Origin of the sequence: Allobosea psychrotolerans (genome assembly GCF_002917105.1) — a bacterium.
Lineage (GTDB): Bacteria > Pseudomonadota > Alphaproteobacteria > Rhizobiales > Beijerinckiaceae > Allobosea > Allobosea psychrotolerans.
In genome coordinates, this window is the sequence record NZ_PQFZ01000020.1 from 1 (window position 1) to 57,671 (window position 57,671).

Genomic DNA, 57,671 nt, shown 5'->3' on the forward strand with positions numbered 1-57,671 from the left:
CTCTGTCGTCGTGGCGCTCCCATGGTGAACCTGGCCCATAGCGCCTCCTTCCACTCGCGCGAAAAGACTGCACCATCAAAGCCCGGGATCAAACACCTAGGACGATGGTCGATCGATAGCAGTTCCTTCAAAGCGGAGAGCGCCCAGGGGAATGTCGAGCTCGTAGACGACCCCTGTCGGCTTGTATTCCAACCGCATCTCCCCCTGTAGCTGATGGGCAAGGCGGTTGAGCAGGCGCGTCCCAAAACTACGCCGTGTCGGCTCACGAACCGCCGGACCACCTCTCTCGGTCCAGGTCAGTCCGAGTTTCTGTGCCGTGTCATCGATTGTCGCCGCGATGTCGATGTGCCCCGCCGTGTTGGACAATGCGCCGTATTTGACTGCATTCGTGCACAGCTCATTGATGGACATCGCAATGGGGAGGATTGCTTCGGGGTCTATGTCGATGTCCATGACCTGAACATGAAATCGTTGGCCCTTATGGCCCTCGAATGGCTTGACCGCGGGGCCAATGACGTCGGCCAATTTTGCACCGCTCGATTTTTCGTCAAGCAGCAGGTCATGCGCCCTGGCCAAAGCAGATAATCGGCTTTCGACCGCCGTCCAGCCTTCTTCGAGGTCACGCGCGCTTCGCAAACTCTGCGACGTTATCGCCATCACGGTCGCCAAAGTGTTCTTCAGGCGATGGTGTACCTCCCCCATCAGCAAACGCTGCACTCGCCTGGGAGCCTCACGGTCGCGTATTGCGGCCACCACGAGCAGTCCGCCCGGCGTGGGGTGGGGACTTAAACTGATTTCGGTCGGGAATTCGGTGCCGTCCTTGCGAAGCGCCCGCAAATCCATTCCCGCACTCATGATGCGGGGCTTCGGATCTTGCAAGAAACGGAGCAAATGACCTGCGTGAAGATCTCTGTCCCGTTCCGGGATAAGGACGCTGATGCATTTGCCAACGAGTTCATGTGGCAGATAACCGAACACGGCCTCGATACGTCTGCTCGCGTAGATAATGTGGCCGGTCTGGTCAACGATGACGGCCGCGTCGGGCGATTCCTCCAAAAGCGAGTGGAATTGAGCTTCCCGATCCTGCCATGCCGCCTCGCCAAACCAACCAGCCCCATATCGCTCCAAGAGCCATGTCGTCGGATGCTCGGCCAGGTCGTGTTCGAGTGTGGTCTCTTTCTCCGCCATTGCCCCATTCCGAGTTCCGCCAACGCATTCAGGCGGCTTTGACAGAACCCCAGGCGGATCGCCGGAGATGCGATAAGCAATGCAGCTTCACGTGCTTGCGGTCCCTGGCGCCGCGCGATGCTATGGCGATGGCCCCGTATTTTGCCTTGATCCAAATCAACGATGGGGCGGACGGCCCTGAAGGAGTTGAAGTTGGTCCAAGCTGACGTTGCTCCCGGCGTTCATCCGGCGCCCAGTTCGTTCCGGGCGGGAGTGGAGCCCGTCCAGGCGCCCATTGAGGGCCTGGGTAAACGCATCGTCGGTCGGCTTGCCCGGCGCGAAGTCATGCCGGCCGATGCAGGCCTCGCCCACCCATCCGAAATGCCCGCCGCTTATCTCGAAGGCCGCGATAAGGAGATAAGGCGCCTTTGATCGGGAGGGAGGCGCGGACCGAGAGCCTTCGCATCGGTCCGCATATCGAAGGCCGCATCGGCAGGCCACATGGTGCCGACATGGCGTTGAGAGCGGCACTAGACGGAGGCGGGATCGCGGCCAGCTTTGAAGCACACTTGGCAGAGCCTTGTCGGATCGGGACGGCTGGTCAGCCTGGTTGAGGACTGGTGTCGGCAGGCTTGTCCTCTGCCATCCCAGCCCCAGGCCGAGGCCGCCCGCCCTGGCTGCGCTGGTCCGTGACGGGCTCGGCCGTGTCGTGCAGATGAACGATCTGCGCCGCTAGCGGAGCCATCTGATTGACAGTCAGCCGGCCGGCGCGAGCCAGCCTTACGAAGAGCCGGTCGTCGATCCCATCGTCGGCATGCCAACCCCAGCTGCCTGACAACCCGGCCCAGCCGGCAAACGTGGTAGCCAACAGAAGCTGCACCAAACTACTGGACACAACCTGGACAGCTTCGGCGGAGTGAGTAGCCACGCGTTGGAATGAATGGTCGTCGTTATCATCCGGATGGCGTCGAACTTATCGCGCCTGGCGTCTGATGTAAGCGACGAGATCTGCAATCTCGGAACGCGTGAGCCCCAGGTTCGGCATGCGCGAACGATGAGGGTTCGCCAAGAAGTCTGCGAGCTTCGCTTCGCTGAAACGTTCAGACCTACCTATTTGGGAAAAGGTAGGGACAGCGTCGGAGGCTCGCCGCTGCACAGGCGAAGCAACATGGCATTCGGCGCACCAGCGCTCGGCAATCCGGCGTCCCTTGGCGCTATCCGCGGCAGTGCCCCCACCTGCGGATGCCACTAGCAGTGCCGCAGCAACTCCCAAACTTGAACGACGTCGATACCCGATCTGCATGCCTCGAACTCCTTAAAATTCTATCCCGCGGCTCATAGACAACTGCAATCAGTGCGCCAGCGCAGGCTCAGTATAAATTGAAACAGGCATTGGCGGCGTTGGTCCCAGTCATTGCATCACCTTGTGATGCCTGTGAGTGAACGACAACGCCAGTACGCATCCTGCAGACTCGCATGCGGGCGCGCCGAATCCCGACCCGGGCTCTTTCGTCCCGGTCAATCCACTACCTGGTCCGTTCGAGTATCGCGCCCAAGTACTCGGCATGGTCGCCGTTACGGCGCCTCTGAGCCGGAGCAAGCGATCGAGGTGCGCAATATTGCGTCGAAAAGACCCCGATGAACTTGCCATGGCGGTCAAATATCGGCGTTGTATGAATGGCGCGGATACCGGCAGGCCGGGTCCATGACAGCAAAGCCTCCAACCCGAGCTCCTTCTCGACGTCCTCGATGATGACCTCGGCCCGGGAGATCATCGCAGCTTCACAGGTCGTTCCGACGCCATCTCGAATGAGAGCGAACTGCTCGGCCAAAGCCGTGTCGAAATTTCGGTGGGCGATCAGGTGAAGCCCCTGCGTGTCGTCATTCCAGAGTTGCACGCTTCCGAAATCGGCCTTGCTCCTCTCGATAATGGCGTCCAGGGCAGCCTCGACTGCCGCTCCGACTTCGAACGGTACCGCGCCCTTCGGGCATGTCCACAGCCAGATGCTTTCAAGCCGCGAAAGCTCATGCTGTGCCTCGGCAAGCATTTTGATCAGCAGATCCTGGCTGACGGGATCCTGCTCATTCTTCAATAATTCATGGAAATGCTTGATATTTTCCCTGAGTATGAATCGCCGCATGACACCGCTCCCCCACCGCTCGGATGGCAGGCTGGCCCAGGCTTGATGACGTTGGCTTCTGTCGTGCTGGGTACCCGACGCCGGCCGGCAGCGATCGATAGTGTTAGAAGTATCCGCTCATAACCCGATCCAATGCCGGTCACCAACGCTGAGTTGAAGTATCGCCCTCCGCTGCGCGCAGGGCGATCTTTCGGTACCCCGAAGGGATGCGTGGTCTTCCAGCCGCCGAGCGAGCTACGATCACTTCCCTATCGGTGCGCCCTTCCCGCGGCCGAGACGAGGCCGCGGCCCAGGGATCGCGGATCGGCAATTGTGCCTGGATGGTCGCGCTGTGCCGCAAGCTGCCGCGGGAGGCGGGCCGAGATGGAGGCTGGCGAAACCCATTCGCTCAAACCCAGTTGCGCAAAATCAAAGTCACGGCCCCGGCATGACGCTTCGATGCGGCGCTGCACCCATACCGATCCAGTCTTTGGACATTATCCGTCATGTGAGATTTGCTATGACCACAAAGCTCGATTGCCAATCTGAATATGATCAGTGCAACACCCTGCTTTTGAGCGCGTTTTTCTCGCTAACGGGTCAATCCGCTTTTGATGATCGCCTGCGAAAAGCCATTGAGGATGTGTTGATCGAGCTGATCAAGGCGCAGGACCCTCCCACGCCGTCGAATGTCATCCCATTCTGCCGTCGTCGCCGCGCCGTATAGATGAGGATGACGCGATGTCGGTGCCGGGATCGAGCCTGGGGAGACGGACCGCATCGCTGCGGATCTCAGGTCGATAGCGGGTTGATGCTCATCGAAATTGGGTTCAGATCGACTGGCGGGAGAAGTTCCGCGCCCACGACCCGGTATTCGCCGCCATCATCTCCTGCCTCCCCTGGCGCTCAGGTTGAAAGCGGTCATCGCCGCCCTGATCCTGGCCAAGGTTGCGGCGGTGTCGCGATCGCTCTTCGGCATTACGTTTCAACACCGTCCCTGGTGAGCCTCATGGCCGAGCTGCACCGCGACGCGGCTGCAGGTCGCGGTTCCGCTTGGGTCAGCGGCGCCCGGCATGAAGCTGGCCGAGGTCGCAAGAAAAACCCTCGGTTTCGGGGCTGGGCGATCGCAGTCGCATGCCACTCATCCGCGCGTCCCGCACGCAATCCCGATCGGCTCCGCCTGCTTCAGTCGCGGATCCAATGGCGCGCATCTGAAGCAGGCATCGCCATCCTTGATTTGCGTCAAAGCTGATCGCCGCGGGTGCGGTTCAAATGATGGCGCCGCATCTGCGGCAACTCGATTTGTTCGACGTCAACCCAATTGGATCTTGCCCCATTAGGGGCGTCCGGCACGGAAGGGAGAACGATCATGGCCGAAGCTGCAACGAAGCTACCCGTCAAAACCGAAGACAAGAAAGTCATGGAAAATGCCGGCGCGGTTCAGGCATGGCGCCCGTTCGAGAGCCTGCGCCATGAAGTCGATCGATTGTTCGAGAGTTTCGGTCGCGATTTGTGGCGGTCTCCATTTGGCCGTTCCCTTTTCGACATCGAGCCGTTTGGGCGCCGCGAACTGAAATTGGCGTCCGCACCGGCCGTGGACATCGTCGAGAAGGACAACGCCTACGAGGTCACCGCCGAATTGCCGGGAATGGATGAGAAGAACATCGAGGTGAAGCTCGACAACGGCGGGCTGACCATCAGGGGCGAAAAGCAGGAGGAGAAGGAGGAAAAGCGGAAAGGCTACCATCTCCACGAACGCAGCTTCGGCTCATTCGAACGCTTCTTTGCCGTTCCGGAGGGCGTCGACGCCGACAAGATCGAGGCAAGCTTCAGGAAGGGTCTGTTGACCGTAACACTCCCGAAGAAGCCGGAAGCGCAGAAGCCCGCCAAGAAGATCGACGTCAAGGCAGCGTAAGGTCTGCGGATTGTCAGAACAGCTTCCGGGTCGCGACAAGCCCCCGGAAGCTGAAGCTTCAGTTTACGGACTTGGAGCAGCGCCATGCGGTTACTGATCGTCATACTCGCCGCGATGCTTGCCTCGACGCTGGCCGGCTCTGCGCAAGAGCCCCTCGGTCTTCCGCTTGCCGGAAGCCAGGGCGCCGCATTTCCAACCCTTGCGCCGTTGGTGAAGAAGGTTACGCCCAGCGTCGTCAATATTGCCGTCAAAGGACGCATGGCCCAGGAGCAGAACCCGCTTCTCAACGATCCATTCTTTCAAAAATTCTTCAATGTTCCCGACACCCCCGCGGCGCGGGAAATCAGCGCGGCTGGATCGGGAGTCGTCGTCGACGCACGCCAGGGCCTCATCGTCACGAACAATCATGTCGTGGAGCATGCCGACGAAATCTCGGTGACGCTCACGGACGGCCGGCGTTTCCAGGCCAAGCGTATCGGAACCGATCCGGACACCGATGTCGCGATCATCAAGGTGCCCGCCGAGGACCTGGTTGCGATAGCGCTGGGCGACTCCGACAAGCTCGAGGTCGGAGATTATGTCGTCGCCATCGGCAATCCCTTTGGCATCGGCCAGACTGTCACGCAGGGCATTGTCAGCGCGCTGCGTCGCACCGGCCTCGGCATCAAGGGCTATGAGGATTTTATCCAGACCGACGCGCCCATCAATCCAGGCAACTCGGGGGGTGCTTTGGTCAGCCTGCGCGGCGAGCTTGTGGGTATCAACACCGCGATCGTCGGTCCGGCTGGAGGCAATGTCGGCATCGGCTTCGCCATTCCGGCGAATATGGTCCGCGACGTGATGGATCAGTTGGTCAAGTACGGCTCGGTGCGGCGCGGTCGGCTTGGGGTAGTCGTCCAGGATCTGACCCATGACCTCGCCGGCGCGATGGGGCTTGCCACCAATCAATCGGGTGCGGTGATCGCCAATGTCGAGGCCGGATCGGCAGCCGAGCGGGCCGGCCTCAAGGTGGGCGACGTGATTACGGCGATCGACAAGGCTCCCGTGCGCAGTGCATCGGATCTGCGCAACAAGATTGGGTTATTGCGCATCGGCGACGTGGCGGATCTGGTCCTGCTGCGCGGCGGAAAATCGATGGTTGTCCGTGCTTCCGTGGCGGCGCCGGTTCAGAAACTTATCGAGGGCGGCCAGATCAATCCGCTTCTGGAGGGCGCCAGCTTTGGTCCGGTCACGGCGGACAAGTCGACGAACGGCGTCCAGGTCATTTCCGTGCAGACCGGCAGCAAGGCCGCCCGTGCCGGTTTGCGCAAGGGCGATATCATCACGTCGGTGAATCAGGAAGAGATAACCGGGCCCGATGAATTCGCGGCGTCCGCCAAGGCCAGCGCAAAGCGGTTATTGCTCACGCTGCTCCGCGACGGCCACGCGCTCTTCCTCGTCGTGCAGTAACGGCCTCTGCCGAGCTGCCTTGGTCGTCGGCCTGCTTGACTTGCTCAATGGGCCATCAATAGGGGCAGCGAACATTGCTCCAGCATTGACCTTGTCACGCCGCCAAGGAGCCATTCCCGAACGCGCGAATGTCTATAGGCTCCGCTGACGATCAGCGACGCCTCAAAACCAGCGGCCTCGCGCTGGATGGCCGCAGCGACTGTCTCCTTCGAAGCGAGCGTCGTGTTGGAAACGCTGACGTTCACGCCATGCCGCGCAAGGTGCGGAGCGAGATCGGCTCCGGGCACGGAGTTCGGCAGGTCCTTTTCGCCGAGAACGGACACGATCTCGACCGCCTCCGCGAATTTGAGAAAGGGCATCGCTCCCAAGACAGCACGCGAGGCGCTGGCGCTCCCATCCCAGGCGATGATCACATGCCGGCATGCAAACTCGGTCCGGCCGGGCGGGATGACCATGACCGGCCGGCCGCTATCGAACAGACAGGTTTCGATCAGATCCCAATCGATCTCCGCCTTGGACGATTCAGCGTTGAGAACGGAAATGTCATGGACACGCGCATTGGCGAGGAAGCGGTCGATCAGTTCACTGAAGTGGAGCTGAGGGCTTTCAACTCCACAGACTACGCCGGCAAAGTCAGCCTCCGCCTTTGCGCGCTCGGCGAATGCCTCGGCCAAAACGGCAATGCGCCGGTTTTCAGTCGAGATGATTGCCTGGGAGAAGTCGTCGAGCATGGAATAGGGCACGTAAAAGCGGGCGGCAGCCGCCTGCACCGTCAGATGCGCATTCGCCTGCCGGGCCAGGGACAAGCCGTACTCGAAGGCTGAAGTCTCCTTACCGCGCCCCTCCTCCGCGATCGTGACGAGCACGTTCTTGATGCCTTCGATCATGACCGACTCCCGTGATGATTACAGACCATCGCCAGGCAGATGCAGGCCGTCCTTGAGCGAGATCAAACAATTCGAAGGCTATTTCCGGCTTGTTTCAACACGTTGGTCTCTCCGTTGCCGGCTGCGACCAGCCCTGCGGAGAACCGCCTCGAACCTTGAAAAGGGCTGGCTGTCATGACCGTCACCTGTGCGGGTTTGAAGCCCTGGCATTGCCTCTCTCCGGAGGCCGCGCTCGCAAGACTCGATTCATCGGCTGCGGGGCTGAGCCAGGCGGAAGCAGCACGGCGGCTGGCACATTATGGTCCGAACCTGATGCCAGCGCCTCAGGCCAGGACGGTGTTAGGTGTCTACCTGTCCCAGTTCCGAAGCCCGTTCATCTACCTTTTGCTCGGAGCAAGCGTCATTTCGCTAGGTCTTGGACGTCTGGGAGATGCGCTATTCATCTTCAGCGTTCTCGTCCTCAACGCCGCTATCGGCGCATTCCAGGAGTGGCAGGCGGAGCAACGAGCTCGCGCGCTCAAGGCCCTGATCGTGGGTACCACGGCTGTTTGGCGGGACGGCCGCCTGGCCAAGATTCCGATCGAGCAGCTTGTGCCAGGCGACGTCGTCGAGATGGAAAGTGGCGCGCAGATCGCGGCGGATATGCGACTGCTCGATATCAACGCGCTCACCGTCGACGAGAGCTTGCTCACAGGCGAGTCCTTCGCCTCCGCGAAGGATGCAACCGCGACGATCGCCAGCGAGGCTGGCCTTGGAGACCGCGCAACGATGCTGCATGCGGGGACCACGGTCATGTCGGGCCGGGGACGTGCCGTCGTTGTCGCCACCGCGCGGGACACGCAGATGGGCTTGATCGCCGCGGAGCTGGCGAAGCCGGAGCCACCTCCACCTCTGATCCGGCGAATGGCTCATTTCACGAATCATGTCGCGATAGCGATGGTCGGAACCATCGCCATCGTCGCCTTGCTGGAACTGGCGCGCGGCGCTCCTGGCGCCGACATCCTCCTGCTCGCCATTGCGCTGGCCGTCTCTGCCATTCCCGAAGGGCTGCCCATTGCCATGACGGTGACGCTGTCGATCGCAGCCCAGCAGATGGGGCATCGTCACGTCGTCGTGCGTCGCCTGGCGGCGGTCGAAGGGCTGGGAGCCTGCACACTGATCGCCACAGACAAGACCGGAACCCTGACCCGCAACGAGCTCACGGTGACATGCCTGTGGATTCCAGGTCTTGGCGACGTTGGGATCGACCATCCATCGGGGCATGAATTGCTGAGATCCGCTCTCCGAGCCAGCGACGCACCTTCTGGAAGCGCGGACGGGCCTGTTGGGGATGCGGTGGACCTGGCCTTTACGCGTGTCGCCGATAACCTGCGTCTTGGTCTGGACACCCGAGAACCGGCGCATCGCCATCCCTACGAACCGGAGCAGCGTTACGCAGCAACGTTCCATCACGACGGCGAGAGCTTGATTGCCTATGTCAAAGGCGCGCCTGAGACCGTGGCGGCATTTTGCAAGGATGTGGATGCGGACGCCCTTGTCGCTGCTCAGCGGCTTGCGTCGGCGGGCTACCGCGTCATCGCTGTCGCCGCGGGCGGCACCGCTCTGACCACCGCGAGCAAACCCAAGGGTTTGCATTTCCTTGGCTTGGCGGCGCTTACCGACCCCCTGCGTCCGGAAGCCAAGCAAGCCGTCGCCCATGCGCAGCAGGCCGGCCTGCGGGTCGTGCTCATCACTGGGGACCATCCACTGACCGCCTTGGCAATCGCGCGGGAACTTGGCCTGGCCGAGCACCCGATCGAGATCGTGTCAGGTGAGCAACTGGCGCAGGTGGATGGCGCTGCGCTCGACAGGCTGGTGTCCAACGCTCACGTCTTTGCTCGGACAGAACCGATGCAGAAGCTGGCTATCGTGGAAAGCCTGCGCCGACAGGGGCATGTAGTGGCCGTGACCGGGGATGGCATCAACGACTCGGCCGCCCTGAAAGCCGCCGACATCGGTGTCGCTATGGGCAAGAGCGGATGCGACGTTGCGCGCGAGGCTGCCGACCTTATTCTGATCGATGACAATTTCGCCTCGATTATCGCAGGCATCGAGGCTGGCAGAATCGCCTATGACAACCTGCGCAAGGTGATCCTGCTGACGCTGTCGACCGGCGCCGCCGAGATCCTTTTGATGCTGCTCAGCACGTTGTTTCAGCTGCCGCCGCCGCTCTCGGCGGCGCAGCTTCTCTGGCTGAACTTGATCACGAATGGGATTCAGGACGTTGCCCTGGCCTTCGAGGCGGGAGATCCGAAGATCCTGGAGCGCCCGCCGCGGCCGTCCAATGAGCCGATATTCGACCGCAGGATGATCGAGCAGCTGATGCTGGGCGGTGCGGTGATCGGGTTGATAGCCTTCGGCTACTATTATGTGGCGCTCGAAAAGCTGGGAAGCTCGCAGGCCGCGGCCCAGGGAGCGGTCCTCTGGCTGCTCGTCTGGTGTGAGAACGCTCACTGCTTCAATTGTCGATCGGAGCAGCGCTCAGCATTCGCTGTGCCGCTGGCCTCGAACCTGTTTCTGGTCACCGCAGTGCTAGGCACACAATTGCTTCAGGCCGTGGTGCTGTGGGTGCCCTCATTGCGCGACTTGCTGTCAATGGAAGCGATGACTCTTACGCACGGTCTCGTCTTGGGATCTGCCGGCCTGATCGTTCTCGGCGCTATGGAGTTTTACAAGCGGGCGCGCGCCTGACGACGGTCCCGCTGCGATCGAGTGGGCGCGCAAGGGAGCGGCTGCCGGTTCGCGGCGCGTGAAAGCCACGACCATCATGGAGCCGCTCGCGACGCGGTTGTCGCGATCGACGGCGTCTTGGGTCATCATGTCGGCGCTGCCGGACGAAACGCCCCTCGCCTATCGCCTCTGCTTGGTTGGCGCCGCCGATCCAATGGCCGTGTCGTTGCCATTCGACCCGGCCGAGCTGCCGCTTTTTCCGCATGCGGCCTCCCGGCGGCGGCGAAAGGCTGACGGTTCCAATGGCGATGCAAGGTTGCGTTCCGGCCAGCGGTTCTTGAGGCATATCAAGGCGATGCCCTGACTCCCCACGAATACTGCACGGGCATAAGCAGGGATGCGATGTCATGGAAACGCAGGTCGAGATCGACTTCCAGGGTATGGCTGCCAAGCCGGCCGTTCGGGAAACGGTCCTCAAGCAACTGCAAAAGCTTGAGGACCGCTTCGGCCGGATAACCGCGGGGCGAGTTGTCCTGAAGGCGCCAGGCGGGCATCACCAAACGGGCGGGCTCTTCGAAATCAATATTCGTCTCGCTTTGCCCGAGGGGCGCGAGGTCAATATTGGGCATACACGGCAAGACGACGAGCGCCATGCCGATCTCGCCTTCGCGATCAACGATGCGTTCAAGCGGGCACGCCGCCAGCTGCAGGAACACGCGCAACAACTGCAGGGAGAGGTAAAGCAGCATGGCGGCTTGCCGATCGGCACCGTCGTCAAGCTCGACCCGCTCGGCGAGTTCGGGTTCATCGAGACCGCGGACGGGCGCGAGATCTATTTTCATCGCAACAGCGTGCTCAACCAGGAGTTCCCGCTTCTCAGCGTCAAGACACGCGTGACCTATGCGGAGGAGGAAGGCGAGAAGGGCCCACAAGCCAGCACCGTGAGGCTGCTGAAGAAGCACGGCCTCAAGGTCTGAATATCCGCATGACGGCGTCTGAGCTGAGGTACAGGCCGGCCTGTGGAGCCGCGAGACAAGGGAAGGCACCAACTCCCCGTAGCTGACGATCTCGCCGACCTGTCCGTGAAGCAGGACGCAGGGCATCGAGAGGCCATGGCTATCGCCGTTCAAAGAGGTGCGAGCCGTCCGGATCAGGCCAGACCTGGATGAGCCAAGGAAAACGATCGCCGGAAGCGGAGGATCACAGAGCCATCTCGGCTTCAGGGGAACGGTGCCTCGGTTCCTCCGGGATCTCAGTCATGGTGGCTTCCGTGAGCAGCAACACGCTGGCGACCGATACCGCGTTTTCGAGCGCGATGCGCACGACCTTGGTGGGGTCGATAATTCCGGCCTCGATCAGATCGACATAGATCTTGCGACCGGCATCGAAACCCTGGCCTCCCTTGCCCTCCAGCATCCGGGCGACAACGACGCCGCCGTCGCTCGCAGAGTTCTCGGCGATTTGGCGTGTCGGGGCTTCCAGAGCGCGCTTGAGGATCTGGATGCCCGTCCTTTCGTCTCCTTCGGCCTTGCTCTCCTCGTCGGTAACCGCCTCGATACAGCGCAGCAGTGCAAGTCCCCCTCCGGGGACGATACCTTCCGCCACGGCTGCCTTGGTCGCGCTGATCGCGTCATCCAGCGCTTCCTTCCGCGCCTTCATCTCCGACTCCGACGGAGCGCCAACGCGGACGACCGCGACGCCGCCGGCAAGCTTGGCCAGGCGCTCCTGCAGCTTCTCGCGATCGTAGTCGCTGGTCGTCTTTTCGATCTCGCGCCGGATTTGATCGATGCGCGCATCGATCTGCTGACGCTCGCCATGGCCGCCGACAATGGTGGTGGCATCCTTGTCGACGACGACACGCTTGGCCTTGCCGAGTTGCTCCAGGCCGACATTTTCGAGCTTGATGCCGAGTTCCTCGGAGATCATCTGCCCTCCCGTCAACAAGGCGATGTCCTGCAACATGGCCTTGCGGCGATCGCCGAAGCCCGGCGCCTTGACGGCGCAGCAATGAAGCGCCCCGCGCAATTGATTGACGATCAGAGTGGCGAGAGCCTCCCCTTCGACATCTTCGGCGATCACCAGCAGAGGCCGCGCCAGTTTGGCGACCTGTTCAAGCAGTTGCACCAGGTCCTGAAGGCTGCCGATTTTCCGGTCAGACACCAGTACGAGAGCGTCTTCAAGGACTGCTTCCTGGCGGTCTGGATCGGTCACGAAGTATGGCGACAGGAAGCCGCGATCGAATTGCATGCCCTCGACCACCTCTACAGTCGTTTCCGTGGTCTTGGATTCCTCGACGCTGATGACGCCGTCATTGCCGATCTTGTCCATGACATCGGCCACCAGTTTCCCAATTTCTGGATCGTTGTGCGCCGAGATCGTCGCAACCTGCGCCTTCTCGAGGCCTGTCTTGACGGGACGAGACAATGAGCGGAGCGCCTCGACCGCGCGCCCGGCGGCACGATCGAGACCGCGTTTGATGTCGATCGCACTTGCCCCCGCGACCACGTTGCGGACGCCATCCGCGAATATGGCATGCGCGAGGATGGTTGCCGTGCTGGTGCCGTCTCCGACCATGTCGCCGGTCTTTTCGGCAGCCTGCCGCAGCATGCGGGCACCCAGATTTTCCTCGGGATCCTTGAGGTCGAATTCCTTGGCAATGGTGACGCCGTCGTTGCAGACGATCGGCGCTCCCCACTTCTTCTCGATCAGCACGGACTTGGACCGAGGACCCAAGGTTATCCGCACCGCATCGGCCAACAGGGCCGCACCGCGCAGAACCTTCTCGCGCGCTGCCGAGTGAAACAGAATCTGTTTATGGGCCATCGGGCGCCCCCCGTCCAAAGCCCAATCCTATCCAAACCAGGTCTTGCCGATCTTGACTCAGGTCAAACGCCTCACGGCGAACCTGCTGGACGGAGCCGGTCGACGGCCTTCCACCGAACACCCGACGCGGCGAGCGGGCCGCCGCAGGCAATATACCTTTGAAGTCAGGCCGTTGATCTTTGCCAGCGGCCAGGCCGGCGAAACGCCAATGCCTGCCGCCAAGGGCCTGCTTGGAGGCCGGCTATGGAGCCCGGGCACGGATTCCCAAGGTCGCGTTCACAAGCAGGCGCACCATAAAATCGCTCGATTTTCAGTATATAGGCGCCTCACGTCGTTTGGAAGGCAAGCGTTCCCAGTCGCTATGGACGAGGGGATGTCATGGAAGAGTATGTCGCCCTCAACAATATCAAGAAGTTTCTCTCCCTTCTCGAGACGGAGACGAATTTCGAGCGACGCAAGACAATAGAAAAACTACTGGCGGAAGAAGAGGCAAAACTTGCGCAGCTTGCACGGCAAAGTCAAAACCTAACTGGAGCTTCCCCGTCCGTTTCTCAAATCTCCATGCTGGCGGAAGCGCCACCCGCGCACCCTGCAGCTCTACCTGGAGGGCTATCAAGGTCGTCCGACACATAGCGCTCCAGGCCTTGCTTCCAATGCGGAATGCACCGTTTGGCCAGATTGCGCCCTCAAACATACATCGGACCGCCAACTCTCCGTGGACACGCTAGCCAAGGAACTTGGCAGCGTTGTCCTGGATGGCGACCACCGGTCCCTTGTCGTGGTCCAGAAAGCTAGGCGCCGCTCGCGTTCTCCAGCATTGCCCTGAAGCGGCCGAGGGCAATGACGAGGTAGATCGCGCCGAGCGCCGCCATCCAGGCAATCTCATGCCAGACGATCGACAATGGCGCGTCGCGGAACAGCACTCCGAGCGAGAACTTGACGTAATGCGTCGAGGGCACTGCACTCATGATCATCTGCAAATAGCCCGGCATGCTCTCGATCGGCGTCATCCCGCCGGAAAGCACTTCCATGACGATGACCGTGGGGAAAGCCAGGAGGGCGAACTGGGGCATGGAAGGCGTGATCGTTGCCAGCATGATGCCAAGCGCCATGACAGCGAAGATGAAGACGACGGCGCCCATCATATAGACCGCAATCGAACCGTTGATCGTGATGCCCAATGCTCCCTTCGCCACGAAAATGAGCGACAGGAGCACCGCCACGAGCACTACGAGTCCATTTGCCCAGATCTTGGCGAAAACGATTTCGCTGGCGCGGACCGGCATGACCAGCAAATGCTCGATGGTGCCATGCTCGCGCTCGCGCACGACGGCGGCGCCGACCAGAATGATGGACAACATACAGACATTGTTGACGATCTCCATGACGGCCATATGGCGCTTGTCTTCGAGATTTGGATTGAAAAAGGCGCGGATTGTGAAGGCGATCGGCGCAGAGATCTGCCTGCCGCGCAATTCCAGGAAGCGCTCGATCTCGCCGTTCACGATCTGGCTGAAATAGCCAGTCCCGATGCCCGCCTGCGTCATAGCGGTCGCATCGACGATGACCTGCAATGTCGGGCTGCGTCCGGCGAGCAGATCCTGCTCGAAGCGCGGCGGCACGTCGATGATGAAGGTGAACCGCGCACTGTCCATCGCATGGTCGATCTCGGCGCGGTCCAGGGAAACCGGAGGCGCGAAATCCGGCGGACGCACCGCATCGCGGATACGGTTCGACAATTGCGACTGATCGCCGTCGACAAAACCAACGCTGGCGTTGCGCATCTCCGTGCTCGCGCCGGAGGCCACCAGATAGATCGCTCCGGTGAAGGCCCAGATGATGAAGACCATCATGCCGCGGTCACGCCAGACGCTGGCGAGTTCCTTGAGCCCGAGATGAACGATATTGGCTGCCCACCGCCCCATCGCTCATGGCTCCTGCTTGTTGAGGAGCAACCGCGCGACAACCAGGTAGATGACGGGAAAGATCGCCAGGGCCCAGAACGCGTCCAGGAAGCTCTCGAAAGGCAACCCCTTGGCGAAGACGCCCATGCTGATCTGCTGGAACCATGATGAGGGAAATCCCAGGCCGATAAGCTGCGCTGCCGGCGAGAGATTCGAGATCGGCTGCAGGAAGCCGGAGAAATTGAGGGCCGGCATCAAAGTGAGCAGCGCGCAGGCGAAAATCGCCGCGACCTGGGATCGAACGAAACTCGAGACCAGGATGCCGAAGGTTGCAGCCGTGACGACATAGAGCACGCCGCCGAAGAGCAGTGCGGCAAAGGAGCCCTTGATCGACAGATCGAGGCCGAAGACAGCGAGTGCGATCATCAGCATCAGCGTGACCGTGCCAATGGCGACATAGGGGAGAAACTTCCCCACGAGGAAGGCCCCGGTGCTCGCCGGCGACACGGCAAGATTGATGATCGAGCCCATCTCGCGCTCGCGCACCACGCCAAGCGCGGTCATCATCGCCAGTATCATCATGAGGAGGAACATGATGACGCCTGGCGTCATTGCGTAGACGCTCCGGAAATCCTGATTGTAGAAGAAGCGCGGCTCCAGGTTGAACCGCGCCTGCGCGAGGGGGGCTGTCTCCCGACGTCCTAGCGAGTCGATGAAGGACTGCACGACGCCCTCCGCATAGCCCCGCGCCGTATTGGCGCGCGATGGATTGGCGCCGTCGAGCCAGAGGCTGATCGTGGGTTGGTGTCCGCGCAGCAGATCGCGACCGAACCCCGGCGGAATCTCGATGACGAGCGCCGCATCGCCGGATTGCAGGCGTCTGTCGACATCGACATCGGCCAGCACCTGCGCCCGCTCGGAGAAATAGCGCGAGCCCGCGAGATCGACCGTCAGCGACTGGCTTTCCGCCGAGCGGTCACGATCATAGATCGAGAAAGGCAGGGACTCGATATCGAAAGAGATGCCGCGCGCAAACGTCATCATCAGCAGGAGCGGCGCGAGCAGCGCGAAGCTCAGGCGGATGGGATCGCGCAGCACCTCACGCGCCTCGCGACCCGCGAAAGCGCCGACCCAGCTCAACCATGTGCCGGTGCTCCTCGCGCCCGGGTGGGCAGGGGGTGTCGGCAGGCCGGCCGGCGTCCCATCCAGGGCGTCTTTCGCCGTCGGGGCTCCCCCGCCCTGCTCCAGACAGGCGATGAACGCGCCCTCGAGCGTCTTTGTGCCATTGGCCTTGCGAAGCTCGTCCGGAGTTCCGACGGCAAGCACCTTGCCGGCATGCATGAACGAGACGCGATCACAGCGTTCCGCCTCATTCATGAAATGGGTGGAGATGAAAATGGTAACGCCGTCGCGCCGCGACAGTTCGCCCAGATGGCTCCAGAACCGGTCTCGCGCTTCCGGATCGACCCCCGAGGTCGGCTCGTCGAGGATCAGCACCTCGGGCCGGTGCAGGCAGGCGGCCGCGAGCTGCAAGCGCTGGCGGACGCCCAGCGGCAACCCGGCAGGATATGCATCCTTGATCGTGTCGAGATCAAAGCGCTTCAGCGTTTCGGTGATGCGGCTGTCGCGCGCGTCGCTTGCCAGATGATAGAGTTTGGCGTGGAGTTCAAGATTGCCGCGAACTGTCAACTCGCTATAGAGCGAGAAGGACTGCGACATGTAGCCGACACGTCGCCGGGTCTCGATATCGGTTGCATCCACGGGCCTACCCAGCAGCTCCGCGCGGCCCAGCGAAGCCGGAAGCAGGCCCGTCAGCATCTTCATCGTCGTGGTCTTGCCGCAGCCATTCGACCCGAGAAAGCCGAAGATCTCGCCGCGCTCTATTCGGAAACTGACATTGTCGACAGCCGTGAAATCTCCGAAGCGACGGGTTAGCCCCTCGGCGACGATGGCCGGAGGTCCATCGAAGGCGGTTCGCGCAGGCAGCGACGAGAAGACGGAGCTTGTCGCCACCCCAGGATGCAGGAGCCGGATGAAGGCCCCCTCGACGCCGCTTGCGCCGCTCCCTGCAACGACCTTGTCCCTGCTCCCCGATGCCAGAATACGCCCCGCATCCATGGCGACGAGTCGGCTGAAGCGCTCGGCTTCCTCCATATAGGCAGTCGCCACCACAAGCGTCATCGTCGGCCGAGCCGCACGGATGCTGTCGATCAATTGCCAGAACTGACGACGGGAGAGCGGATCGATACCGGTTGTCGGTTCATCCAGGATCAGCAACTCGGGGTCGTGAACGAGCGCACAACAGAGCGAAAGCTTCTGTCGCATGCCTCCCGAGAGCTTTCCCGCAGGACGATCCGGAAAGGGATCGAGACCGGTCGCCTTCAGGAGCAGGTCGCGACGCTCCCTCCGCTCGGCCGCCGAAGTGGCATAGAGGCTTGCGAAGAAATCGATGTTTTCGGCGACCGACAGGGTCGGATAGAGGTTCTTGCCGAGGCCTTGCGGCATGAAGGCGATCCTCGACGCGACTTGCGTGCGATGAACCGCATTCGCCATGTCGCCGCCGAGGGTTTCGACCTGGCCTTGCTGGATGATGCGCGCGCCGGCTATGAGCCCGAGCAGCGTCGACTTGCCGACGCCGTCAGGGCCGATGATCGCCGTATCCGAGCCGCGCGGCAAGCTCAGCGAGACATCCTGCAGAGCAGCGACTGCTCCGTAGTGGTGCCTCACTCCGGCGACACGTATGGCGTCATCCGCGATATCGGTGTTACCGGACATCGCTCGTCCTCGGGGGCTCCGGCAGCCGCAATTGCAGCGCCTCGGGGAAGGCTGCGTCGGCGGCGACCTTGACCGTCGCGGTGCCGGTGAGGCCAGCCTTCACATAGGCTCGGTAGCTATCGAGCAATGCGGGAGCGATCTTCAGCTTGACCCGGTACATGAGCTTTTCGCGCTCATTCTTGGTCTCGACATATTTCGGCGTGAACTGCGCCTCACCCGCGACGAACGACACGGTGGCCGGCACCACATATTGCGGCGCGGCGTCCAGCACGATCCGCGCATCCGAGCCCAATGCGAGCCTGCCGACCTCAGCGGTTGGCAGGAAGATCGTCATGAAGACATCCGAGACGTCGAGCAAGGTCACCACGCGTCCGCCGGCGGCGATCACCTCGCCTGGCTGCGCCAGGCGGTATTCCACCCGGCCCGAAACGGGTGCCGAGAGCGTCATGTCGTCGATATTGACCTGGATGAGATTGACCTGCGCCTGCGCCGCGTCCCGTGCCGCCTCGGCGTCCGCGATGCTGGCCTTGGCGCCTATCACCGCCGCTTGCGCAACATCGCGCTGAGCCAGGCGCTTGTCGGCCTCGGCCTGGCTCATGATGTTGCGGCCGAGATCCAGCGCCCGCCGCAACTCAACCTCATAAAGCTTCAGCTCCGCTTCCCTGCTGCCGAGTTCCGCCTTCGCCTTGCCGATGTTCACCTCCATGCGGCGCAGCGACGCCTGAGCTGCGGCCAGTTGCGCGAGCAGATCGGAAACGTCCATTCGAGCGACGACCGCGCCCTTCTCGATGAAGTCACCTTCGCGAACGCGAATTTCCGCGATGCGGCCCGAGGTTTTCGTGGCGACATCGACGCGCTCGATTTCGATACGTCCATTGGCCTGGGCTAGACCTGGGGGCAGCGCGAGTAACCTTGGGCGCGCCAGGTAGAAATATCCGCCAAGGGCAGCCGCAGCGGCCAAGGCCATCAATATCGGGGACATGCGCATCGGGCGGAGCTGACTTTCCGGATGTGGTGCTGCGCTTTTTGATCCGGTCGATCGCGAACCCGGACGGGATCAGAATTGAGTGAGATCGCTGCGCCGATCCTTGATCTCGCTCAACTGCCGTTGCGCCATCCTGATGTCCGCCCGCGCCTGAGCAGAAATCCGGAGGAGCGCCGATTGATCGCGCGACGCGGCGTCACATGTCGCGGGAAGCTGACAGTTGGCGCGGTATCGACGCGAATCGTCTCGCCATCGTCGCAACCGAGTTCGAAACCAGCCCCAGCAGGAGAAGGCTCCATCTTGCGCTTGATCAAGGCGTCGCGGCACATTCTCCGAGATCATGGTGCTGGGCGGCCATGCCGCATACGCTGGAGATCAAGATCATGAATCTGCGAATTCCTCACGATGGTTGGGTCATCGTCTGTGACGCCCGCAAGGCTATTTTCCTGCGCAACGAGGGCGACGCCGCCTTTCCCAACCTGAAGGTCGAGCAGGTGAACGAAGCACCGGCCAATCCATCCAACGTCGAACAGGGAGCGGATCGACCCGGCCGCGTCCAGAACGCCATTGCGCCCACAAGCGCGATCGACGCGCCGGATTGGCACGAACTGGCCGAGGCGCATTTCGCGCGTGACACGATCGAGGCGATCGAAGCGTTGCATCGTACCCGCCGCCCCCCTGGCTTCGTCCTGGTCGCGCCGCCGCGCATGCTCGCCGCGCTCCGGGAGAACCTCGATGGCGAGCTTCGCTCGTCCATCATCGCCGAGATCCACAAGGACCTGACGAAGCATCCGGTTCACGAGATCGAGCGGCTGCTGTGCAGCGCCTGATCATAGTGTCGCCCGGGGTCCACAATCGGCTTTGACGCGCGGTGCTCGATCTCACGTCGGGCACTGAGGAAGTCCGCGTCGGCTTCATCTGCGCCAGGCTCGCGAAAGGCTTCCCCCGGATCGGCGGCAAGCGCCCTCGCCCATGCGCAGCATGGTCTCGTGAACTTTCAGGTCCCGAGACGCTTGCGCGAGGTTTACCGCTCGATCAGGCGAACCATCTCGATCTTGAAGTCACGCCCAGGCTTTGGCTGCCGCATCTTCCCCCGGCCGGCAACAGGTAACGCTGAAAAAGCCCGCCTCCCTTGCGCTAGATCAGAACCTGCAGCGAAGGAGTATGCTCCATTCGGCAGGCAACCGGATTGAGGAGAAGCCATGATCGCCGCCCCCATGAGCCGAGACGAGCTAAGCCTCATCCATCGCTATTGGAGTGCCGCGAACTATCTCTCGGTCGGCCAGATCTATCTGCTCGACAATCCTCTGCTCCGCGAACCGCTCCGGCCCGAGCACGTCAAGCCGCGCCTGCTTGGCCACTGGGGCACGACGCCGGGCCTCAACTTCATCTATGCGCATCTGAACCGAATGATCGCGGCGCGCGACCTCGACATGATCTATGTCTGCGGCCCCGGACATGGCGGCCCTGGCATGGTCGCCAACACCTATCTCGAAGGCTCCTATAGCGAGACCTATCCCGATATCTCCCGCGATGCGGAAGGACTGCGCAAGCTCTTCCGGCAGTTCTCGTTTCCTGGCGGGATTCCGAGCCATGCCGCCCCCGAGACGCCAGGTTCGATCCATGAGGGCGGCGAACTGGGTTATGCGCTGGTTCATGCCTTCGGCGCCGCGCTCGACAATCCGGAGCTGATCGTTGCTTGCGTCATCGGAGACGGCGAAGCCGAGACCGGGCCGCTCGCCGCCTCCTGGCATTCCAATAAATTCCTCAATCCGGCCCATGACGGCGCTGTCCTGCCAATCCTGCACCTCAATGGCTACAAGATCGCCAACCCCACGATGCTGGCGCGGATGCCGCCCGAAGAGCTGCGCAGCCTGCTCATCGGCTATGGCTACGAGCCCTTCCTCGTCGAAGGCAGCGAACCGGAGCTGATGCATCAGCTCATGGCAGGCACGCTGGACGCCGTGTTCGACCGCATCCATGCGATCCAGACGGAAGCTCGCGCTGCTGGGCGCGTCGACGAACGCCAGCGCTGGCCTATGATCGTGCTGCGCAGCCCAAAGGGCTGGACCGGACCGAAATTCGTCGATGGCAGGAAGGTCGAGGGCTTCTGGCGGTCTCACCAGGTGCCGATTACCGACGCGCGCGGCAACGCCGCCCATCTCAAGCTGCTCGAAGAGTGGATGCGAAGCTATGAGCCTGAGACGCTGTTCGACGAGGCGGGCCAGTTGCGGTCGGAGCTGCAAGCGCTGGCACCATCGGGGACGCGCCGCATGGGCGCCAATCCGCACGCCAATGGCGGGCAGCTCAAACGCAGCTTAAAACTGCCCGATTATCGCAATTACAGCCTCGAACTGCCCTGCCCTGGCGGCCTTGTTGCCGAGGCGACGCGCGTTATGGGCGCCTACCTCAAAGACGTCGCGGTGCTGAACGCACAAGCGCGCAATTTCCGCATCATGGGTCCCGACGAGACAGCGTCAAACCGCCTTGACGCGGTGTTCGACGTCACAGAACGCGTCTGGATGGAGCCGATAGAGCCCTATGACGTCCATCTCGCCCGGGATGGACGGGTCATGGAGGTGCTGAGCGAACACCTTTGCCAGGGCTGGCTCGAGGGCTACCTGCTCACTGGCCGCCACGGCCTATTTTCCTGCTACGAAGCCTTTATCCACATCGTCGATTCGATGGTGAATCAGCACGCCAAATGGTTGAAGGTCTCGCGCGAAATCCCGTGGCGTCGGCCGATCGCTTCGCTGAACTATCTCCTGACCTCGCATGTCTGGCAGCAGGACCATAACGGCTTCAGCCACCAGGACCCGGGCTTCCTCGATCTCATTGCCAACAAGAAGGCGGATATCGGCAGGATCTATCTGCCGCCGGATGCCAACACCCTGCTCTGGGTCACCGATCACTGCCTGCGCACCTATGATCGCATCAATGTCATCGTCGCCGGCAAGGCTCCTGCGCCGCAATGGCTGACCGGCGAGGCTGCGGCAATCCATTGTGCCGCGGGAATCGGCATCTGGGAGTGGGCCGGCAACGAGAGGCCAGGTTCGGAGCCGGACGTGGTCATGGCTTGCGCCGGCGATGTGCCCACGATCGAGACCCTTGCCGCCGTCGCTCTGCTGCGGGCAGAAATGCCCCAAATCACCATTCGCGTCGTCAACGTGGTCGACCTGATGACGCTGCAGAGCCACAAGCATCATCCTCACGGGCTGAGCGACCGGGATTTCGACACTCTGTTCACGCAGGGTCGGCCGGTGATCTTCGCCTTCCACGGCTACCCGCAGCTGATCCACCGGCTGACCTATGATCGAAGCAACCATGCCGGCATGCATGTCCACGGTTATCAGGAGGAAGGCACCACCACGACTCCGTTCGATATGCTGGTGCTGAACGAACTCGACCGATTCCATCTCGCCATCGCCGTGATCGACCGGCTCCCGGAGCTCGGTTCCGATGCCTCACGCGCGCGTCAATGCTTCCGCGACCGGCTGATCGCACATGGGGCCTATATCCGCGCATATGGCGAGGACATGCCGGAGATTCGGGATTGGCGCTGGCCGCACGCGCCGTCTGCCGTGGGCATTCCATGACCCTTCTGGGCAGGGCAAGGCCATGACGGACGCGATCCTTGCGTTGAATGCAGGCTCTTCAAGCATCAAGTTCGGCTTGTTTGAGATTGGCTCCGGCGATCCTGCACTCTTGGTGCGCGGCGAGATCGAGGAGAAAGACGGTGCGCGTCGTCTCGTTGCCAGGAGTGGAGCCGGCCAAAGCCTCGCCGATCAGCGGTGGGGCTCGCAACGAGCCGAACAGGACGATCTGCCCGGAGACCTGCTTGGCTGGATCGAAGCCCATCTGGGTCAGGATCGCCTGGTCGCGGCCGGCCATCGGATCGTTCATGGTGGCCGCGCGTACTTCGAAACCTGCCAGCTGGATGAGCGCGCGATCGCAGCGCTGACCGCCCTGACACCGCTCGCGCCATTGCATCAGCCGCGCAGCCTCGCGCCAGTACGAGCGCTCGCACGCCTGCGCCCCGACTTGCCGCAATTCGGCTGCTTCGACACCGCCTTTCACCATGGCCTGGCACCACCGGTCAGCCGCTTCGCAATTCCACGCGCCTTTGAGGTGAGAGGCATCCGGCGCTACGGCTTTCACGGGCTGTCCTACGAGTTCATCGCAAGGCTCCTTGCCGAGATCGCACCAGGGGATACCGGCAAGCGGACGGTCGTGGCCCATCTCGGCAATGGCGCGAGCCTGTGCGCCATGCGGGACGGCAAGAGCCTCGATACGACAATGGGTTTCTCGGCACTCGATGGCCTCGTCATGGGCACGCGCTGCGGCGCGCTCGATCCCGGTGTCCTGCTTTATCTTCAACAGGTCGAAGGTCTCTCGATCGCGGAGCTGGACGATCTGCTCTATCGCCAATCGGGCCTGCTTGGCGTCTCCGGCGTATCTGGCGACATGCGGACACTGCTCGCCAGCCAAGACCCGCATGCCGCCGAAGCGATTGATCTCTTCGTATTCCGGCTGGCGCGCGAGATCACGGCAATGGCCAATACGCTGGGGGGGCTCGATCGCCTCGTCTTCACCGGTGGGATCGGAGAGCACGCCCACCAGATCAGGGCTCTTGCAGCCCGGCGCCTGGAATGGCTCGGCCTGCGCTTCGAAGACAAGGCCAACCTGGACGGCAAGCAACGAATATCCCGCGACGACAGCCGCATCGAGGTCCTGGTTCTCGCCACCGATGAGGAACTGACGATCGCACGTCATGTCTGCCGCGCGATCGGCTAGGGCGCGCGCAGCGCCATCATTTCCCGCTGTTCCATCGGACGCTCGCAGGCAACAGGCTCGACGCCGTCAAGCCCTCAACGAGACCCGATCCTTCCTTCGAGCAGCTCCCGCAGACGAACGGCGAGTTCGCCGGCGGTATAGGGCTTTTTCAGCCAACTGCCCTCCGCAGCCAGTTCGCGTCCAGCGACGCTTGGCTCCGTATAGCCCGAGGTGAAGAGGATCTTGAGGTCGGGCCGCATCGCCCGTGCCTCCTTCGCCAACTCGTCCCCCGTCATGCCGCCCGGCATGATAATATCTGTGAAAAGCAGCTTGATCTCGGGATGGACGGCAAGCATTTGCAGCGCCTCGGCCCCGGCCGCAGCCTCGATAACCCGATAGCCTGTGTCCTCCAGCCGAGCGACCGCAACGCGACGTACGCGGGCGTCGTCCTCGACGACGAGGATCGTTTCGGTCCCTTTCGGCATATTGGCCGCTCCCCTGCCTTCGGTCGCGGCGGGGCCCTCGCGGTCCTTGCCGGCGGCGGCCACAGGCAGATACAGCCGCACGCTCGTGCCCTGTCCCGGTTCGCTGTAGAGCTGGAGATGCCCGCCCGACTGCTTGGCAAAGCCATAGACCATGCTGAGGCCAAGGCCGGTCCCTGCGCCGACACCCTTCGTCGTGAAGAACGGCTCGAAGGCACGCTGCCGGATCTCGGACGACATCCCGACCCCGGTATCGGTAACGGAAATCAGCAAGTAGCTGCCGCTTCTCACCTCGGGAAACATGCGCGCATAATCCGCGTCGATCTGCGCAGGAGAGACCTCGACGGTAAGGCGCCCACCGCGCGGCATGGCATCGCGGGCGTTCAGGGCCAGGTTGAGCAAGGCGTTCTGCAATTGCGACGCGTCCACGAGAGCCTGGTTCACGGCTCCGTTGACGATTGTCCGCAGTTCGATCGCCTCGCCGAGCGTCCGGCGCAGAAGGTCGGAGAAATTCGCCACGAGCTGACCGATATCGGCAAGCCTCGGGTTGAGCGGTTGCCGTCTGCCGAATGCCAGCAGCTGCGCGGTGAGGTTGGCGCCGTCATCCGCCGCATCCTGCGCCTCGCGCAGGAGGGCGCGCAGCTTCGCATCGTCGAGGCGACGCTCGATCATCTCCAGATTTCCAACAATGACGGTCAGGAGATTGTTGAAGTCGTGGGCTATGCCGCCGCTCAAATGCCCGACGGCCTCCATCTTCTGGGCCTGGCGCAGCTCTTCTTCTATCTTGTGGCGGCTGGTCAGATCGCGGATGAAGCCGGTGAAAATGCGGTTGCCATGGACGACAGCCTCTCCGATGGCCAGCTCCATCGGGAAGCGGGTGCCGTCCTTCTTGAGGCCCGTCACGACACGCCCGTAGCCAATGATGCGCCGTTCGCCTGTGGTCAGGTAGCGCGAGAGATAGCCGTCATGCGCATCGCGGTCCGGCTGCGGCATCAGACAGCGGACGTTCTCCCCGCAGATATCCTTTGCCGCATAGCCGAACAGGCGCTCCGCGGCGGGGCTGAAGGAGGTGATCGTGCCAGTTTCATCAATGACCACCATGGCTTCGGGCACGGTGTTCAGAATCGAACGGAGATGCGCTTCCCTGGCGATGAGGTCGGCCTGCATATGCTTTTGGGCACTGACATCGATATTGGTCTCGACGATCACGAAGCCGGGCGAGGTTTCCGCGCTCACAGCCACCCATCGGCTCGCCACGAAAATTACATGACCGTCCTTGTGCCGATGTGTCAGATCTCCAGCCCAGATATCGTGCTGGCGCAAATGAGTGTGAATCTCATGGAGTGGCACAGGAAAAACGGTTCCGAGCAGATCATGCGCGACTGCTCCAATCGCTTCCCTGCGGGTCCAGCCGTAAAGCTCCTCGCATCCCGTCGTCCAACGGCTGATGACGCCGTCGAAGCCATGGACGATGATGTTGGCGCCGTCGAGGACACGCACGATCTCGTCCAGGCTATGATCACTGGTGACCTTCGGCTTCATTGCAAGCGTCGCCTCTTGAACGACTTGGTCCATCATTGAGGCCAGATCGCCTGCTGAATCGAAGCCTGGTCCCACGTCTGCTTATCGTCATCATCCCCCTCGCCTGCAAGCCGGGCAAGCTTTGCCGGCTTGCGAACGATGACGGAATGGCGACCGCTCGGAGCAATCACCCCCGCACTGATCAATTTGGTCATGGTCCGCGAAACCGTCTCGATGGTCAGGCCGAGATAATCCGCCATATCGAGCCGTGTCATGGGAATCTCGACAATCGGCTGGGCTAGCTGGTCGCTCGACAACCGACGGGCAATGACAAGCAGAAAGCTGCTGACCCGCTCCTCGGCGCTCTTTCGCGCGAGCAGAACCATCTGGTCCTGCGCTGCTGCCATCTCATCGCAGAGACGCGCGAAGAGCTGCGGCCGGAGCTCCGGAGACTGGTTGATCTCCTCCTGGAAGCGCCTGCGGGTGAAGCGGCGAAGCTTCGTCTTCGTCACCGCTTCAGCGGTATAAAGATACCGGTCCTTGAGGGAAACGCCAAGGAGATCGCCAGGATAGATGAAACCGGTGATCACCCGGTGACCGTCGCCTGTGATCTTGAACACGCGCAGGACGCCCTCGACGACTTCGAAGACATGCCTGGCTGAATCCCCTTCCCAAAACACGGCGGAACCGCCTTCGAACGTCTCGACAGCCTGCTTGCTGAACAGGGCCTGCAGGCTCAGAGCAGGAGGCGTTGTATCAGCGATGGCGCTGACAAAGCCGGGCCGCTGTGACATGATGGTTTCCGTGAACATGAGCGTCTCTCTCTTGCCTGTTGACGCAGAGAACTGACGTCACTCCCGTCACGGCGAGACGATGCCAGCGTCACAATCGGTGCGATGACGTGACGGATTGTAACAGGCAGGAACGACCATGGCCTTGAAGCTCGAACATGTCTGAGCCGCCGGGCCGTAGTGAACATATCCTCGTCGTGGATGACGATGCGCGCATTCGCCAGATGCTCATTCGCTACTTCGAGGATGAGGGCTACCGCGTCACGGCCGTCGCAGACGGCCAGGCCATGCGCGAATGCCTGGACAAGGCAGCGGTCGATATCATCTTGCTCGATCTCGTGCTTCCGGGCGGCGAAGATGGTCTCGGGCTCACCCGTGAAATCCGCTCACGGTCGGATATCCCGATCATCATGCTGACGGGGCGCGACGACGTGGTCGACCGGATCGTCGGGCTCGAAGTGGGGGCCGACGACTATATCGCCAAGCCATTCCACCTTCGGGAGGTGCTGGCGCGGCTCAGGACAGTACTGCGCCGTCGGCAGCCTGCGATAGCGTCGGTCAGCGGCGCCGACAGCGAGACCTTTCACTTCGACGGTTGGCGCCTGGACCTCGCACGCCGCCAGCTCGTGACGGCGGAAGGCGAGGAAATCATCCTCACGACCGGCGAGTTCGATATGCTGGCGGTGCTAGCAAAGCATCCGGGGCGCGTCTTCTCCCGTGACGTGCTGATGGATCTGACGCATGGGCGGACGCTGGAGGCCTTCGATCGGACGATCGACGCGCAGATCGCGCGGTTGCGGAAAAAGGTGGAGCGCGACCCCAAGCGACCATCATTGATCAAATCTGTTCGCGGCATCGGCTACGTTTTCACCGGCAAGCCCGATTCTCCGCGACTTTAGAGAGATCAGGCTTGGACAGCCCTTGGCGCATCGAGAAGTACCAGCACGCCGTGGTCGGACCGATTGATCTCCCCCTCGCGGAGATGACGGTTCCAATTGTCTTGGCCCAACGTCCAGATGCGGATCGCCTGGCAAGCCTCCCGCCGCGCCAGGACCCGCAGGTGATCGAGCAGTTCGCTCGCGACGCCGGCTTCGTCGGCCGCGCTGGTGACCACGAAGATCGAGACGTCCAGGATTCGGTCATGGGAGGGGTGCTTTCTCACGGCGTAGACACACACGCCCTGAACGTATCCGACGGGGTTCACCGCGACGACAATGTCATCCTGGGCGATCGCCAGGCGTTTCCGAGTCAGGGCGTCGAAGCAAAGGGCGCGCCATTCCTCAAGAGCGAGCCTGGGCGCGACCAGACCGACCAAGAGATAGGCCCGGTCGATCTCTTCGTCGGCTATTTGGCCGATCTTGTAGGTTGGCTGCATCGCGAGGCTCCTCCGACCTCGAGGTTAGGTTCGGCCAGTCGCCGGGCCATGATCTGGCTCAAGGCGCAGAATGGCTGCCGGCCGTCTAACCGTAGGCGGGTTCGGCCTTCTGCAAGGACGCCTCGACCGGCATGGTGAGATCCAGGACCATACGGCCCTCGACCTTGCCCGCCTTGAGCCTGGCGAAGATCGCGTTGATGTCCGAGAGCGGCGCCCTGGTGATCTCAGCCTTGACCTTACCCTCCGCGGCAAAGGCGATCGCTTCATCGAGGTCACGCCGGGTGCCGACGATCGATCCTCGCAGGGTGATCCGCTTCAGCACGACATCGAAGATCGGAGTGGGAAACTCCCCAGGCGGCAGTCCGACGAGGACAACCGTGCCTTTCCGGCGAACCATTCGCACAGCCTGGGAGAAGGCCGGCGGCGAAACCGCAGTCACCAGGATGCCGTGGGCTCCGCCGCCCGTCGCCTTCACCACCTGAGCCACCGCATCGGGCGAGCCCGCATCGATGACGATATCGGCTCCGCTCGTACGCGCCAGAGCAAGCTTGTCGGGCGCGATGTCGAGTGCGACCACCTTGAGGCCCATGGCCTTGGCGTACTGGATGGCGACGTGGCCGAGACCGCCGATACCCGAGATGGCCACCCATTCGCCCGGGCGTGCCTCGGTTTCCTTCAGCCCCTTGTAGGTGGTGACACCGGCACACAGGATCGGCGCCATCTGCGCGGCATCGACATTGGTGGGAAGGCGAGCCGCGAAGGCCGCCGAGGCGATGACATACTCGGCAAAACCGCCGTCGCAACTATAGCCGGTGTCGTGTTGATGCTCGCACAGCGTCTCCCAACCGGTCTCGCAGTATTCGCAGCGCAGGCAGGAATCGTGCAGCCAGGCGACGCCCACCGGGTCCCCTTCCTTGAAGTCGGTCACGCCTGGACCGAGCTGCGCAACCACTCCGACCACCTCATGGCCGGGAATGAAGGGCGGCACCGGCTTCACCGGCCAATCGCCTTCGGCCGCATGGAGGTCGGTATGGCAGACGCCGCAGGCCAGCACCTTGACGAGAAGTTCGCCAGGTCCGGGCACGGGCACCGGAACATCCTGAATCACCAGCGGCTCGCCGAACGCGTGCACCACCGCAGCCTTCATCGTCTTCGCCATGCCTGATCTCCTGTGTCGATCCGACAAGGCTAGACGCATTGGCCGGCTCGACCTTGAGCAAGATCAAAGCCGCAACATGCGCGGCATCTAGCATCTGGTGGCATGTTGGGTGCCGATCGCCGGCTTCGGCAGAAGGAGGACGTCATGTCCCGTCACGCTCTGGAACTCGTCCGTTCGAAGGGGAACATCCCCGCCCGCTATGGCAACTTCATCGGTGGCAAGTGGGTTGCACCGCTCGATGGCGAATACTTCACCGACTACAGCCCGATCAACGGACAGCGCCTGGTCGAGGCCGCCAAGTCGACAGCCAGGGATGTGGAAGCGGCACTCGATGCGGCCTACAGCGCCAAGGATGCCTGGGCGCTCATGTCGCCCGCCGAGCGCGCGCGGCTTCTCAACAAGGTCGCGGATCGGATGGAAGAGAACCTGGAATTGCTGGCGTTGGCCGAGACGCTCGACAACGGCAAACCGATCCGCGAGACGCGCGGCGCCGATGTTCCGCTCGCGATCGACCATTTCCGCTATTTCGCTGGCTGCATCCGCGCCGAGGAGGGCTCGATCTCGACGATCGACAGCGACACCATCGCCTATCACTTCAAGGAACCGCTGGGCGTCGTCGGGCAGATCATTCCCTGGAATTTTCCGCTGCTGATGGCGGCCTGGAAGATCGCCCCTGCCCTGGCCGCCGGCAATTGCACGGTGATCAAGCCGGCCTCCCATACACCGCTCACGCTCCTGATCCTCGCAGGCCTCACCGCCGACATCCTGCCGCCCGGCGTGCTCAACGTCGTCACCGGTCCCGGAGGCTCGGTCGGCCAGGCAATCGCTGCCAATTTGCGCATCTCCAAGGTCTCTTTCACCGGCGAGACCACGACCGGCAGACAGATCATGCGCTACGCAGCCGAGCACCTCATCCCGCAGACGATGGAGCTCGGGGGCAAATCGCCCAACATCTTCATGGCCGATGTGATGGATGCCGATGACGATTTCTTCGACAAGGCCCTCGAAGGCTTCGCCCTGTTCGCCTTCAACAAAGGAGAGGTCTGCACCTGCCCGTCTCGCGCGCTCGTGCAGGAATCGATCTACGACAAGTTCATGGAGCGTGCCGTTGCCCGCGTCGCCGCGATCAAGGTCGGCGACCCGCTCGACCCGACGACGCAGATGGGCGCCCAGGCATCGCAGGACCAGTTGACCAAGATACTGGGCTATATCGAGATCGGCCGGGAAGAAGGCGCGGAATGCCTGACCGGCGGCGAGCGAGCCCATCTCGGCGGCGATCTGGAAAAGGGCTATTTCCTGAAGCCGACTGTGTTCAGCGGCGACAACAGCATGCGCATTTTCCAGGAGGAGATCTTCGGCCCGGTCCTGTCGGTCACGACCTTCAAGACCGTGGAGGACGCGATCAGCTTTGGCAACGATACGCCATACGGGCTGGGCGCGGGCGTATGGTCGCGCAACGGCACGAACGCCTATCGCATCGGGCGCGGCATCCAGGCAGGGCGCGTCTGGACCAATTGCTACCACGCCTATCCGGCCCACGCCGCATTCGGGGGCTACAAGGCCTCGGGCTTTGGTCGCGAGAACCACAAGATGATGCTCGACCACTATCAGGAAACGAAGAATCTTCTGGTCAGCTACTCCACCAAGGCAGCAGGGCTGTTCTGACATCGGAGGCGGGGTCTGGACGCCGGGACATGCCGGGCAAGTAGGCGGTCACCTCCGTGGTCTTCGGGCCGCCGGGACCTGATCTGCCCCACGCCCGAAACGGTTCAGTGGGCGTCAAGGTAAGCCTCGAGAGAAAAACCCAATTGGGACAGGGCTTCTTCGAGATAGTCGCTAACCAGCGGAATCCCCGCGACATATCGAGGCGCCCGCGCCCGGCCGATGTCACGGGCGCTTGAACGCGCCTCATCCCATTCCGAGATCGCAAAGTCTCCGCGGCCGATCCAGATCAGTGCGATCAGATCAAGCAGTTCGTCCTCATTGAGATCTCGGATCGCCGAAGTGAGCTCATGCAGCGTGGTATCGGAAGAACGCTCCTCGAGTACATCGACACTGTTGTCGTCGCTCTCGTTGGAAGCCGTGTCCGGATCGGTCTCCTCGACCTTGCCGTCGAATTCCCGCGCCTTCAGCAGGATGGCAAAGGCGGCGTCAGGATTGAGGGTCAATTCCGGCATGACGCGATCCTCTCGAATTCATCAGGAGGCAAGTATCGGACGCGGGCGAGCCTGCGCCTTGATTGACGTCAATGAAAGCACAGCTCTTTCCCTTGGACAGGCCGATCAGCCGGCTCGGCCAGGCAGAACGGCGAACTGTCGCGTCGACGCGGGCGAATGGTCGCGGCGCGGCTTCGGACGCTTCAGTTCGACCATCCCGTCGTCTATGCCGCGCCGCGCGATGGTATTCCGAACGCGGGCGAGGTCGCCGGGGTACGGAAGCCTCCGCTCGATCTCGTTGCGGTGTGAAAGGGAGCACCGAGCCAGCCTGAACTCGCACGCGCCGCCGTGATTAGCGGAGGCGCGCGGTTCAATCCGGCGCAAGCGCCTTCCGCAGCCGACGGATGATCTGCTTGCGAGCCCGCTCGTCAGCTGCCCTGGCCACAGCCTCATCAATATCCAAGATGAGCTTGGAGAGATCGTTGTGCCAGTCGCGCCGACCAGCGCTGTCGGCCGCGATGCGCGCCGGCTCCTCATGGTCGACCTGGTGGGCGGCTTCTGCGGATAAGTCGAAGGCGCTGTCGAGCGTTGGCACCACGATGCGCGCTCCAGTGCCCGCGTCGATCAGCCGGCTTCGCAGGCCATCGATGGCCTCGCGTTCACCGTGGGTCAGGAAAATCGAGCCTGAGACCGGCTGACGCCCAGCCAGCCAGGCGGCGAGTTCGGGCCCGTCGGCATGGCCTGAATAGAGATCGACAGAGCGGATGCGTGCCCTGACCTGGACCTCTTCGCCCATCAGCCGGACGCGGGGGGCGCCATCGAGCAAGATCCGGCCGAGTGTCCCCTGCGCCTGGAAGCCGACGAGAAGCACCGTCGCTTGCTCACGCCAGAGCCAGTCCTTGAGGTGATGGCGAATCCGGCCAGCTTCGCACATTCCGCTCGCCGCCATCACGATATGGAAGCCTCGGATACGAGCGATGGCTTTGCTCTGCTCCACCGATTCCGTGAACCTGACCTGAGGGGAGCGCAAGGCGTCGCGCAACTCCTCGCCGCGCTCGATGTCGCCCGAGTGCTTCTCGAATACCGCGCTCGCCCTGGTCGCGAGTGGCGAGTCGACGAAAATCGGTGCGCTCGGAATATCGCCGGATTTCATCAGGTGAACGAGGTCGACGAGCAGTTCCTGGGTTCGCTCCACGGCGAAGGACGGAATAAGGAGCACACCGGACGCTTTCACCGCGGCCTGGACCTCCGAACGCAGGACCTGGAGCCGCCGCTCAAATGAGGCGTCTGGGCGATCGACATCCCCGTACGTCGCTTCGCAGACGACATAGTCGAGACCATGCGGCGCGGCGGGGTCCGACTGCAGGAGCTTGTGGTTGGGGCCGATATCGCCGGAGAAGAGCAGCCGCAACGGCCGATCGCCCTGTCTCTCAATCTCGAGCTCGATCGAGGCCGAGCCCAGCAGGTGCCCGGCATTCCAGTACCGTGCGCGAATGCCCTTGGCGACTGGAGCCCAGGTTCCAAAAGGCATGGGCCGGAACTGCGTGAGGGTCGCCAGCGCTTGCTCCGCGTCATAGATGGCCTGGACCATCGGCAGGCCGCGCCGGGCATTGCGCCGGTTGAGCTGTTCGACTTCCATCTCCTGGATATGCCCGGAATCCGGCAGCATTACCGAACAGAGATCGATCGTCGCAGCGGTCGCGAAGATTGGCCCGACGAAGCCGTCTTTCGCGAGCTTCGGCAACAGCCCGCTGTGATCGATATGAGCATGCGTCAGCAGGACCGCGTCAACCGATGCGGGAGCGAAGGGAAAGGGCCGGTAGTTCAGCTCCTTCTCCGTCTTTGAACCCTGGAACAGGCCGCAATCGACGAGGATGCTGGCCTCGCTCGTCTGGAGGGCGAAACAGGACCCTGTGACCGCCTGGGCCGCACCGTGGAAGCGCAAACGAATCTCGCCTTTCGCGAGAGCTTCCGATTTCGGCATGATGAATAGCTCCGCAGGTCTTCATAGGCAGCTTAACAATCCGCGCGGACTGAGCTTTGAGCGAGATCAACGCCCCATACGCCTCACTGCCAGGGCCGGGTGATGACCTCGCCAATCCCTGATGATGATTTGGATCAAAGGATGGCCGCAAACTATCTGCGATCTTTCCAAGATGAACGATCTGCCAACACCGATTGCGGAGAACAGCGCCCTGGCTGCCAAGTTGCGGGAGTATGCCGATTTGTTGACGGCTCAGGGCGCCGATCATTTTCGCATTCAGGCCTATCGCGCGGCGGCCGATGTCGTCGAAGACCAATCCCGGCCCATCAGCGAGATCATAAAGGTCGAGGGACGAGACGGTCTGACCAGACTGCCTGCAATCGGGGCAGGTATCGCCAGCGCCCTCGCCGAGCTGGCCGCGACCGGTCGGTGGTCGCAGCTTGCGCGGTTGCGGGGAGAACTCGAGCCCGAAATTCTCTTCCGTTCCGTTCCCGGGATCGGTCCCAAGCTTGCCGACCGGATTGTCCGCGAGCTGCACATCGACACGCTGGAGGCGCTGGAACTTGCCGCTCACGATGGCAGTCTTGAAGCGATCGAAGGTTTTGGGACCAGACGTACGCAGATGGTGCGAACGGCCCTGAACGAAAGACTGGGGCGCTCCCGCCTGCAGCGAGGCGGTTCGCGCGAAACATTGCCGCCGCTGGAACTCCTGCTCGACGTCGACAGAGAATACCGTGAGCGTGCCAAGGCCGGAACACTCCGCACGATCACGCCGAAGCGCTTCAACCCGCAGGGCGAAGCCTGGCTGCCGGTCCTTCACACCAAGCGGGACGACTGGTCGTTTACGGCGCTGTATTCCAATAGCCCGCTCGCGCATGAACTGGGCCGGACGCACGACTGGGTGATTATTTATTATCATTCTTCGGCTGGGCCGGAAGGCCAATGCACCGTCGTCACGGCGATGAAAGGACCTCTGGAAGGCCAAAGGATCGTGCGCGGGCGTGAGAACGAGCATGAGGCGTTGGCACCACAGGCTGTCCGATCCGCAGAGCTGGCCGTCATATGACCGCTCGAAAGCGCCTTGCCGAACAGCCATGACCGTCGGTGCCGCCGCTTCTTGCCATCGCTGGACGACAACTTGCCTGCACATGACGAGCTGCGGATCGTCGCGTCGCGCAGGGCGCCGCGACATCTGAATTTCGCAAGGGTGGTCGGCGATGAACCAGGCGATCGACGCTGCTGCAGAGCAAACGGCAAGAGGCGAACCGCTGGCCTTCTGGACTGTGAGCAACGACGAGAGCCTGCGCAAGCTCGCCGCCCGACCGGAGGGGTTGACCTCAGCGGAGGCCCGCGAGCGACAGGACCATTACGGCCCGAACCGCGCGGTCGTGGGCCTTCACCGCAGTCTCATTGCAAAGCTCGCCAAGCGGCTCTCCGAGCCACTGATCGCCATCCTGCTCATTGCGGCGGGCATCTCAGGCGCCACGGGAGATTGGCAGAGCTTCGTCATCATCCTGATCATCGTCTTCTTCTCGATCGGGCTAGATCTCGCTCAGGAGCAGAAGGCCGAGAATGCCGTCGAGGCGCTGAAACGTTCAGTGGCCGTGACAGCTTCCGTGCGCCGGAACGGCAAGGTCCAGGAGTTGGCGGTCAGGGACATCGTGCCAGGCGATGTCGTGGAACTACGCGCCGGTGACCTGGTGCCAGCCGACGGCATCGTGCTGTCGGGCCACGGCGCGCTCGCCAATGAGGCCATCCTGACCGGCGAACCCTACCCGGTCGAGAAGCGGCCGGGTCCAGCCTCCGGCTCTTCTCCCTCCGACGCCTTCAACGCTCTGTTCGGCGGCACAAGCATGGTCGGTGGCGAAGCGCTCATGCTGGTCGTTGCCACCGGCGCGGCGACCCGCTTCGGCGCCATCTCGGCCTCGGTGCTGGCCAAGGAACCGCCGACCGCCTTCGAGCGCGGCGTCCATGCGCTCGGCATGCTGATCCTGCGGCTGACCGGCTTCCTCGTCCTCTTCGTCCTCCTGACCCAGCTCATCCATCACGGCCTGTCGCTGGAGAGCTTCCTGTTCGCGGTGGCGCTGGCGGTCGGCCTGACTCCCGAGCTCTTGCCTATGGTCATGACGGTCACTCTTGCGCGCGGCGCGGTGCGCATGGCGGCCAGCAAGGTCGTGGTGAAGCGTCTCTCGGCCATCCATGACCTCGGCGCCATGGATGTGCTCTGTACCGACAAGACCGGCACGCTGACCGAGGCGAAGATCGTCCATATCGGCAGCTTCGGAGCCGATGGCCGCGACAGCGCGCGTGCTGCCCAATTCATCCGCCTCAACAGCCGGTTTGCCAGCGGCATGCGCAGCAATCTCGACGATGCAATCCTGGCCGGGGCACCGGCGGCCGATGAGGACGGTTGGGCGCATATCGACGACCTGCCCTTCGACTTCGAACGGCGTCGCGCCTCGGTCCTGGTCTCGCGCGACGGGGAGCGCGCGCTCGTCACCAAGGGGGCGCCGGAGGCAGTGCTGAGCCTGTGCACGCATCTCGAGGGCCCCGACGGCGCTGTCGCCGTGCTCGATGAGACGCAACGCGTCCGGATCGCAGCGCTACTGGACGACAAGGGTCGGCAGGGCTTCCGCCTGCTCGCGGTCGCAAGGCGGAGGATGCGGGCCGACTGCCGACAGGTCGGCCTCTCCGATGAAGCCCATCTCGTCTTCATCGGCTGCGCGGTCTTCCTCGATCCGCCCAAGGCGTCGGCGACAGAGGCGGTGGCCCGGCTCGTCAAGGCCGGCATACGCGTCAAGATCATCTCGGGCGACGCCGCGCCTGTCGTTCGGCATCTGGTGGAGACGCTCGGCCTTCCGACCCGCGGCCTGATGACAGGCGAGGACATTTCTCATCTCTCCGACGCAGCGCTCGCGGCGCGCGTAGGCAAGACCGACCTCTTCGTGCGTGTCTCACCCGACCAGAAGAGCCGGATCGTGAGGGCGCTGCGGCGGCGCGGTCATACGGTCGGCTTCATCGGCGACGGCATCAACGACGCACCCGCGATCCACGCAGCCGATGTCGGCTTGTCAGTAGAGGGCGGCACCGACGTCGCCCGCGAGGCCGCCGACATCATCCTGCTCGCCCCCGATCTGGGAGTTCTCGCCATCGGGGTGGCGGAGGGCCGGCGTACCTATGCCAACATCATGAAATACGTCCGCATGGGCACGAGTTCCAATTTCGGCAACATGCTGTCGATGGCGCTCGCCTCGCTGGTGCTGCCCTTCCTGCCGTTGGCGCCGCTGCAGATCCTGCTCAACAACCTGCTCTACGATCTTTCCGAAATCGGCATTCCCTTTGACAGCGCCGATGAGGAGACGCTTGCGACACCGCAAATCTGGGACATGAAATCGGTGCTGCGCTTCACTCTTGTGATGGGACCGCTCTCGTCTCTCTTCGATATCGCGACCTTCGTTCTGCTGCGCTGGGGGTTCGGCGCTGATGTCGCCGTGTTCCGGACAGCCTGGTTCGTCGAATCGATCGCGACCCAGATCCTCGTGATCTTCATCATCCGGACAGCCAGGCCGCTCTGGACGAGTCGTCCCCATCCCGTGCTCGTGACGACATCGCTCGGCGCGCTTGCCGTCGCGCTTATCCTGGCCTTGACGCCACTCGGTGGCTTCATCGGTTTCGCCGCATTGCCGCTACCGATCCTCGCCGCGATCACCGGCATCAGCCTGAGCTATCTCGCGGCGGCCGAGATCCTGAAGCGCTTCGCGATGAGGTCGAGATCCCATGCGCCCGCTGCCCTGCTCGCTCACGCGCGCGCTATCGAACATGCCTCAGCGACGCAGCATCTCGAGCACACTGGCAAGCGCCCGATAACATGACGTGTTGGAAAGCCCGCAATCGCCGGGGTCGATTCCGCCACAGAGCACCAGGCGTTTATTGTACGCATACCCCAGCTCGAACGAGGCCTCGCAGAGCCATGCGCCGGCTTTCAAGGTGAAAGCGGCAGTGGCTGCGATCAGTCGCCGGCAGTCTCGGCCAAGCCGATCGCCGCCTCGAGTTTGGGCAGGAACCCCCAGATTCTCCGATTGAGCCGATAGAGTTCGTCGACCGATGCCGAGATATGCACGATGCGAGCCTCGTCGACAGGCAAGCGCGCACCGAAACGAAGTTCGCCGCTGCGCTCCTCCAGCTTCATGGCCTGGGTATGCGTGATTTCACCGTTTTCGCTCAAGATGAAAGTGGCGTGATTGATCTCGTTCCGCAGACGCGTGCTCGCCGAGAACGCCTTGACGATGCCGTCGAGTTCGCGCCGTAGCGCCTTGTCGGAGAGCCTGATCCTGGCGAGCCGATCGACCAGGTCGAGGCGCGCCCGCGTCGTGTTCAGCGTGGCGAAGACAATCGCGGCGGCTGCCTCGTCGGTGTCGAGCAGCAGCATGATAACGTAGATGAACAGGCTCTCATTGTTCGACCATGCAAAATTAAGGTCGCCCATCAGCGCCAGCAATGCGAGCCTGCGGCCACCGGGATTGTGGGAAGCACGCTCGAGTATCTCGAAATCCGGCGCCTGTGGGAGGGGGGCGCGCTTCCCCGATCTGCCGATCTTCATGGTCTCGCCTGCCAATCTGGTGCCCGAGGGAGGGCCCGCGATGTTCGACCTGTTTAAAGCATGGCAGGCCAAGCGCGCAGTCTATTCTGTACTGGCCCCCTTCATGCGCCTCGCCATGCCCGAGGCGCCACCGAACGCCTGGCTTGCGCCGCATGTCATCGGATTTCTCGCAACCCTGGTCACATGCCTCGCCGAACGCCATTCGGGCGAGCTGCGCTCCCATGCGATGGCGTCGATACAGGCATCGGTGCTCAGACGCCTCACCGGCATCGGAGAGGAGTTGATCGGCGAGCGGATCACCCTGCTTAGCAGCCTTGGCGATCCGTCATTCGAAGCCGGTTGCGCCGGAGCGCTTGCCTTCCTGGCCGCGCGCGAGGCCGCTCTCCGCGGCTCCACAGCGGAGCTGGCCGACGATCGCGACGATGCCCGCCTTGCAGAACTCTGGCGCGAGCATGTGCAGCAGTTCCTGCGCCCCGACCTCCAGCGCTGACATCGCCGCGCAGCGATAGATCTCCGCAGGAGATGCAGCCGCGGCGCTTTGGGCGGAACGCGCTGGGTCGGCTTAAGTCAATATCTTCTTAAAATGGGTTCAAATTCGTCCGGTTGACCAGGAACCTGGTCGCGACCAGTATTTGCCATGGAAGTGGCAGTTATTCAACAGCTGCAGCGTCCATGTAGCGTAACACGCGTAGTATACCGGCCTCGCGCTGGCGTTCAATACGCCGTGCAACAGCAGAAGCTCGTCTAAGTCGTACTCGGCCGAGCGACGAGGAGTTCAGGCAATGTAAGGGTATCTTTAACGCCAGCCTTGCTGGCGGCAGCCGAATTTTGTCCAGCGTCGAGCGGCCAGAGCGGCACAAAAACAATCTTTCATAGCTCAATCGACATTCGCCTCAAGATTGCCGCAGCACAGAAGCGATGCGTGATCGAAACGGCGAGTTGTCTCCTAACTATCGTTAAGGAGAACGTCATGCCATCCCCCAACAACAACCATTACCAGGACCCGACCCAGGGCCAGCTTCAGGGTCAGGGCGAACTGCAGGGTCAGCTCCAGGCAGAACTTCAGGGCCAGGGCCAGGGCCAGGCAGAACTTCAGGGCCAAGGTCAGGGCCAGGGCCAGGGCCAGGGTCAGAATTCCCATCAGGGCCAGGGTCAGGGTCAGGGCCAGGCGCAGTACGCAGCTCAGGCCGTCGATACCTCCGTCTGGAACACCGCGTCCAATGAGAATGGCAACGCAAATGGCAATCTCAACGGCAACGGCAATCTGAACGGCAACGGCAACCTGAACCTGAACGACAACGTCAACCACAACGACGTCCAGAACCATGTCGAGAACACCGTCGACACGGCCGTGAACGTCTGCGTGAATGTGGATCTCGGGATTGATGCCTCGCTGTTCGTGCCGTCGGATAACGACGTCATCGATATCGACAGCATCAGTGGGATTTCCCAATCGATCATCATGCCGGACGTCGTGACCCAGGCGGTGACCACGGGCAACACGTTCAACCTCGATCAGGTCAGCAACCTGACCGACAATGACAGCCTGTCGGGCGCCTCTGTCTCGTTCAGCAGCGGCAGCGTCGATGGGGGATGGTGTGGCGTCAACCCCGATGCCGCCGGCGACTTCTCGATGACCGCGACGGCGAGCGGTGGCTCCGCGGCCTCGACGCTTGGGGACATCACCGGAGACCACGCGACCCAGACCGGGATCGGTGCGGCTACGGCGAGCGCCACGCTCAGCCAGGAAGCGTTCACCCAGCACATTGCGATGGGCGCCAACATCCAGTTCAACTCGCTGGATATCCACGTCGCGCATGACATCAGCGACTCAATGTCGGGCTGAGCGCCACTCCACACGGATCCGCGCGGGTTCTGCCCGCGCGGATTTCACTGTCGGAGTCCGTGGCCCCTTCCCCCGGATCGCGATCACCGTCTCATCAATCGGCTCGACGCCTGGGCGCCGTTCGATCGGGATTTGCAATCATGAACACCGGCGGCATTTCTGAAACCATCTGGCATTTTGCCGGCTATCTTCGAATTCCAGAGACGACGCTGACGGGCGATGTCCTCTACGATGGCGACCATGCTCGGCTCCGGCCCGATGACGACCCGGCCGTTTTTATCGACCCGCTCCGCCAGCCGCAGTTCGACGATCTCGCCTCCCAGCGCCAACCTTTCCTGGAACCAGTCTTTCCCGAACCGGCGCTGCATGCCGCAAAGCTCGGCAGCCCCAGCCTTGTCCGGCCATCTGCTGTCGCGGCGCCCGCTCTGCGCTCGTCCCAGCCCCAGCAGTCCGACGACGCTTTCGATTCCTCGGATCACGCCTCCCTGATCTATGGCAAGCGATTGATCACGGTTCAATATCAGGATGGCGGCACGGAGACCTTGCTCTCCGCACATCAGGTCAATCACATCGACGACCGCGATATCCTGACCTCCGATGCTATCCGCTATCCCAATGGCGACCTCGTCGTGCCGCCGGAAGCCCATACGGGGCAGGCCTTTGCGCACATGGTCAAGGAGGCCTATGCGGCAACGCCCGCCTCGATGCCGCTTGAAGCCGTCGGCAACACGCAATCCCTGATCGAGACGATAGCCGGGCGCGACCAGGCCTGGTCGCAGGATGGGCACCTCCCCGGCGAGGCGAGCTCGTCGCAGGCGCCGACCGGTCGCATCGTGGACGGCCATGTCAGCGACGCTCCTCTGCCGGAGCCGCCCATGACGCAGATCGCGCCCTGGCGCGAAGCCGCGACGCCCGAAGTCCATGAGATCACCGCGTCCATTACGGCACTGGGCCCGACACAAGGCATCGGCACGATCGCGGAAACCGGGCTGAACACGCAAATCAACCAAGCCGGCATCCTCGACGTCAACGAAGCGACCGGGTCGCTGATGATCGGCGGCAACTACTATTTCAGCCGCGGGATCGTGCAGGTCAACGTTCTCACCGACAACGACCATGTCGATATCGCCACCGACAACCAGGCGCTTCCCTCGGTCTTGACGCATGGCAACGAGGTTCACAACGTCGCCGAATTCGTGAGCCACGACATGACCGCTTTCTATCATGGCGCGGCAGCAACGCCTTTGTGGAACGTGGACGTCCTGCAAGGCAATTTCTACGACGTCAAGACAGTCGTGCAGTTCAACGGCCTCGACGACAGCGACAGGACGGTACAGGCCGCGGCCGGAACCTACTACGAGGCGGATACCGGCGGAAATCTGCAGAACAACTTCGCGCAGATCACCAATCTCGATTCCTACGACATCATCATCGTCGCTGGCGACTACCATCGCGCGGACTGGATCTACCAGTACAATATCGTGCTGGACTCCGATGTCGCGAAACTGTTCCTCTCGCACGACGCCTCCGGCGGTGTGACGGATGTCAGCGCCGGCTTCAACCGGCTCACCAATTCGGCCGACATCACCACCTATGACAGCGCCGGCTTCACCGACATGAACGGGGCTCAGCATGACCTGCTGAACGCCTTGTCGTCGCACGCCACGGTGCTCACGCCGAACCCGGACTGGAAGCTGGCGGGCAATTCGTCCGGAACGCTGAAGGTCCTCTACGTGTCCGGCGACTATTACGACGTCAACGTCATCTCTCAGGTCAACATGATGATCGACGTCGATCAGTCGATCCAGGCGAGCGCCACCTCCGGCTCGCGCCAGGGCGTCGCGTCGGGCGGCAATTACGCTGTGAACGATGCCCAGATCATCGATCCTGGAACCCTCTCGACATCCAAATATCTGGGCGGGCAAGCCTATGAAGACAGTATCCTGATCCAGACCAACCTGATCACCGACCACGACACCGTGACGATCCATGACACGAGTACGCTGGTACCCGAGCTCGTGGCCTTCGCGCATGACGCGGAGGTCGCCGCCGCAACGGACAACCCGTTCTGCAAGCCGGTGGACACCGCCCATCACGACATTCTGATCTAGGGGCGCAGGCCGAGAAAGCCTGCGGGGAAGACTTCATGAGCGACGAAGCCAGCACGGCACCGGTTCTCGATATCGGCCTCCCGAAAGCCGTGAGGCTGGGCGAGGTCCCACCAGCTGCGAGCGCCAACGCCAATGAGCCGCCCGAAGCCCTGCCCGGCCGCACGACCGGCGAATCGCCGCCAGCCCCGTCGGGCCAGCGCACCAGCATCCGGCCCAAGGTTCCATCGGTCGAAACCTCCCCTCCGGCAGCGCCAAGTCCTGGTGGGCCGGGCGGCGGCGGCAAGGGTCCCGGCGGCTCCGGCGGCGGACCGGGTCGGCGCTCCCCGATTGAGCAGCGTCTCGGAGACCGAGAGTTCAAGCAGGTCCTCGGCAAGGGCCTGTCCGATGCCCGGCACAATCTCGTCATCGTCGGGCTGTTCTCGATCGTCGTGAACACGCTTGTCCTGGCCGTCCCGATCTACCTGTTCCAGATGTCGGACCGGGTGCTGACCAGCCGAAGCACCGATACGTTGGCAATGCTGTCGATCATCGTGATGGTCGCAATCGCCGCGCATGTGCTGCTCGACATGATGCGCCGTTTCATCCTGATGCGGGTGGCTGTGGATGTCGAAAGCCGGCTCGGCGCTCCCGTATTGGCAGCTGCGGCAAAGGCGGCGCAGTCTGGCAGCGGACGCGAGTTCCAGGTCCTGGCCGATCTCCAGCAGATCCGCAGCTTCCTCACCGGCCCGGTCATTCTGACCATGCTCGATGCGCCGACCGCGCCGATCTACCTGCTGGCGGTCTATTTGATCCATCCGAATCTGGGCTACATCGTCACCGTCGCCGCTGTCGTCCTGTTCCTGATCGCCTATGCGAACCAGCAGGTCACAGCGTTGCCCTTTGCCAGAGCCAGCGCCTTCTCGACACGGGCCAACATGCAGGCCGAGGCGATGTCGCGGAATGCCCAGGTCATCAACGCCATGGGCATGATCCCCGAAAGCGTCCTGATCTGGGGGCGGGAAACGGCGGAGTCGCTCAAGGCTCAGGTCAGCGCCCAGGATCGCAACAACATGATGACCGCCCTGTCGAAGTTCTTTCGGCTGGGCACACAGATCGCGATGCTGGGCTGGGGAGCCTGGCTCTCGCTCGAAGGATCCTTGACAGGCGGCATGGTCATCGCCTCCTCGGTCGTCGCAGGGCGGGCGCTGGCGCCGCTCGAAGGAACCATCGAGGGCTGGCGCAGCTTCATCCACGCAAAGGCCGCCTATTCGCGCGTGCAGGCGCTCCTTCAGAATTCACCGCTCAACCTCGATCGCCTCCGCCTGCCGAGCCCGAAGGGCCGGCTCGATGTCGAGCGCATCCTCTACGTGCCGCCGCCGAACAAGAAGGTCATCCTCAACGGCATCAGCTTCAGCCTCGATGCCGGCGAGTCGCTCGCCATTGTGGGGGCGTCGGGCTGCGGCAAGTCGACCATCGCCAAGATGCTCGTCGGCTCGATCTCGCCGACGGCGGGCAATGTCCGCCTGGACCTGATGGACCTGCGCAACTGGGACCCTCGCCAATTCGGCGAAAGCGTCGGCTACCTGCCGCAGGACGTCCAGCTGTTTCCTGCCTCGATCAAGGCCAATATTGCCCGGATGCGTGAAGACGGAGACGATGCCGATGTCTTCGAAGCAGCGGAAATCGCCGATATCCACGAAATGGTGTCGCAGTTCGCGCAAGGCTACGAGACCCAGATCGGCATGGACGGCAGCCCGCTCTCAGGCGGCCAGAAGCAGCGGATCGGCCTTGCCCGCGCCTTCTACGGCAATCCCAGACTGGTCGTGCTGGACGAGCCGAATTCCAATCTCGACGTGCTCGGCGAACGGGCGCTGGCGCGCTCTTTCGAGCGCGCGAAAAAGAAGGGCATGACGGTCGTCGCCGTCACGCAGAGGCCAGCGCTCCTGCGCAGCGTCGACAAGATCATGATGATCAGGGACGGCGCGGTCCTCGCCCTGGGCGCGCGCGACGAGATCCTGCCGATGATCACGGGCCAGTCGAGCATCGAGGGCGGGCAGCCGCAGCCGGCATGACATTCAATCGCCTGTAATCCGGAAAGGTCGGCCATGACCCCCCAGCTCATCATTCAGCCCTGGTATTCAGACGTGCCGCGCAACCCGCGGCTGGCGAAGGTCGCGGGTATGGCGATCATGCTCAGCACCATCATGGGCTTCGGCGTCTGGGGTAATACCGCGCCGATCGCAGGCGCCGTGATCGCCACGGGCATTTTCGTCACCACAGGTCAGAACAAGACCATCCAGCACCTCGAGGGCGGCGTGATCCGCGACATCGTGGTTCGTGAGGGCGATATCGTTCAACCCGGCCAGTTGCTGGTGCAGCTCGACGATGTCTCGGCACGTGCGGAACTACGGCGACTGCAACTCAGGCTCGTCAGGGCCGAGACGATCGAGGCCCGGTTGAGCGCCGAGGCCGCCGGGCTGGCGCAATGGAACCTGCCCGACCGTCTCCTCGCTCACCGCGGCGACCCCGACATCGACGTCCTGTTGCGGACGCAGATGGCGGCATTCGCCGCGCGTCGCAACAACATGAAGAGCGAGGTCGCCACGCATCAGAGGGCGATCGACGGGCTGAACGAGAAGATCACCGGCAGCCGCACCCAGCTCGCCGCCGTGCAGCGCCAGTCGGTGCTGATCAAAGAGGAGCTGTCGGGCAAGATCGCCTTGCTGGAACGCGGGTATGTCCGCAAGCCGGAAATTCTGGCCCTGCAGCGCAACGCCGCCAATCTGGAGGGAGAGGCAGGGCGCATCGCGGGCGATATCGGCGACGCAAAGGAGCGCATCGCCCGTGAGGTCGAGCTGATTGACGGCGTGCACAAGCAGGCGATCAAGACGGCCTCCGATCAGTTGCAGGACATCGGTGCCGAACTCAACGACGTCAGGGAGCGCATGCGGACCGCCAAGGGCATCCTCGACCGCGCCCGGATCGTGGCCCCCGTCAAAGGGACCGTGGTGAAGCTGCGCTACCACACCTCCGGAGGGGTGATCGAGGCCGGCAAGAACATCATGGACATCGTCTCACTGCAGGAGGAGGTCATCATCGAGGCGCGGGTCAGGCCGCAGGACATCGACAAGATCAAGCACAGCCAGAACGCGGTGGTGCGCCTCAACGGCCTGAACCAGCGCACGACGCCGATGGTGGATGGTCGCGTCATCTATATCTCGGCCGACGCCCTGCCGGACGAAAAGCAGAGGGGGATGCCCAACGGCACGGATCTCTACGTCGTCAGGGTCCGGCTGGAGGGGGCCAGCGTCGCCCGTATCCACGGCTTCGAACCGACGCCCGGCATGCCGGCGGAAGTCTACATCAAGACATCGGAGCGCACATTCTTCGAGTACTTGATGCAACCGCTCAAGGACAGCATGTCGCGGGCCTTCCGCGAAACATAGGAGCGGCGATGGCGGCGAAGATGCCGCCACAGTTCCTCAAACCTGGATGGGCCGATGTGATCCGTGCAGAAGCGCGCGAGAGGGATCAGCATCGCCAGGCTGGGCACGTTCACCATACGGGGCGTATTTTCGCATGGCGCGCCTGCGACCCCTTGCACAATGGCCTCGCTCACATCGGGAATAGCGCGAAGGTCAACAGCCCGCAGCCGAGCGCCGCTCCCGTCACCAGCAGGAGCCGCGCTGAAAACACCAATGGCCCTGCGATCATCGCATAGCCGACCCTGGCAACCGCATTGACCGCCATCGCGACGAGGATCGCGACCCCGGCGGCGCGCGGGCCACCGAGCGCCTCGACATTTCGCGCCGCGGTAAGGGCTGCGACATCGACATCGATGAGGCCCACGAGACCGGAAGAGAGAAACAGCCCCTGCTGGCCGACCAGGCTGGCCAACCATCCGACCAGCAACAGGACCAGCGTCAGCGTGACGGCGAAGGCGAGCAAAGGCTGCAAGTCGAGCGGGTTGGCGAGGGGCGATGCCTTGCCGTCGAGCTCCTGCCCGGAGGAGCGGAGCAAGAACAGTGAAGCCGCACCGAACGCCGCCGCAGCGGCCAAAGCAGCCGGACCGGCATGGGCCAGAACAGCCGGAGCAACGGCAGCCACGAGCACCAGGACCCGCAGGATAGAAATCATGCCGGCGATGGCTGCAGCTCCGGCGAGCCTGACTGGCACCTGCCCTTCTCGGGCCTGGCGCGCGAGCGCAACCGTCACAGCGGTCGAAGACACCAGCGCCCCCGCCGCACTGGTGACAAGCAAACCCCGGGTCGTGCCCAACAGGCGGACAGCGACGTAGCCGAGATACGAAATCGCCCCCGCTAAAACGGTAAAAGTCCAGACTTCGCGCGGATTGACGCTGGCGAACGGATCGATCGTCCTGTTCGGGAGAATCGGCAGAACGATCACCGACATCGCCAGCAAGAGCAGGGCCGATCGCAATTCGGGCCAGGTCAGACGCGTAAGCGCCCCATGGAGGAAGTCGCGACCGGCCAGGAGACCCGCCGCAGCGACGCCGGCCGCCGCCGCCGTTTGAGGAGAGCCAACCACGCAATAGGCGCCCAGGGTAAAGACGAGCAGAGCCGCGACGACCGAAGTGACGCTGAAATCATTGTCTTCATCGGCTTCGCGGACCTTGAACCAGGCGAAGACGCTCGTGAACGCGATCAGCAATGCGATGAAGACCAAAGGCGCGGCCATGTCCCTGGCGACAGCCGCGCTGACGGCCCCCAGCAACCCCGCCAGCGCAAAGGTCCGAATTCCGGCCGTTCGGCTGCCAGGCGGCCCGTCGCGGTCGCGCCAGCCACGTTCGATCCCGATCACGAGACCGATCGCAAGCGCAACGCCGAACCTGAAATAGATGTCCTCCATCATCGTCACGGCGATCCTCTGCCTGGTGCCCATGAGACTGTGCCGCAAAGGCGCTTGAGCCGCATCAAATCCTCATCCTGCAGCGGCGCATGAGGTGCGAAGCGTGCCGCATGCCGGCGACGCTTGACCGAATGAGGTTCACAGCCATGTCGACCCATCCGGTTCGCCTCCCTCACATGAGCTGGCTCATAGTCTTCGACGGAGCCAAGGCGCTCATCCTGCGCAACACGGGCAAGGAACAGTCGCCACAGCTTGAACTGGTCGAAGCGATGCAGCATCGCTCGCCGCCCTCGCATGAACTCGGGCGAACTCGTCCGGGGCGCGTGCGCCAGTCACATGGGCCAGCTCGCAGCGCCGTCGAGGAGCCGGATCTGCATCTTGCCGAGGAACTGTCCTTTGTGAAGGACGTCTCCGCGATGGTCGAAAAGTCCGTCCGTGGACAAGCCGCCCTGAACCTCGTGCTGGCCGCGCCACCGAAGCTGCTGGGAGAACTCAGGCGCTGCCTGACGCCGCCCGTGCAAGCCCTCATCGTGGCCGAGATCGGCAAGGATCTGACGAAGCTGCCTATCCCGGAGATCGAGCGGCATTTCGGCGCGTGAGATTCGGGCCGTGAGACGAAGAGAGGAGCGCGGGAGGATCACACCAGGCGCGCCCCTCCCGCGGAAATGTCAGGCCGCCTTGATAGCGATCTTGCGGTTGCTCTTTTGCGAGTCCGCCGTTTTGGGGAGCTTGATCGTCAGCACCCCCTTCTCGAAAAGCGCCTCGACCTTATCAGCATCCACGCCATCAGGCAGCTGGAAGGAGCGCAGGAACGCGCCGTAATGCCGTTCGCTGAGATGATAATCGGCTTCGCGCCGTTCGTTCTCATCCTTCTTCTCGCCCTTGATCGTCAACACCCCGTTCGAGAGCTTCACCTCGATATCGGAAGGGTCGATTCCTGGCAGCTCGGCTGTGACTTTGTAGTTCTTGTCGCGCTCCGTGACGTCGATCGCAGGGTTCAACCCCCAACTCACATCGCGCGGCCATGCGCCATGGAATAGCGAAGTCCGGCTGAAGGGGAGCTGGACTGCGCCTGCGCCGAAGCGCTCGAACAAACGTTCGACCTCGTGAAGCAAACGGTCGACCGGCGCCCAGGCTCCGGTAGAGGATGTTTCCGCTGCCGGATGCTGTTCCGAGCGCACGGGAAGTTTGGTCGCGGCTTCAGCCATGATGCTTCTCCTGTTTCGCAACATTTCGAGTTCGCCCGGCCCACGGGCCGAAAAGCCAAGTCAATTCGACACGCGAATAGTCGGACCTCGATGAACGACCGCCGCCGGCAAGACCCCCGGTCATCACGCCGTTTTCCGATGTCGCATTCAATCACGGGCGTGGCGCCGCACCTTGACACCGATCAATGACGGTTGCCCGGGCGCTGCCATTCTGTGGGTACGGTGGGTTTCGGTTCTGCTTGTGCAACCGGACGACCGTCGAGAGCCGCAATACGGCTCGCCCACGGACACGGGTCCGATGTCCCTATCCTGGAGAACAGACATGACTGACAAACAGTTGCGACTGACGATCATCGACGAACTCGATTTCGAGCCGAGCGTCGAGGCCGCACATATCGGTGTCGCGGTGGAAAACGGCGTGGTGACGCTGTCCGGACACGTCCGGAGCTACGCCGAGAAGATCGCTGCCGAAAAAGCCGTCCGCCGCGTCAAGGGCGTACGCGCCATCGCGGAAGAGATCGAAGTGCGCTATCCGCACGACAAGAAGACCAGCGACACAGAAATCGCCCAGCGCGCGCTCAGCATCATCGCCTGGGATGTCACGGTGCCTGACGCCGTGAAGGTCAAGGTCGAGAAGGGCTGGGTGCAGCTGTCGGGCACCGTCGATTGGCAGTACCAGCGGCAGGCAGCGGAGAATGCGATCCGAAAGCTGTCGGGCGTCGTCGGCGTCAGCAATCTGATCGAGCTGAAGCCTCGCGCGAGCGCCTCTGACGTGAAGAAGGCGATCGAGGATGCGCTCAAGCGCAACGCCGAGCTCGAGGCGAGCACGATCCGGGTTACGGTCGGCAACGACAACCGCGTCACGCTCGATGGCAAGGTCCATGCCTGGTATGAGCGCGGCGTTGCGGAACGCGCGGCATGGTCTGCTCCCGGCGTCAAAGCCGTCGAAGACCATCTCATGGTGGCCTGACGATCCCGTGGCCGGCGAGCTCTCACCCCCTCGCCGGCCGCTCCCAGTTCCCGGTCGCTTTGTCCGGACGATCCATCCGTCGCCAGAACTGATCTAAATCAACTGACATAAAGACTTGCTTGGAAGTCTTCATGGTTCGGAACGCCCAGTTTGCGCTCGACGAGCGCCGTACACTGGCCCGCCCGGTTCGCGAAAGGGAGCCTGATCTACAACGAAGGCGATCCGTCCGACAGTCTCTACCGCGTCATCGACGGCTGCGTCAGACTGCAGGTCAATAGCGAGAATGGATCGCGGCAGATCGTGAGCTTTCGTATTCCAGCAGATGTCTTCGGCCTGTGCCCCGAGTTCCAGAACACCGCCGCAGAAGCAGCGACCGCAGTACAGCTGATGCGGTACTCCTTGAAATCCGTCCTGGAAAAAGCGTCCTCGTCACCGGCCATCATGACGGAGTTGATGGGCGAGCCGACGAAGGCCTATCAGGCGTTCGCGCACCATATCGAAAAGCGCGTGCACTGCCCGGCGCAGGCGCGCGTGACATGGTTCTACCAGTGGCTGCGCGAGCGCAACGTGGCGAACGGAAACGAAGCCGCCGACGGCGTACCGATGAGCTAGCGGGATATCGCCGACCATCTCGGCACGACGCCCAAGACCTTGTCGCGCTGTCTGGCCCAGCTCAAGATCACACCAAGGCCGGGCCGCCTGCGACTTCGACTTGCGTCGAAGGCTCCACCGACTCGATTCGAATCCGCATCGGATTGGTAGTCGATCAGTGAGGGATGGCCTGCTGTCAGCGCGGCCCGATGCCCGGCTGAAGGCGTGCGAGCGCTGATCGAGCGGAGATGCCCAGATCGAATTCGAACTGCCCGTCGCAATCCTCCGACAGCAGAAGCACCCCGCCACCGGCTCCGACAGTCGACTCATAAATCGCGGGGATGGCATCACCCACGAACCGATGCAACGAGACGAGGAAGAGGCCGTCCGTCTTCGTCTCGTCTGCCCCATCGAGCGCCAGCCTGAAGCGATCGTACCGCAAATCGCACGACCAGCTCCGATCGATCGAGGGGCGCTCGTCCTGCCAATCTGCCAGCTCGGCCAGGGCCGCGATCAGGCTGGAGGGCTGCTGTACCGGGCCATCGATATGGCGGCCAGACCGTTCCATGATCCGCTTTTTGAGAAGCCATGCGGCCCGCTGGGACACACCCAGAATGGTGGCCAACCGACTCGAGCCTATCCGACCTTGGGTCGCGGCCAGCAGGTAGATCGCCTGCAGCGACGCATGCAGCGGCAGATGGCTGTTGTGAAAAGGGGTCTTCATCCGGGCGGAGAACATCTTGCGGCAGGCATAGCATTTCCACGTTCCAGGTGCGGTCGAACCGTACAGGTGCCGGACACGCTCCATTTCACCGCAATGCGGGCAGATCGGCCCTTCCGGCCAGAGAAAGCGCTCGAGGAAATCGCAGGCAGGATCTTCGTATCGAAAACAATCAATCAGGCACATGTCAGACAACTCCCCGGGATACGCGATATAGGAACCCCTGACCGATCCGGCCTTCGTTGCCGATGGGCGCGAGTAGTGCCTCATATTCGCAAGTCATTGTTGACCTCGGTCAATGGGTTTTAGCGATCAAATTGGATAAATCGGATTACCCAAGATGATCACTCCCACTAATACCTGGTATGGCCCGCAACTTGCGATAGAACTTGCGATAGATGAACTCGGTCGTTCGCGTCGCGAAACGCGTCGTTGTCATGAAATTCTAACATCTGATTGATTCAGATCAATGCTCTCCAGCTCGTTCCTACGAAGCTCACCTCTTGTCTTTCGAGGGTGAGTGGCGTCGATGCATGAGCTAGATCAGGCCGAGACAATCGCTTTTCTTGCATCGCCCGCCGCCTTCGGACGAAAGGGCGCGGGAACGGGGACAATCGTTACCGATGTTTCGATCGTTCTGCTGCTCGGCGACCGCGCTCTCAAGCTGAAGAAGGCAGCCCGCTTCGCCCATATCGATCTTTCGACGCCAGAAAACCGCTTTGCCGCCTGTCAGGAGGAACTGCGCCTGAACTGGCGGGCCGCGCCATCGATCTATCGCGCCGTTCATCGGATCACCCGCGAACCTTGCGGCAGTCTCGTACTGAACGGTTCCGGCCCTCTTGTCGACGCCGCCTTGGACATGGCGCGTTTCGACGATTCCCAGATCTTCGACCGGCTCGCGCGCGAGGAGTTGCTGTCGATGACGCATTTGGAAAGCCTGGGACGCCGGATCGCGGAGTTCCATCAGAATGCCGAAATCGTGCTCTGCGAAGGCGTTTCCCGGATCGAGACGGTCCTCGCGGACAACGCGCGGGCCCTTGCAGCGACGCGTGCCGTCCCGGCTGACGACGTGGCCAAGGCGATGCAAGCCTGCAAAGTGGCGCTCGAACGCCACGGGGACCTGCTTGATCGGCGAGCTCTTTCAGGCCAGGTGCGCCGCTGTCATGGCGATCTGCAGTTGCGCAACATCTGCCTCGTCGATGGCGTTCCGACGCTGTTCGACTGTCTCGAGTTCGACCCGGAGCGTGCGACCACGGACGTGCTCTACGATCTCGCCTTCGTTCTGATGGACCTTTGGCATCGCAGGCTGCCCTTGCATGCAAACATCCTGTTCAATCGCTATCTCGACGCAAGCGGCGACGAACTGGGAACCGCCCTGCTGCCCCTCTTCATGGCCATCCATGCCATCATCCGCGCCCGGGCGGCCGCTGCGGAGGTCGCCGAGACCGAGTTCGACTCGGCTTGGAGCCGTGCCGAGGCCCGGTCCTACCTGGCATTGGCGCACGATCTGCTCGCATGGAGGCCGCCTCTGCTTGTCGCCATAGGAGGTTATTCCGGCTCCGGAAAATCAAACGTCGCCGCACGGATCTCACACGCGCTCGGACCGCCCCCAGGAGCGCGCATCCTCTCCAGCGACCGTATCAGGAAGTGGCTTTTTGGCGTCGCACCCGAGACGCCGCTGGGCCCGGAGGCTCATGCTGCTCCGATTTCCGATCTGGTCCATGCAACAATCGCCGAGCGAGCGGACGCGCTGACGGCCGCAGGCCATGCCGTCGTTGTCGATGCCGTCTTCGATCGCGCGTCCTGGCGCGATCGACTGGCCGCTATCGCGTCTCGCGGACACGTGTCGTTCCGTGGGCTGTGGCTCGATGCACCCGCCGACGTTCTCATGCGCCGGGTCGCCGCTCGCCGGGGAGACCCATCCGATGCAACGCCAGACGTCGTGATGGGGCAGATTGCTCGCCAATCGGTGCCGGCCGACTGGCTGTGCATCTGCGCCATCTGCGAAATTGAGGCCATCGGCGCCACGGCCCTGCTGGCCATCCGAGAGCCGTCCGTCCTCACGCATTATGAAGCCTGCCCAGGCAGGCTCGCCATGTCCGCCTCACCGGTATCTTTAAGCTGCTCACGAGCGGTCTTATCGGCGGCCTCGACCAGATCCCGGGGAATCGCGGACATGGCGGCTGCTGTCGAAATGACGACCGCGAACGAGCCTCCGACAGCCACACGCTCGCTGCGATGCTCATAGCCGGGGCCATCGGGTTTCGGCCGACCTGATCGTCGCGGAGCCTTATGGTCACATGCGGGTGCGCGAATGGATCCTCGGCGGGGCGACCCGTGATCTGATCCAGTGCTCCGGCCTGTCGACCCGGACGCTGCATCGACGCATGCCGGGACCGGGGTTGCAATCCGCGGCCCTGGCGCCCTCCGGCGCTTGACTCCGATCAAATCGCCGCCGCGGCCGCTATGCCAGAATTGCGGACAATCAAGATATTGCCGGTGCGCATGCCCGCACGCCGCTATCTTGCGGGAGATTGCCGCCATGCTCGTAGAAGCCATCATGACCACCCCCGTGATCAGTGTCGCCCCGTCGACCTCGATCCGTGACGCCGCCCGCCTGATGCTGGCCCATCGGATCAGCGGCCTGCCCGTCGTGGCCGACGACGGGGCGCTGGTCGGCATGGTCAGCGAAGGAGATTTCCTGCGGCGCAGCGAGCTCGGAACGCAGCGCAAGCGCTCGTGGTGGCTCGAATTCCTGGTCGGACCCGGCACGGTCGCGGACGACTACGTTCATGCGAATGGCCGCAAGGTCGGCGAGGTCATGTCGAGCAATATCGAGACGACACGCCGGGATGCGACGCTCGACGAGGTCGTCGAGACGATGAGCCGCCGCCGGATCAAGCGGCTCCCCGTCGTCGAGAACGGCAAGCTGGTCGGGATCGTCGCACGCTCCGACCTGCTGCGCGCCATGGCCGACGCGCTGCCCGCCGCCGATGCAGCCGTCGTCGACGATGAACGCATCCGCGCGGACATTCTGAGCGAACTCGCCAGGCAGAGCTGGGGCGGGCAGATGATCCATGTCCATGTCGACCACGGCGCCGTCGAGCTCAGCGGCGCGATCTTCGACGAGCGCGAGCGCCAGGCCGCCCATGTCGTCGCGGAGAACGTCGCCGGCGTGAAATCAATCTCGGATCAGCTGGCATGGATAGAGCCGATGTCGGGTGTCGTGATCACGCCTTCGGAGATGAGCAACGTCAAAACCGCTGCCTCTGCACGGACTTCCGCATGAAGGCGATGGTGCTGCGCAAGGTCGGCGAGCGCCTGGCCTGTGAAGCGCGGCCCATCCCCCGCCCCGGGAACGGCGAACTGCTCATCCGTGTCGAGGCTTGCGCTGTCTGCCGGACCGATCTTCATATCATGGACGGCGAGCTGCCCGATGTCAGAGTTCCGATCGTGCCGGGTCACGAAGTGGTCGGCATCGTGGATGCTGCGGGGCCAGGCGTATCATCGAGCCTGATCGGCGCTCGCGTCGGAGTCGGCTGGCTTGGTCGCGCCTGCGGCCACTGCAGCTACTGCGCCGGTGGTCAGGAGAACCTATGCGACGAGCCGACCTTCACCGGCTACACACGCGACGGCGGCTTTGCGACCCACATGCTCGCCGACGCGGCCTTCGCCTTTCCGCTGGAAGGGTTCTCCGACGCCATCGCAACCGCCCCGCTGATGTGCGCCGGGCTGATCGGCTGGCGCTCGCTTCAGATCGCGGGGCCGGCGCACCGGATCGGCCTTTACGGCTTCGGTGCGGCCGCCCATATCATCGCCCAGATCTGTCGTTGGCAGGGCCGCGACGTCTACGCTTTCACCCGCTCCGGCGACGCACCCGCCCAGGCATTGGCGCGATCGCTGGGAGCCTGCTGGGTGGGATCGTCGGGCGAAATGCCGCCTGAGCCGCTGGATGCCGCGATCATCTTCGCGCCGGTCGGCCCGCTCATTCCCATCGCGCTGAAGGCCGTTCGCAAAGGCGGTCGTGTCGTTTGCGGCGGTATCCATATGAGCGACATTCCGCAATTCCCCTACCGATTGCTGTGGCAGGAGCGCCAAATCGTCTCCGTTGCGAACCTGACACGGCAGGACGGCATCGACTTCCTCGCAATCGCTCCGCAAGCCGGGATCAGGACCACAACCAGGACCTATCCGCTCGAACAGGCGAACGAGGCACTCGACGATCTCCGTAGCGGCCGGCTGCAGGGCGCCGCCGTGCTCGTTCCCTAACGGGTCGGCCCGTTATCGCGCGACCCAGGCCGCTCCTTCCTTGCGGTATTTGTGCTTCACTGCCGCCCAGGCGACGCGATGAGCGCGTTCCTCGTGCCTTTGCCCGTTCTCATCCGAATAGTTCGCCCAGGCGGAGTTGAAGGCCGCGCGATAAATCTCCTGCGCATGCGGAGGGAGGTGCGCACGAACGGATTCGGGCAAATCTTCAAGCAACCGGTACGGCATGGCTCGCTCCAATATCGCCTGCAACGATACCGGCCCGCCAATGGCGCATGGTTGTCGAAGATCAATGCCGACACGACGGCATGGCGGCACAGCCCGCGGTCCCGGTTTTCCGATCCAGACTTGATCCAGCGCAAGCGCAGATGGGCCGCGGTCGGCCATCATTCAGGCCTTGCTGCAGGAGCCGATGCGATGGCCGAGACGACGCCCAAGACAACGCCCAAGACGAATTGGCTGATCTGGTACGTGTTCGTGGCGGTAATGGGCGTCCTGTTGGTCCAGGATGTCCTGACAGCATGGCGCCAGACCGAAACCATTCCCTATAGCCAGTTCGAGCACCTGATCCAGGACGGCAAGGTCGCCGAGGTCGTGGTCGGCACCGAGACGATCACAGGCACGTTCCGGGAGCCTACGACCGACGGCAGGCGCTTCTTCACGGCGAAGCGTGTCGATCCAGCGCTGGCCGACCGGTTGGCCGGCAAGGACATCGTGATCCGTGGCGCCGGATCAGGAGCCTTCCTGGCCAGCCTGATCTCCTGGGTCTTGCCCACCCTCGCCTTCTACCTGATCTGGGCCTTTCTCATCCGACGCGTCGCCGAGCGGCAAGGGTTGGGCGGTATCATGACGATCGGCAAGTCGAAGGCGAAGATCTTCGTCGAGACCGACACGAAGGTGACCTTCAAGGACGTCGCTGGTGTCGACGAGGCCAAGTTCGAGCTGCAGGAGGTCATCTCCTTCCTCAAGGATCCGGCCTCATTCGGGCGTCTGGGGGCACGCATGCCGAAGGGCATCCTGCTGGTCGGGCCGCCAGGAACCGGCAAGACGCTGCTGGCGCGTGCCGTCGCCGGTGAAGCGGGCGTTGCTTTCTTCTCGATCTCGGGAGCGCAGTTCATCGAGATGTTCGTGGGCGTCGGTGCTGCGCGGGTGCGCGACCTCTTCGAACAGGCACGCCAGGCTGCGCCCGCGATCATCTTCATCGACGAGCTCGACTCGCTCGGGCGCAGCCGTGCGGGTGCGACACCGTTCGGCGGCTATGACGAGCGCGAGCAGACGGTCAACCAACTGCTGGCGGAACTCGACGGTTTCGACCCGACGATCGGCGTCATCCTGCTGGCCGCGACGAACCGCCCGGAGGTACTCGATCCGGCCCTGCTGCGGCCCGGCCGTTTCGATCGACAGGTGCTTGTGGACCGCCCCGACCGCAAGGGACGGCTCGACATTCTCAAGGTGCACGCCGGCAAGGTCCGCCTCGCCGAAGGTCTGGATCTCGACCAGGTCGCCGCAATAACGACAGGCTTCACCGGGGCCGATCTCGCCAACCTCGTCAACGAGGCTGCCATCGTCGCGACGCGCCGCAAGGCCGCCGCGATCACGCTCGACGATCTTACCGCGGCAATGGAACGGGTGGTCGCCGGCATTGAGAAGCGCAGCCGGCTGCTTAGCCCTGAAGAGAAGCGCCGCGTGGCTTTCCATGAATTGGGCCATGCGCTGGTCGCCGCGAGCGTGCCGGGCGCCGATCCTGTGCTGAAGGTCTCCATTATTCCCCGCGGCATCGGCGCGCTGGGCTACACGATCCAGCGGCCGACCCGCGACCGCTTCCTTCTCACCGCCGCGGAGTTGCGCGACAAATTGGCAGTCCTGATGGGAGGCCGCGCAGCTGAGGCGCTCGCCTTCGCAGGCGACATCTCGACAGGAGCTGCCGACGACCTGCAGCGGGCGACGGAACTCGCGCTCGATATGGTCACGCGCTACGGCATGGCCGCCACGCTCGGAGACCGAACCTACCTTCCGCCAACGAACCCCTTTCTGCCGGCGGCTGGAACCGAGCGCCCGACCGCCTCGGAAACCACGGAACGCGAGATAGACGTGGCCGTGCGTGACCTCGTGGCAGCCGCCTTGAACGATGCGACCGTGATCCTGACAAGGCGCAAGGCGGAGCTCGAGGCAGGGGCGCAGTTGCTGATCAAACAAGAGACCATCACGGCGGCAGATTTTCCGGCTCTGGCCTGCAACGGCCCGCGGGCGCCGATCGCCAAAGCGTCTTGAGCCGGATCAAGGACAGCGGCGACGCAAGGGACATATTGCGACAAACAGAAAGGAGCGCGGCATGGTTACGCACACATCCGATCTTCATTACGCACCAACTCTCTCAGATGCGGTCGATTGGTCGCCTTATCTCGCCGGCGCCGGCATCGGGGTCCTGAGCTGGATCGTGTTCGCAGCAGTCGATCAGCCGATCGGCATCACGACAGCGCTGTCCCAGCTGGCAGCTGGGGCAGCGATACCGATTTTCGGATCGGATTCCGTCTCCGCCAACAGCTATTGGGCGAAGAATCCGTTCGTCCTCGACTATGGCGTCATCTTCCTGGCGGGCACGTTGCTGGGGGCGCTTGCTTCCGCCCTGCTATCGCGTCGCTTCCATATCGAAACCGTCCCGTCGGTCTGGCGAGAGCACTTTGGCCCCTCGGTCGCCAAGCGCCTTACGGCCGCTTTCCTCGGCGGGATTCTGACGATGTTCGGGGCGCGACTGGCCGGAGGCTGCACCAGCGGACACGGTATATCCGGGGGATTGCAGCTGGCCCTGTCGAGTTGGGTCTTCCTGGCGGTGATGTTCCCCGTCGGCATTGCAACCGCGCATCTCACGTTCCGGCGTCGGGCCTGAAGGGAGAAAACGATGTTCATCATCATGGTCGGGCTCACCTTCGCAGCATTCGGGCTGCTCTTCGGCTTCGCCTTCGGATGGCTTCTGCATCGCGGGAAAGTCACCGACTACAACGTCATCATCGATCAGTTCCTGCTGCGCGATTTCACGGTGCTCAAAGTCATGCTGACCGCGATCATCATAGGAGGCATCGGCGTGCTCGCCCTCCATCAATCCGGTTGGGCGAACTATCACATCAAGGATGCCAATCTGCTCGCAGTCGTGCTCGGAGCGTCCATATTCGGGGTCGGCATGGTCATTTATGGCTATTGCCCGGGCACTGGCCTGGCCGCGATCGGCACCGGCAGTATCCACGCGCTGGTCGGCGCACTCGGCATGATCACCGGCGGAATCCTTTACGCCCTCTCATTCGACTGGATGCAGGCTCATGTCCTGACGGTCTGGAGGTTCGGCAAGGTCCGTCTCCCGGATCTGACGGGCATTCCCGATCTGGTCTGGTTCATCGGCCTGACCGCAACAGCCATCGCCTTCTTCGTCTTCATCGAACGCCACGCGGTTCCGTCGCATCTGCGGCGGAGCTCGAGATAGCGACCATGTCCTCTCGGTTTCCAGCTGGGACGGCGATGACCACGGACAAGGACGTGGCCA

The 57,671-nt window shown here is 62.9% G+C and carries 48 protein-coding genes (1 of these 48 running past the window's edge); 29 read left to right on the top strand and 19 right to left on the bottom strand.

From position 1 onward, the window contains the following. Nucleotides 1-96 precede the first annotated feature (96 nt). From CYD53_RS24360 to CYD53_RS24380, 3 genes are all read right to left on the bottom strand, one after another. The gene (locus tag CYD53_RS24360; RefSeq protein WP_103720687.1) at nt 97-1,188 is read right to left on the bottom strand and encodes a sensor histidine kinase; all 1,092 of its coding nucleotides are present in this window, start codon (nt 1,186-1,188) and stop codon (nt 97-99) included. Nucleotides 1,189-2,140: 952 nt separating this feature from the next. Continuing rightward, entirely contained in the window at nt 2,141-2,470 is a 330-nt protein-coding gene (locus CYD53_RS30940) for a c-type cytochrome (protein ID WP_103720690.1), read from the bottom strand. 223 nt (nt 2,471-2,693) lie between these two features. Beyond that, nucleotides 2,694-3,308 carry a GAF domain-containing protein gene (locus CYD53_RS24380; protein WP_103720691.1) on the bottom strand — a complete coding sequence of 205 codons (615 nt, stop codon included), beginning with the start codon at nt 3,306-3,308 and terminating at the stop codon, nt 2,694-2,696. 499 nt (nt 3,309-3,807) lie between these two features. Between CYD53_RS24380 and CYD53_RS30035 the strand changes: the two genes are divergently transcribed. From CYD53_RS30035 to CYD53_RS24390, 3 genes are all read left to right on the top strand, one after another. Beyond that, nucleotides 3,808-4,014 (top strand): hypothetical protein, encoded by a 207-nt coding sequence (locus tag CYD53_RS30035; protein WP_146056000.1) that lies wholly within the window; start codon nt 3,808-3,810, stop codon nt 4,012-4,014. A 642-nt stretch (nt 4,015-4,656) separates the two neighbouring features. Further along, a complete protein-coding gene (locus CYD53_RS24385; protein ID WP_103720692.1) occupies nt 4,657-5,202 on the top strand; it encodes an Hsp20/alpha crystallin family protein in 546 nt (181 codons plus the stop codon). A gap of 84 nt (nt 5,203-5,286) precedes the next feature. Beyond that, the gene (locus CYD53_RS24390; RefSeq protein ID WP_210202425.1) at nt 5,287-6,651 is read left to right on the top strand and encodes a Do family serine endopeptidase; all 1,365 of its coding nucleotides are present in this window, start codon (nt 5,287-5,289) and stop codon (nt 6,649-6,651) included. 44 nt (nt 6,652-6,695) lie between these two features. Here CYD53_RS24390 and CYD53_RS24395 read toward each other — a convergent pair whose 3' ends face one another. Then, nucleotides 6,696-7,538 (bottom strand): universal stress protein, encoded by an 843-nt coding sequence (locus CYD53_RS24395; protein WP_103720693.1) that lies wholly within the window; start codon nt 7,536-7,538, stop codon nt 6,696-6,698. Between the two features lie 174 nt (nt 7,539-7,712). On the opposite strand from CYD53_RS24395, the gene CYD53_RS24400 reads away from it, so the two are divergent. From CYD53_RS24400 to CYD53_RS24410, 3 genes are read left to right on the top strand one after another with little or no spacing between them, the layout of a single operon-like run. Then, the gene (locus CYD53_RS24400; protein WP_103720694.1) at nt 7,713-10,268 is read left to right on the top strand and encodes a cation-translocating P-type ATPase; all 2,556 of its coding nucleotides are present in this window, start codon (nt 7,713-7,715) and stop codon (nt 10,266-10,268) included. Nucleotides 10,269-10,326: 58 nt separating this feature from the next. Further along, a complete protein-coding gene (locus CYD53_RS24405; protein ID WP_146056001.1) occupies nt 10,327-10,611 on the top strand; it encodes a hypothetical protein in 285 nt (94 codons plus the stop codon). A gap of 43 nt (nt 10,612-10,654) precedes the next feature. Then, the gene (locus CYD53_RS24410; protein ID WP_103720696.1) at nt 10,655-11,224 is read left to right on the top strand and encodes an HPF/RaiA family ribosome-associated protein; all 570 of its coding nucleotides are present in this window, start codon (nt 10,655-10,657) and stop codon (nt 11,222-11,224) included. Nucleotides 11,225-11,447: 223 nt separating this feature from the next. On the opposite strand, the gene groL is transcribed toward CYD53_RS24410, so the two are convergent. Then, nucleotides 11,448-13,070 carry a chaperonin GroEL gene (gene groL, locus CYD53_RS24415; RefSeq protein WP_103720697.1) on the bottom strand — a complete coding sequence of 541 codons (1,623 nt, stop codon included), beginning with the start codon at nt 13,068-13,070 and terminating at the stop codon, nt 11,448-11,450. Between the two features lie 378 nt (nt 13,071-13,448). On the opposite strand from groL, the gene CYD53_RS24420 reads away from it, so the two are divergent. After that, complete coding sequence (locus CYD53_RS24420; RefSeq protein WP_103720698.1) at nt 13,449-13,703, top strand: hypothetical protein; 255 nt, start codon at nt 13,449-13,451, stop codon at nt 13,701-13,703. Nucleotides 13,704-13,861: 158 nt separating this feature from the next. On the opposite strand, the gene CYD53_RS24425 is transcribed toward CYD53_RS24420, so the two are convergent. The 3 genes from CYD53_RS24425 to CYD53_RS24435 are packed head-to-tail and all read right to left on the bottom strand — an operon-like array spanning nt 13,862 to nt 18,731. Beyond that, on the bottom strand, nt 13,862-14,995 hold the full coding sequence (locus CYD53_RS24425) for an ABC transporter permease (protein WP_103720699.1): 1,134 nt from the start codon (nt 14,993-14,995) through the stop codon (nt 13,862-13,864). A 3-nt stretch (nt 14,996-14,998) separates the two neighbouring features. After that, nucleotides 14,999-17,749 (bottom strand): ribosome-associated ATPase/putative transporter RbbA, encoded by a 2,751-nt coding sequence (gene rbbA, locus CYD53_RS24430; protein ID WP_103720700.1) that lies wholly within the window; start codon nt 17,747-17,749, stop codon nt 14,999-15,001. Continuing rightward, nucleotides 17,739-18,731 carry an HlyD family secretion protein gene (locus CYD53_RS24435; RefSeq protein ID WP_245928409.1) on the bottom strand — a complete coding sequence of 331 codons (993 nt, stop codon included), beginning with the start codon at nt 18,729-18,731 and terminating at the stop codon, nt 17,739-17,741. The genes rbbA and CYD53_RS24435 overlap by 11 nt, the downstream gene beginning before the upstream one ends. A 359-nt stretch (nt 18,732-19,090) precedes the next feature. Between CYD53_RS24435 and CYD53_RS24440 the strand changes: the two genes are divergently transcribed. From CYD53_RS24440 to CYD53_RS24450, 3 genes are all read left to right on the top strand, one after another. After that, entirely contained in the window at nt 19,091-19,564 is a 474-nt protein-coding gene (locus tag CYD53_RS24440) for a host attachment protein (RefSeq protein WP_245928410.1), read from the top strand. Nucleotides 19,565-19,936: 372 nt separating this feature from the next. Next, on the top strand, nt 19,937-22,330 hold the full coding sequence (locus CYD53_RS24445; protein WP_103720702.1) for a phosphoketolase family protein: 2,394 nt from the start codon (nt 19,937-19,939) through the stop codon (nt 22,328-22,330). Between the two features lie 22 nt (nt 22,331-22,352). Continuing rightward, nucleotides 22,353-23,528 carry an acetate/propionate family kinase gene (locus CYD53_RS24450; protein WP_103720703.1) on the top strand — a complete coding sequence of 392 codons (1,176 nt, stop codon included), beginning with the start codon at nt 22,353-22,355 and terminating at the stop codon, nt 23,526-23,528. A 74-nt stretch (nt 23,529-23,602) separates the two neighbouring features. Here CYD53_RS24450 and CYD53_RS24455 read toward each other — a convergent pair whose 3' ends face one another. Further along, complete coding sequence (locus tag CYD53_RS24455) at nt 23,603-25,531, bottom strand: hybrid sensor histidine kinase/response regulator (RefSeq protein ID WP_103720704.1); 1,929 nt, start codon at nt 25,529-25,531, stop codon at nt 23,603-23,605. A gap of 32 nt (nt 25,532-25,563) precedes the next feature. Next, nucleotides 25,564-26,322 (bottom strand): Crp/Fnr family transcriptional regulator, encoded by a 759-nt coding sequence (locus CYD53_RS24460; RefSeq protein ID WP_245928411.1) that lies wholly within the window; start codon nt 26,320-26,322, stop codon nt 25,564-25,566. Nucleotides 26,323-26,459: 137 nt separating this feature from the next. Between CYD53_RS24460 and CYD53_RS24465 the strand changes: the two genes are divergently transcribed. Beyond that, nucleotides 26,460-27,200, top strand: a complete 741-nt coding sequence (locus tag CYD53_RS24465; RefSeq protein WP_103720705.1) for a response regulator — start codon at nt 26,460-26,462, stop codon at nt 27,198-27,200. A gap of 5 nt (nt 27,201-27,205) precedes the next feature. Here CYD53_RS24465 and CYD53_RS24470 read toward each other — a convergent pair whose 3' ends face one another. Next, nucleotides 27,206-27,676, bottom strand: coding sequence for a hypothetical protein (locus tag CYD53_RS24470; RefSeq protein WP_103720706.1), 471 nt, complete (start codon nt 27,674-27,676; stop codon nt 27,206-27,208). A gap of 85 nt (nt 27,677-27,761) precedes the next feature. Next, entirely contained in the window at nt 27,762-28,835 is a 1,074-nt protein-coding gene (adhP, locus tag CYD53_RS24475; RefSeq protein ID WP_103720707.1) for an alcohol dehydrogenase AdhP, read from the bottom strand. Nucleotides 28,836-28,979: 144 nt separating this feature from the next. Between adhP and CYD53_RS24480 the strand changes: the two genes are divergently transcribed. Then, entirely contained in the window at nt 28,980-30,500 is a 1,521-nt protein-coding gene (locus tag CYD53_RS24480) for an aldehyde dehydrogenase family protein (RefSeq protein WP_103720763.1), read from the top strand. A 104-nt stretch (nt 30,501-30,604) separates the two neighbouring features. Here the strand turns inward: CYD53_RS24480 and CYD53_RS24485 are convergent, their stop codons facing one another. Together CYD53_RS24485 and CYD53_RS24490 are read right to left on the bottom strand one after the other, a co-directional pair. Continuing rightward, nucleotides 30,605-31,012, bottom strand: a complete 408-nt coding sequence (locus CYD53_RS24485; RefSeq protein ID WP_103720708.1) for a DUF3775 domain-containing protein — start codon at nt 31,010-31,012, stop codon at nt 30,605-30,607. Between the two features lie 349 nt (nt 31,013-31,361). After that, complete coding sequence (locus CYD53_RS24490) at nt 31,362-32,975, bottom strand: MBL fold metallo-hydrolase RNA specificity domain-containing protein (protein WP_103720709.1); 1,614 nt, start codon at nt 32,973-32,975, stop codon at nt 31,362-31,364. A 172-nt stretch (nt 32,976-33,147) separates the two neighbouring features. On the opposite strand from CYD53_RS24490, the gene CYD53_RS24495 reads away from it, so the two are divergent. Continuing rightward, on the top strand, nt 33,148-34,041 hold the full coding sequence (locus tag CYD53_RS24495) for a helix-hairpin-helix domain-containing protein (RefSeq protein WP_103720764.1): 894 nt from the start codon (nt 33,148-33,150) through the stop codon (nt 34,039-34,041). 151 nt (nt 34,042-34,192) lie between these two features. Beyond that, the gene (mgtA, locus tag CYD53_RS24500; RefSeq protein WP_103720710.1) at nt 34,193-36,847 is read left to right on the top strand and encodes a magnesium-translocating P-type ATPase; all 2,655 of its coding nucleotides are present in this window, start codon (nt 34,193-34,195) and stop codon (nt 36,845-36,847) included. 137 nt (nt 36,848-36,984) lie between these two features. Here the strand turns inward: mgtA and CYD53_RS24505 are convergent, their stop codons facing one another. Further along, nucleotides 36,985-37,575 carry a hypothetical protein gene (locus CYD53_RS24505; protein ID WP_103720711.1) on the bottom strand — a complete coding sequence of 197 codons (591 nt, stop codon included), beginning with the start codon at nt 37,573-37,575 and terminating at the stop codon, nt 36,985-36,987. A 40-nt stretch (nt 37,576-37,615) separates the two neighbouring features. Here CYD53_RS24505 and CYD53_RS24510 point away from each other — a divergent pair, with 40 nt between their 5' ends. From CYD53_RS24510 to CYD53_RS24530, 5 genes are all read left to right on the top strand, one after another. Next, on the top strand, nt 37,616-38,065 hold the full coding sequence (locus tag CYD53_RS24510; protein ID WP_146056002.1) for a hypothetical protein: 450 nt from the start codon (nt 37,616-37,618) through the stop codon (nt 38,063-38,065). A gap of 480 nt (nt 38,066-38,545) precedes the next feature. After that, nucleotides 38,546-39,421: a hypothetical protein gene (locus CYD53_RS30425; protein WP_181012010.1), complete on the top strand. Its 876-nt coding sequence runs from the start codon at nt 38,546-38,548 to the stop codon at nt 39,419-39,421. Nucleotides 39,422-39,561: 140 nt separating this feature from the next. Beyond that, complete coding sequence (locus tag CYD53_RS24520) at nt 39,562-41,532, top strand: hypothetical protein (protein WP_103720713.1); 1,971 nt, start codon at nt 39,562-39,564, stop codon at nt 41,530-41,532. Nucleotides 41,533-41,567: 35 nt separating this feature from the next. Further along, nucleotides 41,568-43,583, top strand: a complete 2,016-nt coding sequence (locus tag CYD53_RS24525; protein WP_103720714.1) for a type I secretion system permease/ATPase — start codon at nt 41,568-41,570, stop codon at nt 43,581-43,583. 33 nt (nt 43,584-43,616) lie between these two features. Beyond that, nucleotides 43,617-44,957, top strand: a complete 1,341-nt coding sequence (locus CYD53_RS24530; protein ID WP_245928412.1) for an HlyD family type I secretion periplasmic adaptor subunit — start codon at nt 43,617-43,619, stop codon at nt 44,955-44,957. Between the two features lie 169 nt (nt 44,958-45,126). Here the strand turns inward: CYD53_RS24530 and CYD53_RS24535 are convergent, their stop codons facing one another. Further along, nucleotides 45,127-46,413, bottom strand: a complete 1,287-nt coding sequence (locus CYD53_RS24535) for an MgtC/SapB family protein (RefSeq protein WP_245928413.1) — start codon at nt 46,411-46,413, stop codon at nt 45,127-45,129. Between the two features lie 113 nt (nt 46,414-46,526). On the opposite strand from CYD53_RS24535, the gene CYD53_RS24540 reads away from it, so the two are divergent. Continuing rightward, complete coding sequence (locus tag CYD53_RS24540; protein WP_103720715.1) at nt 46,527-46,979, top strand: host attachment protein; 453 nt, start codon at nt 46,527-46,529, stop codon at nt 46,977-46,979. A gap of 69 nt (nt 46,980-47,048) precedes the next feature. Here the strand turns inward: CYD53_RS24540 and CYD53_RS24545 are convergent, their stop codons facing one another. Then, complete coding sequence (locus tag CYD53_RS24545; protein ID WP_103720716.1) at nt 47,049-47,588, bottom strand: Hsp20/alpha crystallin family protein; 540 nt, start codon at nt 47,586-47,588, stop codon at nt 47,049-47,051. 322 nt (nt 47,589-47,910) lie between these two features. On the opposite strand from CYD53_RS24545, the gene CYD53_RS24550 reads away from it, so the two are divergent. Together CYD53_RS24550 and CYD53_RS24555 are read left to right on the top strand one after the other, a co-directional pair. Beyond that, nucleotides 47,911-48,558, top strand: a complete 648-nt coding sequence (locus CYD53_RS24550; protein ID WP_103720717.1) for a BON domain-containing protein — start codon at nt 47,911-47,913, stop codon at nt 48,556-48,558. Between the two features lie 150 nt (nt 48,559-48,708). Then, complete coding sequence (locus CYD53_RS24555) at nt 48,709-49,170, top strand: Crp/Fnr family transcriptional regulator (RefSeq protein WP_103720718.1); 462 nt, start codon at nt 48,709-48,711, stop codon at nt 49,168-49,170. Between the two features lie 175 nt (nt 49,171-49,345). Here the strand turns inward: CYD53_RS24555 and CYD53_RS24560 are convergent, their stop codons facing one another. Then, the gene (locus tag CYD53_RS24560; protein ID WP_181012011.1) at nt 49,346-50,056 is read right to left on the bottom strand and encodes a transposase; all 711 of its coding nucleotides are present in this window, start codon (nt 50,054-50,056) and stop codon (nt 49,346-49,348) included. A 343-nt stretch (nt 50,057-50,399) separates the two neighbouring features. Between CYD53_RS24560 and CYD53_RS24565 the strand changes: the two genes are divergently transcribed. From CYD53_RS24565 to CYD53_RS24580, 3 genes are all read left to right on the top strand, one after another. Further along, entirely contained in the window at nt 50,400-52,118 is a 1,719-nt protein-coding gene (locus tag CYD53_RS24565; protein ID WP_103720720.1) for a bifunctional aminoglycoside phosphotransferase/ATP-binding protein, read from the top strand. A gap of 294 nt (nt 52,119-52,412) precedes the next feature. Then, a complete protein-coding gene (locus CYD53_RS24575; protein WP_103720721.1) occupies nt 52,413-53,159 on the top strand; it encodes a CBS domain-containing protein in 747 nt (248 codons plus the stop codon). Beyond that, entirely contained in the window at nt 53,156-54,139 is a 984-nt protein-coding gene (locus CYD53_RS24580) for a zinc-dependent alcohol dehydrogenase family protein (RefSeq protein ID WP_103720722.1), read from the top strand. The genes CYD53_RS24575 and CYD53_RS24580 overlap by 4 nt, the downstream gene beginning before the upstream one ends. A gap of 12 nt (nt 54,140-54,151) precedes the next feature. On the opposite strand, the gene CYD53_RS30945 is transcribed toward CYD53_RS24580, so the two are convergent. Then, the gene (locus tag CYD53_RS30945; protein ID WP_342751733.1) at nt 54,152-54,523 is read right to left on the bottom strand and encodes a ChaB family protein; all 372 of its coding nucleotides are present in this window, start codon (nt 54,521-54,523) and stop codon (nt 54,152-54,154) included. A gap of 30 nt (nt 54,524-54,553) precedes the next feature. On the opposite strand from CYD53_RS30945, the gene ftsH reads away from it, so the two are divergent. The 4 genes from ftsH to CYD53_RS24605 all read left to right on the top strand — a co-directional run. Then, entirely contained in the window at nt 54,554-56,407 is a 1,854-nt protein-coding gene (gene ftsH, locus CYD53_RS24590) for an ATP-dependent zinc metalloprotease FtsH (protein WP_103720767.1), read from the top strand. 61 nt (nt 56,408-56,468) lie between these two features. Then, nucleotides 56,469-57,023, top strand: coding sequence for a YeeE/YedE thiosulfate transporter family protein (locus CYD53_RS24595; RefSeq protein WP_103720724.1), 555 nt, complete (start codon nt 56,469-56,471; stop codon nt 57,021-57,023). Nucleotides 57,024-57,035: 12 nt separating this feature from the next. Beyond that, nucleotides 57,036-57,611 (top strand): YeeE/YedE thiosulfate transporter family protein, encoded by a 576-nt coding sequence (locus CYD53_RS24600; RefSeq protein ID WP_245928414.1) that lies wholly within the window; start codon nt 57,036-57,038, stop codon nt 57,609-57,611. A 5-nt stretch (nt 57,612-57,616) separates the two neighbouring features. Then, nucleotides 57,617-57,671, top strand: the 5' end (the start) of a protein-coding gene (locus CYD53_RS24605) for an ABC transporter ATP-binding protein (RefSeq protein ID WP_103720725.1). It continues 776 nt past the right edge of the window; only the first 55 of its 831 coding nucleotides appear in the window; it begins with the start codon at nt 57,617-57,619; its stop codon lies beyond the right edge, outside the window.

Excerpts from the sequence above, each read along its gene's own strand:
- CYD53_RS24535 (WP_245928413.1), bottom strand. The coding sequence starts at position 46,413 with ATGGGCACCAGGCAGAGGATCGCCGTGACGATGATGGAGGACATCTAT.
- CYD53_RS24560 (WP_181012011.1), bottom strand. The coding sequence starts at position 50,056 with ATGTGCCTGATTGATTGTTTTCGATACGAAGATCCTGCCTGCGATTTC.
- ftsH (WP_103720767.1), top strand. The coding sequence starts at position 54,554 with ATGGCCGAGACGACGCCCAAGACAACGCCCAAGACGAATTGGCTGATC.
- CYD53_RS24440 (WP_245928410.1), top strand. The coding sequence starts at position 19,091 with ATGCCGCATACGCTGGAGATCAAGATCATGAATCTGCGAATTCCTCAC.
- CYD53_RS24465 (WP_103720705.1), top strand. The coding sequence starts at position 26,460 with ATGTCTGAGCCGCCGGGCCGTAGTGAACATATCCTCGTCGTGGATGAC.
- CYD53_RS24575 (WP_103720721.1), top strand. The coding sequence starts at position 52,413 with ATGCTCGTAGAAGCCATCATGACCACCCCCGTGATCAGTGTCGCCCCG.
- mgtA (WP_103720710.1), top strand. The coding sequence starts at position 34,193 with ATGAACCAGGCGATCGACGCTGCTGCAGAGCAAACGGCAAGAGGCGAA.
- CYD53_RS24485 (WP_103720708.1), bottom strand. The coding sequence starts at position 31,012 with ATGCCGGAATTGACCCTCAATCCTGACGCCGCCTTTGCCATCCTGCTG.
- CYD53_RS24450 (WP_103720703.1), top strand. The coding sequence starts at position 22,353 with ATGACGGACGCGATCCTTGCGTTGAATGCAGGCTCTTCAAGCATCAAG.
- CYD53_RS24510 (WP_146056002.1), top strand. The coding sequence starts at position 37,616 with ATGTTCGACCTGTTTAAAGCATGGCAGGCCAAGCGCGCAGTCTATTCT.
- CYD53_RS24380 (WP_103720691.1), bottom strand. The coding sequence starts at position 3,308 with ATGCGGCGATTCATACTCAGGGAAAATATCAAGCATTTCCATGAATTA.
- CYD53_RS30940 (WP_103720690.1), bottom strand. The coding sequence starts at position 2,470 with ATGCAGATCGGGTATCGACGTCGTTCAAGTTTGGGAGTTGCTGCGGCA.
- CYD53_RS24565 (WP_103720720.1), top strand. The coding sequence starts at position 50,400 with ATGCATGAGCTAGATCAGGCCGAGACAATCGCTTTTCTTGCATCGCCC.
- CYD53_RS24525 (WP_103720714.1), top strand. The coding sequence starts at position 41,568 with ATGAGCGACGAAGCCAGCACGGCACCGGTTCTCGATATCGGCCTCCCG.
- adhP (WP_103720707.1), bottom strand. The coding sequence starts at position 28,835 with ATGGCGAAGACGATGAAGGCTGCGGTGGTGCACGCGTTCGGCGAGCCG.
- CYD53_RS24595 (WP_103720724.1), top strand. The coding sequence starts at position 56,469 with ATGGTTACGCACACATCCGATCTTCATTACGCACCAACTCTCTCAGAT.
- CYD53_RS24490 (WP_103720709.1), bottom strand. The coding sequence starts at position 32,975 with ATGCCGAAATCGGAAGCTCTCGCGAAAGGCGAGATTCGTTTGCGCTTC.
- CYD53_RS24545 (WP_103720716.1), bottom strand. The coding sequence starts at position 47,588 with ATGGCTGAAGCCGCGACCAAACTTCCCGTGCGCTCGGAACAGCATCCG.
- CYD53_RS24455 (WP_103720704.1), bottom strand. The coding sequence starts at position 25,531 with ATGAAGCCGAAGGTCACCAGTGATCATAGCCTGGACGAGATCGTGCGT.
- CYD53_RS24530 (WP_245928412.1), top strand. The coding sequence starts at position 43,617 with ATGACCCCCCAGCTCATCATTCAGCCCTGGTATTCAGACGTGCCGCGC.
- CYD53_RS24580 (WP_103720722.1), top strand. The coding sequence starts at position 53,156 with ATGAAGGCGATGGTGCTGCGCAAGGTCGGCGAGCGCCTGGCCTGTGAA.
- CYD53_RS24410 (WP_103720696.1), top strand. The coding sequence starts at position 10,655 with ATGGAAACGCAGGTCGAGATCGACTTCCAGGGTATGGCTGCCAAGCCG.
- CYD53_RS24385 (WP_103720692.1), top strand. The coding sequence starts at position 4,657 with ATGGCCGAAGCTGCAACGAAGCTACCCGTCAAAACCGAAGACAAGAAA.
- CYD53_RS30945 (WP_342751733.1), bottom strand. The coding sequence starts at position 54,523 with ATGGCCGACCGCGGCCCATCTGCGCTTGCGCTGGATCAAGTCTGGATC.
- CYD53_RS24470 (WP_103720706.1), bottom strand. The coding sequence starts at position 27,676 with ATGCAGCCAACCTACAAGATCGGCCAAATAGCCGACGAAGAGATCGAC.
- rbbA (WP_103720700.1), bottom strand. The coding sequence starts at position 17,749 with ATGTCCGGTAACACCGATATCGCGGATGACGCCATACGTGTCGCCGGA.
- CYD53_RS24495 (WP_103720764.1), top strand. The coding sequence starts at position 33,148 with ATGAACGATCTGCCAACACCGATTGCGGAGAACAGCGCCCTGGCTGCC.
- CYD53_RS24520 (WP_103720713.1), top strand. The coding sequence starts at position 39,562 with ATGAACACCGGCGGCATTTCTGAAACCATCTGGCATTTTGCCGGCTAT.
- CYD53_RS24390 (WP_210202425.1), top strand. The coding sequence starts at position 5,287 with ATGCGGTTACTGATCGTCATACTCGCCGCGATGCTTGCCTCGACGCTG.
- CYD53_RS24420 (WP_103720698.1), top strand. The coding sequence starts at position 13,449 with ATGGAAGAGTATGTCGCCCTCAACAATATCAAGAAGTTTCTCTCCCTT.
- CYD53_RS24540 (WP_103720715.1), top strand. The coding sequence starts at position 46,527 with ATGTCGACCCATCCGGTTCGCCTCCCTCACATGAGCTGGCTCATAGTC.
- CYD53_RS24480 (WP_103720763.1), top strand. The coding sequence starts at position 28,980 with ATGTCCCGTCACGCTCTGGAACTCGTCCGTTCGAAGGGGAACATCCCC.
- CYD53_RS24460 (WP_245928411.1), bottom strand. The coding sequence starts at position 26,322 with ATGTTCACGGAAACCATCATGTCACAGCGGCCCGGCTTTGTCAGCGCC.
- CYD53_RS24505 (WP_103720711.1), bottom strand. The coding sequence starts at position 37,575 with ATGAAGATCGGCAGATCGGGGAAGCGCGCCCCCCTCCCACAGGCGCCG.
- CYD53_RS24445 (WP_103720702.1), top strand. The coding sequence starts at position 19,937 with ATGATCGCCGCCCCCATGAGCCGAGACGAGCTAAGCCTCATCCATCGC.
- CYD53_RS30035 (WP_146056000.1), top strand. The coding sequence starts at position 3,808 with ATGACCACAAAGCTCGATTGCCAATCTGAATATGATCAGTGCAACACC.
- CYD53_RS24395 (WP_103720693.1), bottom strand. The coding sequence starts at position 7,538 with ATGATCGAAGGCATCAAGAACGTGCTCGTCACGATCGCGGAGGAGGGG.
- groL (WP_103720697.1), bottom strand. The coding sequence starts at position 13,070 with ATGGCCCATAAACAGATTCTGTTTCACTCGGCAGCGCGCGAGAAGGTT.
- CYD53_RS24550 (WP_103720717.1), top strand. The coding sequence starts at position 47,911 with ATGACTGACAAACAGTTGCGACTGACGATCATCGACGAACTCGATTTC.
- CYD53_RS24400 (WP_103720694.1), top strand. The coding sequence starts at position 7,713 with ATGACCGTCACCTGTGCGGGTTTGAAGCCCTGGCATTGCCTCTCTCCG.
- CYD53_RS24425 (WP_103720699.1), bottom strand. The coding sequence starts at position 14,995 with ATGGGGCGGTGGGCAGCCAATATCGTTCATCTCGGGCTCAAGGAACTC.
- CYD53_RS30425 (WP_181012010.1), top strand. The coding sequence starts at position 38,546 with ATGCCATCCCCCAACAACAACCATTACCAGGACCCGACCCAGGGCCAG.
- CYD53_RS24600 (WP_245928414.1), top strand. The coding sequence starts at position 57,036 with ATGTTCATCATCATGGTCGGGCTCACCTTCGCAGCATTCGGGCTGCTC.
- CYD53_RS24360 (WP_103720687.1), bottom strand. The coding sequence starts at position 1,188 with ATGGCGGAGAAAGAGACCACACTCGAACACGACCTGGCCGAGCATCCG.
- CYD53_RS24435 (WP_245928409.1), bottom strand. The coding sequence starts at position 18,731 with ATGTCCCCGATATTGATGGCCTTGGCCGCTGCGGCTGCCCTTGGCGGA.